This window comes from Echinicola jeungdonensis (assembly GCF_030409905.1).
In the GTDB taxonomy this organism is placed as follows: Bacteria; Bacteroidota; Bacteroidia; order Cytophagales; family Cyclobacteriaceae; genus Echinicola; species Echinicola jeungdonensis.
On the sequence record NZ_JAUFQT010000001.1, the window covers coordinates 422,672 to 480,342 of the forward strand.

The window sequence follows — 57,671 nt, forward strand, 5'->3', positions numbered from 1 at the left end:
TCGGAAACTTCCTCAATCATATAGCTTCCTGTAGCCTCGGAATGAAAATCCTCACCATCGACCGTTTTCTTAAAGGTGCCCTCACTGGTAAAAGAATAGATTTCTGTCCGGGTCGGCCCTTCAGGTTCTGGAGGATTTTCCACCGTAAAGCCCCCCTCAGCTTTTACCAATTTCCACTCCCCTTCCACATAGGATTGACTAGCTTCAATGCCTTCTTTAGTTTCCAAAATTGAGCAGCTCCCTAATGCAAAAAACAATAAAAGGTTAAAAATCAATAACTTTTTCATAACAATAAACTTTTTATAAACCTATACGGAAAAAACTTCAACTTGTCCTGATAAAACAAAAAAAGAGGTGCTATAACACACCTCTTTAAATATCATTTAATTAATAATAACTTATTATTCGCCTTGGGCCAAGGAGAAACCTCGCTCACCATCAAAGGTGTAAAGGTTTTCAGTTTTGATAAAATCAAAACCCAAATCCTCCACTTGTCTCAAAACATCTAATACTTGTCTATGAGAAATTTCGGTTTGGTCCGCATTGAAGAAGCGCACCCTCCAGTGGTCAGAGCAGAAAGTTTCCTTCATTCCACCCGGGTAAACTTTTACTCCTCTATTGGTAATCAATTGCATTTTCAGCCCATCAGCATCAACAGCTCTCAGTTTATCACCAATGACATTGGCATCTCTGCCATTTTCTTTCCAATCGATAAATACATCAAGACCTACCAAATCCTTTTTGCATGGTTTTCTTTCAGTCAATTTGATGGTTCCTGAATTATCATCACCGCCAACATTTTTCTTAAACGCTGCAGGAACCATGGTGCTGGGCTTTTCACCAAGCCTTTCAATAACCGCTTGGGCAAATTCCTGGGTACCAACTCTCTTTTTAGAAATATTATCCTGATAAATATCTCCGGTGTGTAAACCATCTTCAAGGGTTTTCATCCAGGCATTGCTGATTTTCTCAGCCACTTCAGGCTGACCAATATGCACAAGCATCATGATAGCTCCATTCAACAACCCAGATGGATTAGCAAGATCTTTACCTGCAATGTCAGGGGCCGAACCATGAATAGCTTCAAACATGGCTACATTTTCACCGACATTGGAAGAGCCTCCAAGTCCAACAGATCCGGTAATTTGAGCTGCCACATCCGAAATGATATCACCATAAAGGTTTAAGGTAACGATCACATCAAACATTTCTGGTTTGTCAGCAATCAAAGCCGTTCCAATATCGATGATCTTATGATCAGCTTCAATTTCAGGGTATTCTTGGGCCACCTCATTAAATACTTTATGAAAAAGACCATCAGCCAACTTCATGATGTTGTCCTTGGTCATGCAGGTTACCTTTTTCCTGTTGTATTTACGGGCATATTCAAAGGCATACCTGATAATTTTTTCAGAACCAGGTCTGGAGATCAATTTAAGACATTGATAAACCTCGTCAGTTTGTCTATGCTCAATTCCAGCATACAAGTCCTCCTCATTTTCCCGAATAATGACCATATCGGTTTTCGGGAAATGGGTACGGATAAAAGGCGAATATGCTTTACAAGGTCTTACATTGGCATACAAGCCCAATGTTTTCCGGGTAGTCACGTTTAAACTCTTGAAACCTCCCCCCTGTGGAGTTGTAATAGGAGCTTTCAAAAAAACTTTTGTCTCTCTAAGAGAATCCCAAGCCTTGGGTTCAATTCCTGAACTGATGCCTTTAAGGTAAACTTGCTCCCCTATTTCTATTACATCAGTTTCTATTTGAGCGCCCGCTGCTTCCAATATGGACAACGTGGCTTTCATAATTTCAGGTCCAATACCATCACCGTAGGCTACGGTTATTTTTCTTTTGGATGACATAGTGTTAAAATGATTAAAGTTTGAAGTTTCAAGATGTGGTACAAAAATATAAAAAAATGCCAGACATGGCCCCTTAACCCTTTACAAATTCGGATAAAATAATAGCCATAACTGCGTTTCCTCCAAGAATTAACCATTTTTCGCCCCTAAATTTAACCCTTCATTTTTACATGGATTGCTTTGTGTTTGATATGTCTCCTCGTATATTTGGATTCAAACATAGGTTTAATAGGATGGCTGAATCTAACAATATTCTTTCTGAAAATAAGGACGGAATTCTTTACCTCACCATAAATCGAGAGTCCAAACTCAATGCAATCAATCACGAAACCCTTGAAGGGATCAAAAATATTTTTGACGAAGTCAATGATAATAAGTCGATTAAGGCTGTCATTCTAACTGGTGCGGGGGATAAGGCCTTTGTGGCAGGGGCGGACATTAGCGAAATAGCTCAATTGAACGAACTGAATGCCCGGAAATTTTCGGAAAACGGGCAAGAAGTTTATGATATAATTGAGTCTTGCCATAAACCGGTCATTGCAGTGGTCAATGGCTTTGCACTTGGTGGGGGATGTGAACTGGCCATGGCCTGTCATATGAGAATTGCCTCAGCCAATGCCAAATTCGGACAACCAGAAGTCAACTTGGGCATCATTCCAGGGTATGGTGGAACCCAGCGGCTTACATTTTTAGTAGGAAGAAGTAAAGCCAATGAACTTCTGATGACGGGAGAAATGATCGGGGCAGAGGAAGCCAAATCTCTTGGCTTGGTCAATCATGTTACTAGCAATAAAGAAGAGGCCCTTCATAAAGCAGAAGAAATTTTAAGAAAAATCATGACCAAGGCCCCATTAGCCATAGGCATGATCGTGGACTGTGTCAATTCGGTCTATACCAATGATGAAAATGGCTATCAAATCGAAGCCAATAGTTTTGCCAGATGTGTAAAATCAGAAGATTATTCAGAGGGAACCACCGCCTTTCTCGAAAAAAGAAAACCCAATTTTAAAGGGGAATAAGTCCCCTTTTCTTTTTTAATGCCCATGAGCCAACTCAGAAAACTTGCCGGACAGACGGCCATTTATGGGATTAGCAGCATTTTAGGAAGGGTTATCAATTTTTTACTCCTCCCCTTATATGTCACCTATCTCTCCAAAGAAGACCTTGGCTCCTTTACTGCCATTTACGCTTTTATCGCCTTCTTTAATGTCATCTTCACCTATGGGATGGAAACGACCTTTTTTAGGTTCGCCACCGGCAAAGGACTGCATCCAAAAAGGGTATTTAATAATGTCCAGTCCCTCGTCATGACCACTTCACTTTCCCTGGGAACCCTTCTATTTTTAAGTGCAGAACAAATAAGCATCTGGATGGATTATCCGGGCAAAGCCTATTTGTTCCAATGGACGGCTATGATCTTGACTATTGATGCCATTTTGGCAATTCCATATGCCAAGTTAAGGGTGGAAAACAAATCCCTTTCCTTTGCCCTGACTAAATTTCTCAACATTCTTCTTAATGTGGGTTTCAATATTTTCTTTATTGTTTTTTGTCACCATGTATATCAGGGGGATTACTTCTCTTTTTTACAGCCAACGGTAAATGCATTTTACAATCCAGATTGGGGTGTGGATTATATTCTATTGGCCAACCTTTTGGCCAATGGCTTAATCATTCCATTAATGATTTTCTTGACTGGAAAGTTTTCCTGGCAACTTGATGGAGCCTTGTTAAAATCGATGTGGCTTTATGCCCTTCCCTTGCTGTTTATGGGCCTGGCCGGAGTGACCAATGAGGTTTTTTCCAGGTTTTTGTTTGAATATATCCTTCCGGAAAATTTCTACCCCGGCCTAAGCACCAGAGAGGCTGCAGGGATATTTGGGGCCAATTTTAAACTGGCCATTTTTATGAACCTGATCATCCAGGCCTTTAAATATGCAGCAGAGCCATTTTTCTTTTCCCAAAGTGAGGACAAAAACAGTCCCCAACTTTATGCCACCGTCATGCATTGGTTTATCATTTTTTGCAGCACTTTAATGATTGCTGTTGCGGTCAATTTAAATATTATAGGACCAATGATTTTAAGAAGCCCAGGATATGAAGCGGGCTTGGTAATTGTGCCCATGTTGCTGATGGGCTATTTGATGCTGGGGGTTTACTTTAACCTTAGCATTTGGTTCAAGATTACCGATAAAACCATCTTCAGCTTTTACATCACAGGAACAGGGGCGCTTGTTACGATTTTAGTTATTGTGCTTCTAGTGCCCAAACTTGGCTATATCGGAGCAGCCTGCAGCACTTTGGCAACTTACCTGACCATGTCTGTGATCTGTTATTTATATGGCCAAAAATATTATCCCATCCCTTACCAAACCCTCAAAGGGATATTTTATTTGGTTTTGGCATTTGGCCTCAGTTATTTGGGATATTTCATAGAATTACCCTCAAAAGTGGCCACCTTTATGGTCCATAACAGCTTGGTAATAGCTTTTTTGGCAATCATTATCATTTTGGAAAAAAAGGAATTATCTTTAATCCTCAAAAAATTAAAAAAATAAAATCAACATGCAGGTAAAAGTCATCAACCAATCCAAACACCCCCTTCCAGCCTATCAAACCGAATTATCAGCAGGCCTTGATTTGCGTGCCAACCTGGAAACTTCAGTGACATTAGCACCTTTGGAAAGAAAGCTGATTGGTACCGGGCTCTATATGGAATTGCCTGCAGGATTTGAAGCACAAATCAGACCACGCAGCGGTCTGGCTTATAAGCATGGATTGACCGTCCTCAATTCCCCAGGCACCATTGATGCCGATTATCGAGGTGAAATCAAGGTTTTATTGGTCAATTTGTCCCAGGAATCATTTGAAGTCAAAGATGGGGAAAGGATAGCCCAAATGGTCGTTGCCAGGCACGAGCAAATCCAATGGGAAGAGGCCGTAGACCTTTCCTCCACCGAAAGAGGAGCTGGAGGCTACGGAAGCACCGGTAAATCCTGATTCCATCTCCCTCCCGGTCATAGGAACCAAAAAGGCCCTAAGTTTGTAAGTAAGCTTGAATGAACCTGTGGTAAACACAGATTAAGAAAGCGACTCTATAATCCATCATGAATAAACAAATCCATTTTACCCATACCCTTTTCCTGGGAATTTTGATTTCGGCTTTGATAATATCCGGGGATGTTCTAGCTCAGAAAAAACTTTCAAGAAAAGAGCGGAAACAACAAAGAAAGGAAACCAAAGCGGACCGCTTGTTTATTGAAGGGGAAAAACACATGATGTTGGAAGACTTTCAAAAGGCCTTTGCCTATTTTGAAAAAGCCCATGAACTAAAACCGGAATCCGGTGCCATTAATTTTAAAATGGCAGAAATCCTGGCCCGTGCCAATCAACATGAGGAGGCCTTAGAATATGGCCAAAAAGCCATTGATTCGGACCCTGAAAACAAATATTATCATTTGTTGCTGGCAGAAGTTTATACCAAGCAGGACAATCCTCAAAAAGCTGCAGAAATCCTTCAATCTCTCATAAACAGTTCGGAAAATACTGAACATTATATTCTGGACCTGGCTTCCTTGTACCTAAGTACCAAACAATTTGACAAAGCCTTGAATGCACTTAACCAAGCAGAGGAATATTTTGGGGTAATGGAGCAATTGACCGTTCAAAAGCAACGGATTTATTTGAGAAAAAACAACCTGGAAGCAGCCTTGTCGGAGGGGGAAAAACTAATAAAAGCCAACCCCGGCAACCCAAAATATATACTGGCCCTGGTTGAAATTCTTTATAATAACAACCAATTAAACAAGGCGCTTGCTTGTGTATTGGAATCCCTTCACCAATATCCCAATCAACCGGATCTTCACCTTGCAGCATATTCGCTTTACCAGGAAAAGGAAGAGTTCCAAAAAGCTCAAGAACATTTGTTTACTGCTTTTCAAAACCCCGACCTGGAAGGAAAGGTAAAATCCCAGACTTTTTCTGACATTTTCCAAAAGGAAATTAAAACCCCGGAAAGGGAAGCATTACTGGACAGCTTGGCAGGTCTTATGGTGCAACATAACGGTAAGGAGGCTGTAATTTATGCGGCCATGGGTAACCGTGCATTTGCCGGAAATGAAAAAGAAAAAGCCCTTTCCTATTATCAGCAATCTCTGGATATTGCTGTGGGGGATGCCAAATTGGTCCAAAACACCATTAGCTTGATGTTTGAACTGGGCAGAGAATTTGAAGAAATTTCCAAATATACAACTATTGGGGTGGAGGAATTTCCCCAGAAACCAGAATTCTGGTTCTTTGAAGGAACGGTGAACCTGGCCCTGAAAAATCACCAGGAAGCAGAAACTGCTTTTGAAAAAAGTTTGGAAATCAATAATGGGGGGAATAAACAATTGGACCTGATGGTTTGGGGGCAGTTGGGGGACACATATCATGCCTTAAAAAAGCCCGAGAAAGCTTTTGATGCTTACGAAAAGGTCTTGGAACAAAATCCATATAATGAGCATGTGCTAAACAATTATGCCTACTTCCTTTCCCTTCAGAAAAAGGACCTGGAAAAAGCAAAATCCATGTCCCAATTGTTGGTGAAAAAATTTCCTTCCAATTCAACTTATCTGGACACCCATGCATGGGTGTTGTTTCAGATGGAAGATTTCCAACAAGCCAAAATATATATGAAAAAAGCCCTGGACAATGAAGCCATGCCCAGCGGCGTTATGTTGGAACATTATGGGGATATCCTTTTTCAATTAGGCGCAAAAAAAGAAGCGATCAAATATTGGCAAAAAGCCCAAAAAGAAGAAGACACCTCCGACATGTTGGATAAAAAGATTGAGGATAGGCAATACTATGAATAAGCGTTTTTTTTGGAGTGTAATTCCTGTGGTTTTGCTTTTATTGGCAAGTTGTGCCAAACGACCTAACCTATATAGCTCAGATGGGGTAATGGAGGAATTTTCTCCCAATTATTTTGACTTCAGCTACCTAAGTGCCAAAGCTAGAATTGTACTGGAAGAGGATGGTGGAAAAACCACTCGGGGAACCCTTAATCTAAGGGCCAAAAAGGACAGCATTATTTGGTTTAGCCTTAGCCCGGGCTTGGGCATTGAGGCAGCTAGAGGAGTGATCACCCAGGAATCCATCCGTGTAAAAGACCGTCTCAATGGGAAAGAGATAGACCTTACCTTCGAGCAATTTCAAAACCAATATGGCTTAAGGCTTTCCCTGCCTTTGTTCCAAAATATCCTTTTTGCCAATGTCCCTAACCAACTCAGTTTCAGGGACAGGCTGATCCGGGTAGGAAAAACATTTACCCTGACCCAAAGGCGGGATGATATCCTTTATGAATCCGTTATTGGGGCCCAGCATGGAAAAGTCATGGAGCTTGAAACCTCCTCCCCATACCATAAAGGCAAGCTGACCGCCAATTACCCGACCTTTGAAAAGGTCAATGAGCAACCCTTTGCTCACAGGATATTGCTAACTATGCTCATGGATCAATCTTCAGGGCAAAAATCCACCTTGGTGAATATTGAGGTAAACAAGGTGGATTTGGAAGAAGGCCCCATGTCATTCCCTTATAATTTTTAAAATATGAAGATTAATCAATACCTCTTTTTATTGGTTTTGGTGTTGTACCAATTGGGTACAATTGACAATCCATTGTATGCCCAAACCAAAAGGAGTCGTGCCGAATTGGAAAAGGAAAAAGCCGAGGTACTTAAAAGGCTGGAGGAATTTGACAAAATCCTGGAAAAAACGGCCGCCCGCAAAAAAAACACCATCAGTGAACTGAATGTAGTCAATCGCCAACTGGAAACCAGGGCGAATTATATCAACACTTTGAACAATGAAGTCCTGCTGTTAAACCAGGAAATCAAGGATACCCAAAACCTGATCCAATCCCTGAAAGAGGACCTCGAGGAGTTAAAGGAAGAATATGCACAGATGATCTATACTTCTTCCAAACTTAACAGCGGGGTCACTGTTTTAAGTTTTATATTCAGCTCTTCTACATTTAAGCAGTTTTATATGAGGTTGAAATACCTCAAGCAATATAGTGATGCCCGGAAAAAGCAGGTTGACCAGATCAATAAAGTGAGTGCAGACCTGGAAAAACAAAACAACCAATTAGAAAAACAGAAATCGGACAAGCAACTTGCCCTGGAAAGGGAACAGGAACAAAAGAAAGAGTTGGCCAGCCTAAAGCAAGAACAACAACAAATTGTAAATAATCTGAGCCAAAAAGAAGAAGAAATCCGAAAGGACATAAAAAAAACCAAAAAACAACAGGAAGAATTAAACCGGTTGATTCGGAAAGTTATCGAAGAGGAGATCCGCTTGGCTGAAGCAGAAGCAAAAAAAGCCAACAGCAGGGCAACCAAATCGGCCGGAACCAACGTACCACTAACTCCTGAAAGTGCAGCTCTTTCCAATTCTTTCGCTGAAAACAAGGGGAATATGCCATGGCCAGTTGCCAGTGGGTTTATTTCCAGGAGATTTGGCACCCACCCTCACCCCACCCTCAGAGGCATTACCGAAACCAATGATGGGGTAGATATCCAGACCAACCCGGATGAAACCGTCAGGGCGGTATTTAGTGGAACGGTCACCAAAATCTCTACGGTCCCCGGCATGGGAGGAACCATTATCATCCGACATGGGGAATATTACACCATGTACAGCCGGCTTAGGACCATTTCGGTTAAGTCCGGACAAAAGGTGGCAGCAAGGGAAAAAATAGGTGAAGTATCCACAGGAAATGATGGTACATCAGAAGTTCATTTCCAGACCTGGAAGGGACTAAAAGTGATGAACCCTACTATTTGGTTATCCAGTAATTAGGGGTAAACCCCATAATCTCTGTACATTTATAAAAAAAGAAAAGAAAAAGATAAAGAACTGTATGCTATTCTCTTGTGTTAGTAAAGCGCTGTTGTATCTTTGTAACAATTTAAATTCACAAAAATGTTAGACATGACTACATTGGGTTTCATTCAGAATATAGGAGGTGGTTCCTTGATCATTATCATCCTGGTTATCATCCTATTATTCGGCGCAAAAAGAATCCCTGAATTAGCTCGAGGGCTGGGAAGAGGAATCAAAGAATTCAAAGACGCCACCAAGGAGATTCAGGACGATATTGAGGAAGGTCTGAAGGACAAAAAGAAAAAAGACTAAAAGCATCTGAAAATTGGAAAAATTCCATTCATTCGACGAAATAAAAAAGTCGCTTAAAAATAAGGAGACTGATTGTAAAGCAATCGTAAATTATTACCTCAACAACATCAAGACGAAGGCGCATCTCAACGCCTTCGTTGAAGTTTATGAGCAATCCGCTTTAGAACAGGCCGAAAAAGTAGACCAAAAATTGGCAGAAGGAACTGCTGGTAAATTGGCAGGCATGGTCATTGGCATAAAGGATGTTTTATGCTATACCGACCATGAAGTCAATGCTTCCAGCAAGATTCTGGAAAATTTCCAATCCCAATTCACCTGTACTGCAGTCCAAAAATTGATCGATGAAGATGCCATCATAATTGGACGGCTTAATTGCGATGAATTTGGTATGGGCTCTTCCAATGAAAACACCGTTCATGGGAAAGTATTGAATGCCATTGATGAGGAAAGGGTGCCCGGGGGGTCTTCCGGAGGATCTGCCGTTGCAGTCCAAGCCAATCTTTGTACTACCTCTTTGGGAACAGACACTGGAGGGTCTGTTCGACAACCTGCGGCATTTACCGGTCTTGTGGGAATCAAGCCTACTTACTCAAGGGTTTCTCGCTTTGGCCTGATTGCTTACGCATCTTCCTTTGACACCATAGGAGTGTTTTCCCAAAATGTAGAGGACAATGCATTGGTCCTGGAAGTCATAGCAGGACCAGATGACAATGACAGTACGGTTTCCCAAAAATCCGTACCTTCCTATAGCGAAATGCTGGATTTGGAAAAGCCAGTCAAAGTAGCTTACTTGAAAGAAACTATTGAATCTGATGCCCTTCAACCTGAGATTAAGGCCCATACTCTGGATGTGCTTAACCAACTGAAGGAAGAAGGCCATCAAGTAGAAGAAGTAGATTTTCCGCTATTGGATTATGTGCTTCCTACCTACTATATTTTGACCACTGCAGAGGCAAGTTCCAACCTTTCACGCTTTGATGGCGTAAAATATGGGTATAGAACTCCAAATGCCCACAACTTGGAAAGCATGTATAAGCTTACACGTTCAGAGGGATTTGGAGAGGAGGTCAAAAGAAGGATCATGCTGGGTACTTTTGTACTTAGTGCAAGTTATTATGATGCTTATTTCACCAAAGCCCAAAAAGTAAGAAGGCTGATAAAAGAGTTTACCGAAGACCTGTTGGATAAATATGACTACATCGTTATGCCAACTACGCCTTCTACAGCGTTTAAGTTTGGAGAGCATAGTGATGACCCTGTAGCCATGTACCTGGAGGATTTGTTTACAGTTCAAGCCTCTGTTTCGGGGGTTCCTGCCATTTCCATTCCTAATGGAACAGATGAAAAGGGATTACCGATTGGTTTGCAAATCATAGCCAATTCTTTTAAAGAAGGAGAACTTTATGCATTTGCAAAATATCTGATATCGATTAAAAAATAGATAAACTAATTCCTGACCATGAAAACCTGGATGACATTTTCACTTATGTTTTTCGCAATCAGCAGTGTTATGCTCACTACTGCCCATGGTCAGGAACTGTATAATTTTGTCAACGATATGGAGGAGGAAGAAACCCTCACTCCTACTTATAATTACGAATATATTCCCGATTTCACCTATGATGAAATCAACCAGCGCATACAGCTCATGGATACCGAAATGCCTTATGCGTTGAATGAAACCATTTTTGCTTTTATTAATTACTTTACGGTAAGGAACCGTGAATACTCTAAAATGGCACTTGGCAGAAAGGAAATATATTTCCCGCTTTTTGAAGACGCCCTGAAACGCCACAATATGCCCGAGGACATCAAGTACTTGGCAATCATTGAATCAGGCTTAAACCCAAAAGCAAAGTCCAGGGTTGGTGCCATGGGTCTATGGCAATTTATGCCTGCCACCGGCCGTATATATGACCTTTACGTTACCCGGGATATTGATGACCGTATGGATCCCGAATTGGCTACCGAGGCTGCCTGCAAATATCTGAAAACGTTACACAGAATGTTTAATGATTGGGAATTGGCCATGGCAGCTTATAATTGCGGACCTGGGAATGTCAGAAAAGCAATTAGGAGATCCGGAGGAAAAAGAAACTTTTGGAGTATCTATCGTTTCCTTCCCCGGGAAACCAGAGGATATATACCTCAATTTCAAGCCATCATGTATGTATTCAAATATGCTGATGAGCATAACCTGGTATTGGAAAACGCCAATTTTCCTGTTGCCCATGAAAAAATCCGCTTTAATCACGAAGTGGACTTGAAACAGCTGGCTGAAATAACAGACATCTGCATGGACGATTTGGAAATGCTTAACCCTGCCATAATCAACCAAAAAATCCCTCATTCCCAAAGGCAATATGCTTTGAGGGTTCCCAAAAAGCAAGCAATATACCTGGCTGAAAATAAAGAGCAAATAGCAGATTCCCTTCAGGTGAAAGCTGAAAGGCTATTGGCCATTCAGGAAGAGGGAAATGAAGCCCCAGTGCGAAAAGCACCTGAAAAAATAACTTACAGGGTTAGAAGAGGCGATGCCTTGGGAAAAATTGCAAGCAGGCACAATATCACTATATCTGAACTAAAAGCCTGGAATGGGCTACATTCCAACCTTATCAAGGTAGGACAAACCCTAACTATTTATCAGGGAAAAGGAGCATTTGATAAAAACCTGGTTACCCAGCAAGCTAAACAGGATGTGACATCTTATAAAAACACCCCTAAAACTTATATTGTTCAACCTGGAGATTCTCTTTGGCTAATTGCCCGTAAACTGGAGGGAGTTAGCATTGAAGAAATCAAAAGACTGAATAAGTTGAGATCAAATAAAATTAAACCTGGCCAAAAACTGATTATTGGATAAGCCCTTATCAACTAAATAATTAATTGGTTTATTTTTTTGACCCGGCCAAAATTTATAAATTGTATCAAAATTTATTTAACTGTCATTGTTATGTCCTTTCAAAAAACCATTGCTTGGGTACTCTGCATCCTATCTGCAGGTTTACTATATAGCTGCGATCAAGCTCAACGGGGATCAAACTCCAATAAACCTCCTGCCCGGGGCGGAAGAGGGGAAATAGTTTTGGTTATTGATTCCTTAAAATTTCAGGGTGAGGTTAAAGAGGCCCTTCTGGAAGTTTTCCAGGAGGATATCCCAGGTTTGGTTCGGGAAGAGAGTCTATATGACTTGAGGAGAGTGGACCCCAGGGCCATGACCAGGATATTAAGGATGGCATACAATATTGTATATGTCACCACATTTGATGACAAAAACCCCGGAAGCCAATCCATTAACGCCCAGTTTAGCAAAAAATCAAAAGAACAAGCGGCTAAAAATGATTCCTTGTTTATGATAAGAAATGAGGATGAATTTGCCAGAGGGCAAGAGGTAATTTATCTCTTTGGCAATAATGAAAAAGAACTGATCGAAAATTTAAGGAAAAATAAATCCAAGATCCAAAATCTTTTTGAGGTGAGAGAGAGGAACAGACTTGGCGAAGTATTGTTTAATAGGACAAATGGAAAATTAGCGGCTAAGGGCGAGGAGCTTTTTAATCTTGAACTAAAAATCCCCCCCTCCTATCAGTTTGTAAAAGAGGGAGAAAATTTCCTTTGGGCCAGGCAACCTACCCCTACCACGCAAAGAGCAGATATCAGTTTAATTTTTTATGAAACTGAATATAAATCTGAAGAACAGTTATTTCCGGAAAACATCATCAAATTAAGGGATGAGATTCTTAAAACCAGGGTTTTTGGAGACCCCAACAATCCTGAATCCTTTGTAAAAACGGAAAAACAGGTCCCCCCGGCTTTCCGCAATTTAAAGATAGACGGCCAATACGCTGTAGAAATGAGAGGCCAATGGAAAACCAATAATGTGTCAATGGGTGGCTCCTTTATTTCTTATGTGACCGTTAACCCGGATAATAGTAAGCTTTATTTTATGGAGGGTTTTGTATTTTACCCCAATGAAAAACATAAATCCGCATTGTGGGAAATTGAAACCATCCTGATGGGGACTAATTTTATTGAAAACCCTGAAAAATAAAACCTAAAATAAAATCCAAATTATAGCTTTTAGATATGCCAATTAAAATAAGAAAAGAAGATGCCCTCAATTACCATAAACAGGGTAGTCCTGGAAAAATAGAGGTCATACCAACCAAGCCATTATCCAGCCAACTTGACCTGGCCTTAGCTTATTCGCCCGGGGTGGCAGAGCCTTGCAAAGAAATTGCTGCCCAAAAAGAAAAAGTTTATCAATACACTTCCAAAGGCAACCTGGTTGCCGTTATTTCCAATGGAACAGCTGTTTTGGGCCTTGGGGATATAGGACCTGAAGCTGGAAAACCTGTTATGGAAGGTAAGGGGGTGCTTTTTAAGAAGTTTGCCGGGATTGATGTTTTTGATATAGAAATTGATGAGAAAGATCCCTATAAACTGATTCAGACCATCAAATCCCTGGAGCCCACTTTCGGTGGGATAAATTTAGAGGACATCAAGGCACCTGAATGTTTTATTATTGAGCAGACCCTTAAAAAGGAAATGAATATTCCGGTCATGCATGATGACCAACACGGGACAGCAATCATTTCTGGTGCAGCCCTCTTAAATGCCCTGGAGCTTGTAGGCAAAAAAATTGAAGATATCCGGTTGGTAGTCAATGGGGCTGGAGCCTCTGCCATTTCATGCACCCGTTTTTACATGTCCCTTGGGGTGCAAAAGAAAAACATCATCATGTGTGATAAATCTGGGGTAATCCGGACTGATAGGGCGGAATTGGATGATATTAAAAAAGAGTTTGCCCTGGAAAGCGGTCCTGAAAAAAACCTGTCTGATGCCCTCGATGGAGCAGATGTCTTTTTGGGACTTTCGGCAGGAAATGTGGTTTCCAAGGACCAAATCATGTTAATGGCCCCCAACCCTATCGTCTTTGCCCTAGCTAACCCCGACCCTGAAATTTCCTATGATGTAGCCACAGCAGCCCGGGAAGACCTGATCATGGCTACTGGACGCTCTGACTATCCAAACCAAGTCAACAATGTATTGGGATTTCCTTATATCTTCCGGGGTGCATTGGATGTACGCTCCCTGAGCATCAATGAAGAAATGAAATTGGCGGCAGCACAGGCCATTGCCAAGTTGGCCAAAGAACCTGTTCCGGACATCGTCAATAAAGCTTACGGTGATGAGCAAATAAGTTTTGGCAAAGATTACTTAATCCCCAAACCTTTGGATCCAAGATTGATCACCACTATTGCCCCGGCAGTTGCCAAAGCAGCAATGGATTCAGGAATTGCCCAAAACCCAATAAACGACTGGGATGCTTATGAACTGGATCTCAAAGAACGAATAGGTATCGACCAAAGATTGATGTCCAGGGTGATTTCCAGGGCCAAGAAAAACCCGAAAAAAATTGTCTTTGCTGAGGCTGATAACCGAAAAATCCTCAAGGCAGCTCAGCTTATTGTGGATGAAAAGATCGGTGAACCTATTCTTCTGGGTAATAGGAAGACCATACTCAAGTTGATAGAAGATAATGCCTTGGATTTGCAAAGTGTCCCTATTATCGACCCTTTTGAGGAGACGGAAAGGATGGAAAGGTATGGTAAAATCCTTTATGAAAAGCGAAAAAGGAAAGGCATGACTCCTTATGAGGGGCAAAAATTGATGCGGGACCGGAATTACTTTGGTGCCATGATGGTGGAATTGGAAGAAGCTGATGCCTTAATTTCTGGCTTGACCAAGGATTACCCCAAAACCATTTTGCCAGCCCTGCATGTTATTGGTGTGAAAGAAGGAGTTGACAGAGTGGCGGGGATGTATATTATGAATTCCGATAAAGGGCCCTTCTTCTTTGCCGATACCACAGTAAATGTTAACCCTACCGATGATCAAATTGTGGAAATCATTGGTTTGACAGCAGATGCAGTAAGGTTTTTCGACATTGAACCTCGAATTGCCCTGCTTTCCTATTCTAACTTTGGTTCTGCTAAAGGAAATACCCCCACCAAAATGGCTCAGGCAACCGCAAAAGCCAAGGCCAGGTTCCCGGAACTTGTCATAGAAGGGGAAATGCAGGGAAATGTGGCCTTAAATGAAAAGCTCCAGCAGGAAACCTATCCCTTTAGTGCCCTAGCCAATAAAAAGGCCAATACCCTAATATTTCCCAACTTGAGTTCAGGAAACATTTCCTATAAACTGGTAGCTGATATTGGGAATGCTGAAGCCATTGGCCCTATCCTTTTAGGGATGAATAAACCGGTTCATATATTACAATTGGGCAGTTCTATCAGGGAAATTGTCAATATGGTAGCCATTGCTGTAGTGGATGCCCAAACACAGGATATAGTATGATTGATTATTTGAAAGGTCGATTGGTCACCAAGGACCCAACCTTTTTGGTCATTGATATCCATGGTATCGGTTACCATGTTAAAATATCTTTGAACACCTATTCGCAAATAAAGGATGAGGAGCAGGTCATGCTCCTCACCCATTTACACATAAAAGAAGATGCCCATACCCTTTATGGATTTAAGGATGCTTCAGAAAAAAAGTTGTTTTTGGATTTGATTTCCATCAGTGGTGTGGGACCTAATACTGGCTTAATGATTCTTTCTTCCCTAAATAGCCAGGAACTGGAACAGGCAATTGTACAGGAAGACCATAAAACCATCCAGAAAGTAAAAGGTGTTGGATTAAAAACTGCCCAGAGGATAGTCTTGGAACTGAAAGATAAAATCAAGAAATCGGCACCAGTAGGAGCTGTGGCAGGTGAGGGATTTTTAAATCAAAACAACCAAATCAAGGAGGAAGCCCTCCAAGCATTGGTTACGCTGGGCTTTCCAAAAGCCACTGCAGAAAAAAATATTGCTGCTGTATTGAAAAAATCAGACTCAGAAATTTCATTGGAAGCATTAATTAAAGCATCTTTAAAATCATCTTAATTTCCATTACACTTGATTAACCCAAAACCATATTTTTTTTCAGGTGATAGTTCAAAATATTTTTATACAACAATAATATTGTTGTTTGCTTTATATTTTTTGTCTTCTACAATATCATTTGGACAAGAGACCAATCAAGACAGTACAAAAACCAGGCTGGACTCTCTGGAGGAAAGGCGGACTTTGCCTTCCTTTTTATTATGGGATGATATGGATACCAATCCCCTTTATCCTCTAAATTCCCCCATGAGGAAAAGAAGATCCCCCTTTATTTTGCCTCCGCCCACCGATAGAGAAATAGAAATAGAACTTGATTCTACACTTCATTACCGGGTTTATGATGAAGTAGATTCTGCAGATGCGGAATCAGGATACAGCTATGATTTCGAGGATTTTTCTAAAATCCAGGAACTGCGAATGCGGCAGGAATATTGGAGAAACAGGTCAAGGGGATTAGAGGGAGAAAGTGCCGTGGGTGGACGGGGATTGATCCCTCCCATTACCATGAGCCCAACCTTTGACCGCTTATTTGGGGGAAGTGAGATCAACATTGTTCCCACAGGTTATGTTAACCTGGATTTTGGTGGAATCTTCAGAAGAATCGATAATCCTTCCATCCCCATCCGCCAACAAAGAAACGGTGGATTTAATTTTGACCAGCAAATCCAAATGAGTGTCAATGGCAATTTGGGTCAAAAAATGCGCATTGGGGCCAATTTTGACAGTAATAATTCCTTTGATTTTGAAAACCAGCTCAAAGTAGAATATACGGGATTTGAAGAGGATATAGTTAAAAGTATAGAAATAGGCAATGTCAGTATGCCGGTCCAAAACAGCCTTATCCAGGGTGCACAAAACTTGTTCGGGGTCAAAACCCAAATGCAATTTGGAAAACTTTTTATGACCGCAGTGGCTTCCACTCAAAGGGGACGCAGGGATGAAATTGTGATTGAAGGGGGAGGTCAGGGGAGGCCCTTTGAATTCAGGGCTTCAAATTATGATGAAAACCGCCATTTCTTCCTGGGCCACTTTTTCAGGGAAAATTATGAAAGGTGGTTAAGAGGACTTCCACAGGTTTTATCAGGAGTAAATGTTACCCGGGTGGAAGTTTATATCATGAACAGGGCCAACAACACCGAAACCTTAAGGAATTTTACCGCTTTTATGGACCTTGGAGAAGGACAAAGGATCTACCGGCCTGAAAATCCCAATATTGGAAGTGGAAGTCCAGATGCTCCCGCTTCCAATGGGGCCAATGAATTATTTGAAAACTTAACCAACAACCCTGCGTTCAGGCCCTATGACAATGCCTCTACTGCCATAGAAAGTGATTTGGGATTGGTCAAAGGGACAGACTTTGAACAGGTAAACGGTGCCAGGAAATTGGGGCAAAATGAATATACATTCCACAAAGAATTGGGTTATCTTTCCCTAAACCGGAAATTGCAAAACGATGAAGTGTTGGCGGTTTCCTATGAATACACCTATAATGGCCAGTCCTACAAAGTGGGCGAGTTATCGGAAGATTATCAAAACAGGCCAGAAAATGAGGTATTGTTTTTAAAATTACTCCGGCCGGCAAGAATAAACACTCAGGTTCCTACTTGGGACTTGATGATGAAAAACATTTATAATTTCAATGCCAACCAAATCAAACAGGAAGGCTTTCAATTGCAAGTCATTTACCGGGACGACCGGACCGGTTTGGATAACCCCAGTTTGTTGGAAGGTGAGGAAGTCAAAGATGTACCACTCATCCGGCTTATGGGCTTGGATAATCTAAACCCCCAAAATGACCCCCAGCCGGATGGAAATTTTGACTTTGTCCCGGGGCTTACCATTTTTCCGGACAAGGGAATGCTCATATTCCCCGTTCTTGAACCATTTGGACAGAACCTGGAAAAGCATTTTCTGCCCAATGAAGAAAGCCTGAAAAACAAATATGTTTATGATACGCTTTATAATACCACCCAGGCTGATGCAGAATTAGTAACCCGCCTCAACAAATATTACTTAAAAGGAAGCATGACAGCGGGTTCTGCATCGGAAATCATGTTGCCGGGTTTAAACATTTCTGAGGGTTCGGTATTGTTAACAGCTGGAAATATCCCCCTCACAGAAGGGGTGGATTATACGGTGGATTATAATATTGGCAGGGTGGTCATTATCAATGAGGGTATATTACAATCCGGAAAAAGGATTAAGGTTAGTTTTGAGAAGGCCGACTTGGTATCCTTCCAGACCCGAAGTTTATTGGGTACCCGGTTTGACTATTTATTCAATGAAAATTTAAACCTTGGAGGTACCTTTTTATACCTTAACGAGCGGCCAAATATCACCCGGATCAGTACTGGAAATGAAACTATAAGGAACAGCCTTTGGGGAGTGGACCTGAACTATAGCGATGAATCCAGATGGCTTACCAAACTTGCCGATGCACTGCCCTTTACCGACACTAAAGAACAATCTTTGATTACTTTTAATGGAGAATTTGCCCATTTAATCCCTGGCACCTCCAATCAGGTCAATGGTGAAGGGACTTCCTATATAGATGATTTTGAAGCAGCTATCACACCATTTAGCTTGGGAGGATCACCCCAAAACTGGAGCCTTGCATCCACTCCAAGGACGGAGGACAATCGTTTTGACCTGAGCATGCAAACAGAGGACCGCCTGGGCAATGCCTATAGGAGGGCCAAACTTGCCTGGTATAATATTGACAATATTTTCTATAGGGAAACAGGACAGGGCGTCCCCTCAAATATCACCAGTGAAGATCGAAGAAACCATTATGTACGAAGGGTTATCCCCCAGGAAATTTTCCAACAAAGGGATAGGGATGTGATCGTCACCCCTGAACCTCTGTTTGAACTTGCCTATTTTCCACATGAACGGGGAATGTATAATTATAATCCCAATTTGACAGACCGGGGATTGCTCCCCAATCCCGAAGATAATTACGGGGGGATAACCCGGGCCATTACCTCAGAAGTGGATTTTGACCGCACCAATATCGAATACATAGAATTTTGGATGATGGATCCCTTTATTGATGGGGAAAATGGCCGGGTAATGGATGGTGTTTTTAATGAAAACAATACCACAGGGGGTAAATTGGTTTTCAACTTGGGAGAAATCTCAGAAGATGTGATAAAGGATAGCCGGCATGCATTTGAAAATGGCCTTCCTGCAGATGGTGACCCAACTGAAACCACCACCAATGAATGGGGGCGGGTTACCAATGAACAATATTTGACGCCAGGGTTTGATAACAGCCCTGAATCAAGACCCAACCAGGATGTAGGTCTTGATGGATTGAGTAGCGAAGATGAAACTACTTTTTTTGCTGACCGTTTCCTTAACCGCCTCAATGTAGATTCCGATGTGATGGAGGAAATTGAAGAGGATCCTTCTGGTGATCAATTCCGCTATTACCTAAATACGGAATATGACCAAAATAACATTAAAATCCTGGAAAGGTATAAAAAATACAACGGCATGGAGAATAACACTCCCATTACCGCCAATTCCAACCTACCCTACACCCCTTCCGGCTCCAATGAGCCCGATAACGAAGACCTTAATAATGACAACACCATCAACGAAACTGAAAATTATTATGAATATCAGGTAGACCTGAGGCCCAATACTATGGATGTGGGACAAAACTACATCGTGGATAAGGTTTCCCATGTTGAAAATGGTGAGGAAGTCAATTGGTACTTATTCCGTATCCCCATTCGCCAACCTGATGGTGTCCAAGGAGATATTTCCGGATTTAAATCCATGCGCTTTATCCGAACCTATTTGACGGATTTCCAACAGCCTGTTGTGCTAAGAATGGCAAAATTCCAGTTGGTAGGGAGCCAATGGAGAACTTTTGAGGAATCTTTGTATGAAAGGGATTTCACTGAAATTCCGGAACCTGATAATTCCAATTTGACGGTGGGCGTAGTCAATATTGAGGAAAACGGTCAGGGAAGTACCGAACAAAGCCCCTATGTACTCCCCCCGGGTTTTACCAGGGACAGGGACAATACTTCAACTGTGGAAAGACAACTCAATGAACAATCCCTGCGGCTATGTATCGACAATTTACAGCATCGGGATGCAAGAGCCGTATTTAAAAATGTCAACCTGGATTTGGTTCAGTATGGACGCCTAAAAATGTTTTTGCATGCTGACAGCCAGGATGCGGAAGATGGAGAGCTGAGCGCTTTTCTTCGCATTGGTACAGATTATACCGAAAATTATTATGAAATAGAAGTCCCCTTAATGGTCACTCCACCTGGCACCAGGGATCCAAGACAGATTTGGCCATTAGAAAATGAAATTGATATTGCCATTGATGAATTGGTGGGAGTAAAAGTGGAAAGGGACAATAACCGGGTTCCACAGAACCTCCCCTATTCTGTCCAAATCCGCCAATACAGGGTTACAGTAGTGGGACGTCCCGAGCTGAATTTTGTCCAAGGGATGATGTTGGGGGTTAGAAACCCTTCCTCTACCGGAACAAGTAGTAAATCCGTTTGCATTTGGGCCAATGAACTCAGGGTAACCGAGTTCAACAAATCCTCCGGATGGGCAGCCAATGCCAGACTTAATGCCCAGATTGCGGATGTGGCTACCATTTCCTCTACCATCCGCCACAACACCTTCGGATTTGGAAGTCTAGAAACCCGCTTATCCGAAAGGGCGAGGGAATCCACCACCCAATATGATGTCTCAGCCAATGTCCAAGTGGATCGCTTGTTACCTGATGTATTGGGGGTCAGCATTCCCTTGTATGTCAGCCTGGAAAATTCCACTACCAAACCGGAGTTTGACCCATTAAACCCTGATGTTCCCTTTGAACTTGCGCTTACCAAATTCAGGACGGATGCTGAAAGGGAAGCCTATAAGGACCTTGTTTTGGATCAGGTCAAAAGACGAAATATTAGCTTTACCAATGTGAGAAAAGTCCGGAAGGATGAGGAAAAGAAGAAAAGGATCTATGACATTGAAAATTTTGCTTTTTCTTATTCCTATGGGTTGGTAAAAGAAAGTAATATCAATACAGAAGACTATACTTTTGAAACCTATAAAGGAAATATTACCTATAATTACCAGCCCACACCCCTGGTTCTTGAGCCTTTCAAAAATTGGAAAATACTGGAAAGTCCGCATCTGCAGCTTATCCGGGATTTTAATCTCAACCTAGCTCCATCCATGATCACTGCTAGATTGGATGTTGACAGGAGCTTTATGCGGACACAATACCGAAATGATCAGTTGACTACTGAAGGAGTAGATCCCCTTTTCCAAAAAAGATTCTTTATTAACCGTTTTTACAGCCTCAACTGGGATTTGACCAAAAATCTGACCGTTGATTATACCGCAAGAGTCAATGCGGTTGTTGATGAACCTGAAGGGGATCTGGATACTGAAGCCAAAATCGATTCAGTAAAAAATAATGTCAAAAATTTGGGAAGGCCCACCAACTACAATCATCAATTGGTAGCCAATTACCATATACCCACTGAAAAGTCGCCAATATTGGATTGGATCAATGCAGATTTTAGATATGAAGCAACCTACAGTTGGTTGACAGGGGCCATAGGTCAAAGGGACACCTTGGGCAACGTCATCCAAAATACCAGGGACCGGTCCCTCAATGGTAAATTGGATTTAATACAGCTGTACAATAAGGTAAATAGGTTAAAAGCACTCAACTCCCCTAAACGCCCCAGTATTCCTGGCCAATCCAATAATGAAAAGGATAAAAAGGAAATTAATACGGGCGGATGGTTCAATGAGCTGTTAAAAGTGGCGATGATGATCAAGGAAATTAGTGGGCGTTATAATATAGTGGAAGGAACTTTCCTTCCTGGTTATATGGAAAACACGGGATTGTTTGGTCTGGACCGGAGCTTTATGAACCCTGGACTTGGGTTTATTATTGGAAGCCAAAATAGTGGAATTCGCTATGATCTGGCCTCAGAGGGAGTTATGGCTCCAAGCAATCAACTGACCCAAACTTTCCGGCAAAATCAGACAAAAAATTTACAAATAAATGCAATTGTAGAACCAGTAAAGGATTTCAGGATCACCTTGGATATGCGAAAAAGAGAGACAGGAAATTATAATGAAATTTTCCGGTACTCAGAAGCTGAAAATGACTATGTTTCCATTAATCCCAACCGCCTAGGGGCTTATAATCTCAGTTACAACCTCATAAAAACGGCATTTGCCAAGGATGATGAGGACAATAATTCTCCATTGTTCTCCAACTTTGAAACTTATCGTCAAACCATACAAAGCCGCTTGGAAAGCCAAAACCCTGGAGGGACCTATGAACTCAATGGCCAAGATGTATTGATCCCATCTTTTTTGGCTGCATATTCAGGAAAGTCCCCGAATGAAATTGGCCTAAGCCCCTTCCCTAAAACCCCTTTACCCAATTGGAGAGTGGAATACAGGGGATTGTCCCGAATCCCATGGCTTGAGGAATATTTCTCCTCCATCAATCTGACGCATAATTACACATCCTCATATGATGTCAGCAATTTCTCCAACTCATTGCTATATAAAAACGGATTGGAGTTATACAATAGCCTTCAAAATTATCCCCAGGCAAGTTTGACGGATGAATTTGGAAGTTATATTCCTGTATTTGTGCTGAATCAGGTTGTATTATCAGAACGTTTTTCTCCGTTGATCGGGGTAGATGTGCTTACCAAGGATCGTATGAGCATTTCCATGGAATACAATATGGAACGGAACATTGGATTGAATTTCTCCAATGCCCAAGTCACCGAGCAAAAAAGCAAGGATTTCAGCTTCAACCTGGGGTACACAAAATCAGGGGTAAAAATCCCTTTCAAAATACAGGGAAGACAACAGGTACTGGACAATGATTTGGAAATCCGGATTAATACCCGAATAGTGGATACCCAAACCTTGCAGCGGAAAATTGGAGAGGAAAGCACCGTGACCAATGGTAACCTTAATCTTCAGATCCGGCCCACCGTTGCCTATTTGATCAATCAAAACCTAAGGGTTTCCGTCTATTTTGACCGCACGGTCAATGAACCCAAAATAAGTACTTCTTACAGAAGAAGTTCCACAGCCTTTGGGGGACAGTTGCGATTTAATTTAGGCCAATAGGTTTTATGATTTCCTGAAAGCTTGTAATTTTGGACACATTATTTAAAATCTTTATTAACTAAATATGAATTTCCCAAAAGAGTTAAAATACACCAAAGACCACGAGTGGGTGAAAATTGAAGACAATATAGCTACAATCGGAATTACGGAGTTTGCCCAAAGAGAATTGGGAGATATTGTTTATGTGGAAGTAGAAACTGTGGGTGAAACTATTGAGGCCGGAGAAGTGTTCGGTACAGTAGAAGCTGTAAAGACGGTTTCCGACTTGTTTATGCCCATAGAAGGGGAAATCATCGAATTCAATGAGGAATTGGAGGAGGCACCAGAATTGGTCAATGAAGCCCCTTACGAGGGAGGCTGGATGATCAAGGTGAAATTTGAAGGGGAGCTACCTTCGGATTTACTTTCCTCTGAAGCATATGCAGAACTCGTGGGAGAATCCTGATAAAGTTCTGGGAAACCTAACAGTTGCACTTCTTTGGCTGGCCTTATTAATTTGGCTGATCTTATCTCCAGGTGAAAACCTTCCCTCCGCTCCAGACATACCTGGCTTGGACAAGATGGTTCATTTTGGACTGTTTGCCGGATTGCTCTTTCTTTGGAACAGAGTTTGGAGATATAGGCAAAGAAAAATAAAAAAAGTGATTTTCATTACTAACTACTTAGTTTTTGGAATCATATTTGCTATATTAATTGAAGAAGTTCAACGGTTTATACCAGACAGGTCTTATGATGTAGGAGATATTATAGCCAATTTGCTGGGAAGTATGATTGGGACCATTTGTTTTATTATTTTGTACAAGCAGCGATGTAGGTTTGTATAAATAAAAATAAATGGTTACAATTGTTACCAATTAACAGAACCTGAGTTATTAACCTTTATATAGAGTATTTAATATGGAAGCTAAAAAGACGCCAAAAGCTGATTTGACCAAGAAGACAGGCATGTTCTTCCATCTTGGTCTGTTGATCAGTGTGGGCCTTGTACTGTTCGCTTTCGAGTACAAAACTTACGAAAGCAGTGAGCTGATGGACTTGGGAACAGTAGAAGACGATTTTGAGGAATTATTGGATATTCCGATTACGGAACAACCACCTCCACCACCACCACCAGTTGAGCAACCCATCATTGAAGAAGTTCCCGATGAGGTAGAAATCGAGGAAAAAATCGAAGTTGACTTCGATGTGGATGTTCAAGAAGAAACCGTGGTCAAAGAAGTGGTGATCCAGGACGCACCCGTACAGGAAAAAGCGGATGAGATTTTCGACGTGGTAGAAACCATGCCTCAACCACCTGGTGGAATGGAAGGTTGGATGAAGTACTTAAATAAAAACCTTAAGTACCCCACCCAAGCCAGAAGAATGGGAATTGAAGGTACCGTTTATGTAGTGTTTGTGGTTAATACAGATGGTTCTATTCAAGACGTTGGTATCCTTAGAGGTATCGGAGGTGGATGCGATGAAGAAGCCGTTAGGGTAGTGAAAAATGCTCCTAAATGGACTCCTGGTAAACAAAGGGGGCGTCCAGTAAGGGTGAAAATGAGATTGCCCATCCGATTTAAATTGAGCTAATCAATTCAAAATATTAAAGGCTGTCAGATTTGACAGCCTTTTTTTATGGCATTTTTTTCTTAGGGACTTTGGATTAAGCTTATAAATTGCCAGATAAAAATGTAAGCTTACAGTTCACTGGAAATCAACAGGAAACCAGTTCGGTACTCCATGAGAATTGAAAAGTTGATGGCTACTTTTAATGTAATAAGCGGGCCCCTTCGGTTATTAGGGATTTTATTTGACCTTAACATTAGACAAGAAGAGTTATGGAAGCTAATAAGTAACCAAAACAGACCTAACCAAAAAGACCGGATTGTTTTTTCATATTGGTTTATTGGTAAGTGCAGGTTTAGTATTTGCTGCATTTGAACACAAGACATACGAAGCGGCCGAGTTGTTGGAATTGGCCCCATTAGAAGAAGAAATTGAAGAAATATTAGACATTCCAGTTACAGAACAGCTACCTCCTCCCCCACCACTTGTAGAACAACCTTTTATAAAAGAGGTCACTGATAATGTAGAAATCGAGGAGAAACTAAAGGTGGATTTTGATGTGGTGGAAAGCATGCCTCATCTTCCTGGAGGAAATAAAGGCGGAGAATAATACCTTAGGGACAATCTAAATTATCCCCCCCGGGCCAAGAGATTAGGGTTAGAAGGTACGCTATATGTAGTTTTTGTTGTCAATACAGATGAATCCATTCAGAATTTTGGTATCCTGAGGGGTATTGGAGGCGACTGCAATATAGAAGCTATTAGAGTAAATAATAATTCACCCAAATGGACACCTGAAAAGCAAAGGGGCCTTGCAGTAAGGGTGAAAATGAGGATGCCAATTAGGTTTAAATTGCATTAATCCTCAAAAGGTTAATAACTCAAAAAAAGTGACCTGCTTGAGCAGCCACTATTTCAGCTCCTTTAGAATACAATAAATTTTTTAAATCAAAGCCCAAAATCTTCATAAAAACCTAATTGGTCAATGCTATTTTAGGAAGGAACATATATAATTGCTCTTTAATCTTGAATCTATTTTAATATCTTTCTTCGGGAACAAAATTTATCTTATTTTTGTCTAATTAAACGAAATGGGGCTGACCGGTTTTGACAGTAGGTGTGAAGACTGGGCCTGCGTGTCGGGTGGAGCATGTACGCCCGTGAATAATTCATGCGAACTATAATTGGCGAATCTAATTACGCCATGGCTGCCTAATCAGTCCGAATAGGATCTGATAAAGCTTAAAGGGTTGAGTCTGCTAGAGCGGATTCCCCAGCCACATCCCGCAGCTCTCTGTTCTGGCGGAGCTGATCTTGGGGTGTCGACTTGCCAGGACTAGTGCTTCCGATGCTGCTAAGGAGGTGCGAAATTTAAGCAGCTAAGCACTTGGGTAGCTGTGTCATCCAGCAGCCCAGTGACGAAAACCCAATAGATGACTACACATGTAGACGGTACAGTGTTTCCCTATCTGGACCAGGGTTCGAATCCCTGCAGCTCCACGCATCTAAAACGAGGTGAATATTCACCTCGTTTTTTTATTATAAAATTACGCTTTTCTATCACTGAACTCACTTATTTAAAATGATAGTACCCTCTTGAATATGGTCCGTTCCTGAACCATCAGCCTTGACAAAGCCGTAGTTAGTGATTTCACCTGAGGCATTTTCAAATCGTCCTGTGCCTCCAGTAACGTGGAAGATCGTTACAAACTCAAAATTATATTTATCATGTTGGATGGGCACAAGCACGCCACCATCCGCAGAAGTATATAATAAATCACCATTATTTGCTTCGATAATACCATCTCCTCCAGTAAATTCACCAAAGCCACCTTCAATGTCAGGAAGTCCTTCTTCATTAATTACCACATGAAAGCAAAACTTTAAGTCAATGGTGAAATTACCAATATGAGTGGCATTACCGCCTCCAACCTGATGCTCTTGTCCCCAAAAATCGGTGGGAGAAATAAAAGAACAAATTTCTGATAAAGCATCGTCTGCTTGACTGGTTTCCATTTTAGCTTTATAGGGAACCATCAATTGTTTAGTTAATGATCTAGCTTGTAAGACCAAATCCGATTCTTGGTTCCCATTTCTGGGTGCTTCCTCTAGGAACATTTCACAAGCGGTCAACATACATGTTATACCGCCAATAAGGAATAGAAATTTTAACGTTTTCATAATTAGTATATTTTAATTAAACAAAACCTATAAACAGCTTATTCAGAAGCATTTACCAAAGTAAACATTAAGATGATGACTGTTAATTATTTCCGTTGCAAGTCCTTTAAACTATGTTGCAAAAGCTTTAAAGCATGTTTCAGGATAGCCGATTGCTTGAAGGAAATCCCCAAAAAATTATCAATGGGCTTTATCATTTATTATATGTAAATTCATATTACTAGTTCCCTCTAAAAATTTTTCGTCATGGATCCACTAATGTCAATGAATGAGGCGTTTATTGTAAGGCTTAATGGCATACTGGAAAAAAATTATAAAAACGAAAAGTTTGGTGTAAAGGAACTAGCCTCTGAAGCAGGGATCAGCAGATCAAATCTCCACCGGAAATTGCATCAAATCAATGGGCTGTCTGCCAGTGAATTTATTATGGCGTTCAGGCTCCAAAAAGCCTACGTTTTATTGAAAAATGAGGTATCAACCGTCTCTGAAATTGCTTATGCTGTTGGATTTAAAAGCCCATCCTATTTTTCCAAGTGTTTTCAAAATCAATATCACTTTTCGCCGGGAAATGTAAAAAATAGAGCTGAAGTTCAGGCACCACTAATTCCCAATATAGACCTTTCAAAAGAAACCTCTAAAAACAAGTCCTTTTTTGGGAATTTTCTTCATCTTAATAATCTGGCCAGACAAAATCTCAAGGTTTATTCCTTCACGGTGGTTATTATAGTGCTTTTGATCGCTTTAGGAGTGATTACCACCCTAAACCTAAGGAGTGGCAATGATTTACAAACAACCAAATCAATTGCTATTTTACCTATTGAAGCCACTTCCAAATTGATCAACGAAGAAATTTTATCGGAAGGAATGCATCAAGGTTTAATTAGTTCACTTGGAAAAATCAAGGGTTTTAATGTGCTCTCCAGAAATACAACCTTAAAATATAAGGATAGCCAAAAATCCAAAGACCATATAATAAGAGAACTAGGTATTGATTTTTTAGTTGCCGGAAAGGTAAATTATTCCGATAAGGATAGTGTATTCCTGGATTTGACCCTTCATAAAATGGGCTCCCCAGAATCCGGTTTACTTAAGTTTACTTTCAACAATTCGGTTGAAAACATCATTTCCATTCAAAATGAGGCAACAAAAAACATTGGCTTATCATCAGGGGTTCTTTTAAAACCACAAAAAGGTTTAGATCAAGAAAACACAAGAAAAATAGATAAACTCGCCTACAAAAATTATATACGAGGTATGTATTACCTTCATAAGTCAACTCAGGAGGAGTTTGACAAGGGAATCCAGTACCTATATAAAGCCCTTGATGCTGATCCAGCGGAACCATTAGTTTACGCTGGATTGGCCTACGGTTATGTTATTTTGGGGCACAGTTCTTCTGAAAACAGAGATGTATTCGGCATGGCTAAATTTGCCGCACGAAAAGCTATTGAATTGGATTCTACTCAATTGGAAGCTTATGCTGCCATGGCAAGTATCAATATTTACCATGATAGAAAATGGAAGGAGGCAGAAGAATTATTTGACTACTTGTTGATGAGAAATCCGAGTATGGCCAATGTCCACTATGATAAGGCTTGGTATTGCATGTTGATTGGGGACAAAGTAAATGCCATAAAGCATCATGAATTAGCTGAAAAATTGGATCCTTTCAATTCCAAATACATTGCATGGTCAGGTTGGCTTTATGCCTATTATGGGCATTATGATAAGGCCATGGAAAAAGTTGAAACAGCCTTGCAGATATCTCCAAATAACCCGGTTGCCTATTTTACAAAAGGATTTATTCATCAGTTGAAAAATGACACAGCACGGGCAATGCAAGCTTATGCTAAGGTTTATGAGCTAAATCCCAGGATGATCGGCATGTATGGTGCATTTAGTGCCAAGAATGGAGAAATTAGAAAAACCTATGAATTAATTGAGGAAGTGAAAACCTGGCCAAAATCCCCTTGGAAAAATTGGACCTTGGCTGTTTTGTACGCCGGTCTAAATGATACTAAAGAAGCGGTTAGGATGTTGAATACAGAACCAAAGCATGCTTTTGTGGCTTGGGCTGCCGTTGTTCCTGCATTTGACGGCATAAAGCACCAGGATGAATTTAAATCTTTTGTTTCAAGTTTAAACTTACCTGTCAGAAAGGAGAAAACCGTAGGTACTCTCCTAAAATAGGTTGATTAATATTCTAACCAAACCGCAACCACCCGACTTTCCAATCTTGCCACAATTGCAAATCCAGAAGGTCAAAAACGCCACAAAAACTTAGAGAGGATATGCATTTTGACTTAAAGGTTAATAAGCTAGACCTCAATTCTCCAGCTCCGCTTTAACTAAAAATCCCCTTGAAGAAAATTTCAAGGGGATTTTTTTATTACACCTTAATCTGAAGTTTTGAATACCCTCAACTATCAGTTAAGAAATTAACTTATGGTATCTATATTGTTCCCAAGGTTACGATAATCTATTTTTTCTTTAGGGTCGGTACCGTTGAGAAATTCTTCCACATTGGTATATCCATCGCCATCGGAGTCAATGGCTCCATCGGCCGGATTTTCAGGGTTGAAATTGTATTTATTCTCCCATTCATCCGGCATACCATCCCCATCCATATCTGAAGGAACTTCATCAGGATCGTAATTTAATGAAGGATAACCGCCAACTTCGGAAATATCTTTTAAAATACCTGTCTCGGTCATTGGTTTTCCTGTTGCAACCATTTCTGTAACCCGTTTATCGACAGCATCTCTCCTTGGAAGTGTGGCTCCCGCTTTTTTCAACACAGAAAGAAAAGCATTCTGTGCTGTTTCATGAGGTGAAACAGGCCAACCTACAAAAGGAGTGTTCACTCTTGCAAGCCTCTCAGAACCACGCATTCCTTCCCAATTATTTTCAGTTATTTCTTTATTTCCATCCATTATGTTACCGGCAACATACCATTTTCCGGGTCTATTTTCTTCCTTAGGATACCATCCTCCCTCAGCCCATGCACTTCCTGGGGAATACATGCTGCGTTCTTCCACCCTCGCAAATACAGCCAACATGTCTTCATTGGTTGCGGGACCCGGTTTATAGTAATTGTTGATCACATTTATTAACGAGGTTTCATCTCCCCCATCCATAGTACGGTGACGCCAGTTGAAAATTACATTATTTCGAAAGTCAAATGCACCGGACATCCCTATGGATGGATTCCTTGCCGTATTACAGGCAAACAAATTATGATGGAATGTAGAAGGATTGCCTCCCCAAGTACCCCCAAAAGCATGCCCTCTGGCATCAAGTGCTTCACTTGAAATGGTCCACTGAATGGTAATGTGTTCGGCTGGATCCTTTATTCGCGTACTTCCATCCAATGAAGGCCTCATGTGACGATAAAGGGATATATTTTCATCCATTCCCCAGCTCGTTGAACAGTGGTCAATGATGATATGATGGTCAGGATTTCCTCCGATATTATCGTCTCCTTGTCCTCCAACAGGAACACCACGGCGAACACGTATATGCCTTATTATAACATTATGTGTATTAATATTAAGTGTTCCCTGTAAGCAAATACCATCTCCTGGTGCAGACTGACCTGCAATGGTTAGATCCGGATGATCAATATTGATATCCTCCGTTAATTTGATATTTCCCGCTACGCGAAATACTACAATACGGGGACCTTCTGCTTCAAGTGCAGCACGCAAACTACCTTCTCCTTTGTCATTTAGGTTTGTCACCGCAATGACCTCTCCTCCTCGTCCACCTGTAGTGAACATACCGGCACCCCATGCTCCAGGGAATGCGGGAATAGCTCCCTCAGGAAGCCTAGGAGGATGGGGAGGAATCTGTCCTGGTTCTGGTTGATTGCTAGAATGGTGGTTATGCTGGGCATTTGCATGTAAAACTGCCCCAAAAAGTGAAAAAGCAAGTAAACTTGCACTGACTATTTGACTGATTTTCATCATTTTCAGGTTTTCTGGATTATTCAATTTAATATTATTGCTTAGTCTTGGGTAGTAAAGTTGTTTACCTTCCAGCCCAAAAGATTATAAACTTCACTATTTCAAAAACATTCAACAGTTATTATTGAACGGTGATCAATCTTATAAAACTTCTCGTTAATCCAGAAATGGGGCCACAAAACAGCCTTCTTTCTTATAATTTTAACCGGAACTGAATGAATTTATTAGGGTTGCATTCTCAAATTAAACCGGTTTTATTTTTATCTAATGGTAAATTTACATTCCAATTAATTCCCTACTTGCTTTTCTGGCTCAAAATCCAAAACGATGGAATTCATACAGAAACGTTTATAGGTAGGAGCTGGCCCATCATCAAAGATATGTCCAAGATGCGAATTGCAACGGGCACATTCCACTTCGGTGCGCTGCATTCCATGGGTATTGTCCGGTTTGTAAATTACACTATGGTCCCTGACTGGTTCAAAAAAACTGGGCCAACCACAAGAACTTGCAAATTTGGCATCTGATTTAAAAAGCTTGTTTCCACATACTTTGCAGTAATAGGTCCCTTTTGCATCCGCATCCCAGTACTTGCCGGTAAAAGCTCTTTCTGTAGCTTCCTCCCTGGCTACCGCATATACATCAGCAGGCAAAACCCTCTTCCATTCGGCATCACTTACTTCCAAATGGGTGGTATCGGTTCTTGAATAATAGGGGTTTTTGGACGGGTAATCTGACATATCTTTTTGATTTTGGCCGTAACAGTTGACTGAAAATAGTAACAACAACCCGAATACTACATTTTTCATCTAATTGTGCTTCTTAAGTAAATCTTTAATACCAATACGAATCCAACTACTATTGCGTTGTACTCCAAAACTGCCAAAATGCTAAAATTATTTTCTGGAGAAGTGATATTATTTCCGACAATAAATATTTTTCACTCTATTGCTTTTCAAAAATAAAAATATTCCTTGCCCAAATCGATTACCAAAACAAAGCATATAACATAGCCAGAATAAGGCAAACCAAAAAGGAACAGATATTAAATACGGGCTCGGTTTTGAACATCCCTTTTTTGATGTTGATGGCCTTAGGGTGATTTTCACCCCCAAATTGCCAATAACTGATCAAAACCATCACAATAATGGTCAAAATACAGGTATAGAGCATTTGATCCAGAAATGGAAGATTGAGGAAGAAAGGGCTTTCTGACCAGCCATTGGGGGCAATTTTAAAATAAAAAGCAATGGGAATGGACATCACCACTCCCCAAATGGCAGCTCTGTTAGTGGTCTTTTTCCAAAATAAGCCCAATAAAAAGACCGCCAAAATCCCAGGACTCACTATACCGGTATATTCCTGTATGTATTGAAAAACCTGTCCCAGATTTTTTAGTTGAGGCGCCAATATTACTGCGATAATAAGTGCCAAAGCTGCAGATCCTCGCCCCACATTAACCAATTTCTGCTCAGAGGCATTTTTACCGAAATAAGGCTTGAAAATATCCATTGTAAAAATAGTAGCAGTTGAATTAAGCATAGAAGCCAGGGAAGAAACAATAGCTGCAGATAATGCTGCCAACACCAATCCTTTTAGTCCCACCGGAACAAATTCATTGATCAACCAAGGGGCGGCATTATCATTAATTATCCTTCCCCCTTCGGCAAAGAAGGAGGCATCCGTGTAGGTTTCTGAAATGGTACCTTCTGGCCCGGAATTTATTACAAAAGCCACTATTCCCGGAAGAACAACGATCAAAGGAATAAGTATTTTCAGAAAAGCGGCTAGAACAATACCCTTCTGGGATTCCCGAAGGCTCTTGGCTGCCAGTGTTCTTTGAATGATATATTGGTTAAAACCCCAATAATATAGGTTGGCTATCCAGAGCCCCCCTATCAATACCCTAAGCCGGGAAGGTCCCACCAGGCATCCTTATTGTTTGGAGTAATAATTTCTCCTTTGTCCAATATCATGGAAAATTTTTCAGGTGCTTTTTCATAAACCTCCGCCAAACCATCCAGTACGCCTCCACTTTCGGTAACATGGGAAAGTGCAATCCAAGTAGTGACAGCACCGCCAGCGACCAATAAAGTTACCTGCAATACATCGGTCCAGGCAACTGCGGAAAGCCCTCCATAAAGGGAATAAGTTGCTGCAAATAAGGCCAGTCCGAAAATGCAATAAGTAAATATTTCCCCACTTCCATCCCCCATGATGGTATCCAAAGCAGTTGCTCCCAAATACAACACAGAGGTTAGGTTGACAAAAACAAAGAGGCAAATCCAAAATACCGCCAATATACTTTTGAGGGTGGTGCTATACCTCACCTCCACAAATTCCGGAATGGTATAGAGCTTCTTTTCAATAAAAATGGGTAGAAAAAATTTCCCCACTATCAATAGGGTCAGGGCTGCCATCCATTCATAGGAAGCAATGGCCAATCCAATGGCAAAACCAGAGCCAGACATGCCGATAAACTGTTCTGCGGAAATATTGGCTGCAATAAGTGAAGCCCCAATGGCCCACCACGGCAAAGACTTCCCCGCCAAAAAATAGGCTTCCGAGGTCTCCCCTTTTCCCCGGGATACCCAAAGGCCAATAGTAACTATAATTAAACCATAACTTACAAAAATGATGGTATCCCAGATGGAAAACTCCATAGCTTCTGATTAGTTAAATCCGACAAAGAATAAAACAATAACCTTTCACTTTACTTATTTACAAAAATAAATTCTGAAGGACAAAGAATTTTAAATATGTGTTCCATAATTTATTGTTGGGAGTAAAAAAATTTATTCTTGTTTATTTCAAGTTTTTTTAATGATCCAATTGGATCCTGTCTTTAATAAACAAAAATAATCTCTCCTAGTAAGTACATTTCAGGCTACTTGTTTTTTATAAGTGTATTAATTACATTTATTAGATTTAATTAATAATTGTGGATTTCCCCAAATTAAACACGCTTCAAAGGGGACCTAATAAAATAAACCTATTAAGAAAATAATCTATGAAAAATTCAACCCTAAGCTTTTTTGTTCTCGCCCTCCTTTTGGGCCAATTTTCCTGTCAAGGAAATAAAAAAAATAAAGTTGATACCGCAAAACCTGACTACCACTACCCCATCAGTCATGTGGATATCAAAAATGTAAAATTAACCGATAATTTTTGGTTACCGCTTATTGAAAAAGTTCAAAAAAAAACCATTGCTTATGCTTTGAAAAAATGCAAGGAAGAAGGTCGTCTTGATAATTTCTTGATTGCCGGGGGAGAACTGGAAGGGGAGGCCAAAGGGGCCATGCCCTTTGATGATTCTGACGTGTACAAAGTTATTGAAGGTGCTTCCAACTCCCTGATCAGCTCCCCGGACCCCAAACTTGAAAGTTTACTGGATTCCCTGATTTCAATAGTAAAGAAAGGTCAAGAAGTGGATGGTTACCTGACAACCTGGAGGACAATTAACCCTAAAAAGCCAACAGCCACTTGGGTGAAAGTCGTTGATGGAAAAAGATGGGAGTCCCTTGACATGAGTCATGAACTTTACAATTCAGGGCATATGTACGAAGCTGCTGCTGTTCATTATAAAGCTACCGGAAAAAGAAACTTTTTGGATATTGCTTTAAAAAATGCGGATTTGGTAGTCAAAACATTTGGTAACGGCCCTGACCAAATCAACAACGTACCAGGTCATCAAATCATTGAAACCGGTCTTATCAAATTGTATGAATTGACCGGGGAGGAAAAATACCTGAATACTGCGAAATACTTTCTCAACAACCGGGGGAACCCTGAAAATCACAAACTATATGGCGAATATGCCCAAGACCATATTCCAGTAACGGAACAGGAAGAAGCAGTTGGCCATGCAGTCCGGGCTGTTTATATGTATGCAGCCATGACGGATATCGCCACCCTGGATAAAGACACTGCTTATTTGCATGCGGTAAACCATTTGTGGGACAATGTTGTCCAAAAGAAAATGTACCTAACAGGTGGAATCGGCGCCAAACATGAAGGTGAAGCCTTTGGGGAAAATTATGAATTACCTAACCTGTCTGCCTATAATGAAACTTGCGCAGCCATTGGCAATGTCTATTGGAACCACAGGTTATTTAATTTGACCGGGGAAGTAAAGTATTTTGATATCATTGAAAGAACACTTTACAATGGTCTGATTTCAGGAATATCGCATGATGGCACCCACTTCTTTTATCCCAACCCCTTGGAATCGGATGGAAAATACCAGTTCAACCAGGGAGCTTGTACCCGAAAAGAGTGGTTTGACTGCTCTTGTTGTCCTACCAACATGATCAGGTTCTTGCCCTCTCTTCCAGGCTTGATTTATGCAAAACAAAAGGACACCATCTTTGTAAATCTATATGCTTCCAATGATGCCGAAATTGAATTGGAAAGCGGAAATGTTCAAATTGCCCAATCCACCAATTATCCTTGGGATGCCAAGGTAAATGTTCAATTCCATTCAACCACCCAAAAACCAGTCACCTTAAAATTAAGGGTTCCAGGATGGGTTAGGGGACAAGTGTTGCCAAGTGATTTATACCATTATTCAGCTGAAAAAGAAACCCTTCCCCAAATTTCCATCAATGGAAAACCGGTAAATTTCAAAATTAATGATGGTTTTGTGGACCTTACTCGAAAATGGACAAAAGGAGACCAAATCAGCATCGATTTTCCTATAAAAGTGAGAAAAGTAAAGGCCAATCCAAATGTAGAAGCTGATCAAAACAAAATGGCTTTAGAATATGGCCCTTTGGTTTATGCTTTTGAGGAAATGGACAATGCTGACCACTTGGATAATTTGGAAATCCAGCAAGATTTTACAGCCAATTGGAATCCTGATTTTATGGGAGGAGTTAATCAGCTTAAAGGAAATCAAACCAGCAATATTGCCATCCCATATTACACTTGGTCCAATAGAGGTATAGGAAAAATGAAAGTTTGGGTTCCAATTAAATAAAGATTTTCCTTTTAAAGAATCTGGGAGAAAAATGGAAGAACAAAAAAGGGCTTGACTTCATAATTAAATGAGGCCAAGCCCTTAATGCTAAAAAGCATTATTTACGGAATTAAATTTCCATTTTAAAAAGCCCTTTAATAATGGATTTTATTGAATAATGGCTTCCAAAGAGAAGTCCAATTCAACACTTTGGCTACTGGACAAGGTAATGCCTGACTCTTGATCTTTCACAACAGGATTACCTTCTTCGTCCATTTCCACTACAATCACTTCATAATCTCCTGGAGCAAGGAAAGCTAGTTTATAATTACCTTCTGCATCCACTGTAGTACTGGTTACAGCGGTTGGGAAACGGTTGCCCTCTCCTTCTGGCTCATCCATTTCAGCTTCGGAATAAGTTCCTTCTTCGTAGGCATAGACCACATAGGTAGAACCTTCAACGCTATTTTCTACCTGGCCACTAATTTCTCCAGCCTGATCATTGACAATGACCCTGATGGTCGGTTTCAGAATATACATTTCTGTGGCTCCAGCTTTAGTTACTGACTTCCTTAGGTCAAAGTCTGCAGTAACCTCTACTACACCATTTACAGGAACTGTAAAATCACCGATTGCCTTATAGCCGGTTTGTTCTCCACTGGGAACATAAAGAGGTTCTTCACTACCATCCTCAAAGGTGATATAACACCCAGGGTTAGAAGACTGGGAACCATTTTTCGCTACAGCATCCAGGTGAAAACGCAGGCCAGTGTAATTCCCGGCACTACCATTAAACTCACCCAAAAAGGCCGTTTCTCCATTTTGTAATTCAAGGAGGTTGATCGTTTGAGGACCATCAAATTCCTCAAAAACTTCCCAGCTTCCTCCATCCATTTGATACTCAACACTAGTGAAGGTTACAAATACGCCGGTAACATCAGCTTCGTCAATAGGAGCATCTGTCACATTCAGGCTCACCTTTCCTTCACCATTTGCATCTTCATCGTTAGTACAGCTAGCAAGGGCCAAAAATGCTAATACAAAAGCTGCCCACATTACTCTTAGATTTTTCATAATAAATAAATTTAGTTTTTAAATTAAGTTGGTTTATTTCGTTTTCACGTTGTTTCATTGCTAAGACGACGATATATTCAAAACCGTTGGAATCAATAAAAATTATTTTTTCCTGATAAACATATTTATCAAAAATTCTGATGTGGTGGTCCTTCTCAAATAGGACGGTATCTGCTCATTCCCCTGGTAAATATTATTGAACCCAACCCGATAACTGAGCTGGAACCCCAATTGGTATTTTTCATTTAAAGGGTAAATCATTTCATATCCCAAAACCCCACCCCATTCAAATGGTTTATACATTTGGGTTTGTTGTTCCCGGGTTCTAGCTCCTTCCAAATAGGTAAGCAATTCCTGTTCCACGGATTCAATCTTAGAGACATAAGGTCCGATAAAGAAAGCCTTTTCAATTCCCCAGTCAGCAATGGATTTTGGATTATATTTTCTTCTTAAGGAGATAAAACATCCCCAATAATTGATATTGGTCCCCCCCTTCACATAATCCCCATTAATATATTCTCCAAATTGTTGTTGGGAGGTTCCCAGAAAATCTACCCCACCATAAATACTCCAAAAATTATTGAACCTATATCCACCATGGACCTGCCCAGAAAAGGCACCTTTTTCACTTACCTGGGTAAGGGTACCTTCTTCTTTTGCCCTTCTAAATCTTGGATCATTGATCCAGGAAGTACTCCAGGAAATTCCCAACCCATAATACCAATTTGAAAATTCAATCTTTTGGCTTTTCGTAGAACCATTGGGGGTTCCCATCTCACCTACTAGATCCATGCTAGAAATTTCCTCTAACTTGAAGTCAAAATGAGGATTTTCCCACTCTTCAGGTTTTTGCTTTAACCCGAAAGATAAATTTGAAATAGGAAGACCATCTTTTTTTTGGTAGCTACTATTCAATCCGGGATGAAATTGGCTACCTTTTTCTCCACCGGAATTTTTCACATTGATATCAAGTCCCTCACTTTTCAGCTTGGATCCTGGCTTGATTTCAGGTACAGAAGGGTCCTCTTCCATTCTTGAAAAATTGTCCTTGCCATAATTTTCCTCTTTTTCACTATCGGAATATTTATTGGCACTATTATCAATGCTGTCTAAAAATTGAGACTGGCTTTGTTGAACAGGAATTTTAGTTATATCGGATTTTTCCTGAAGGGAATCTTGGGAAAATGAAAACAAATATCCCCCAAAAAAACAATTGCCAGAATAAACGCACCATTTGAAATACCATCAAACCATCTTACCCAACTATCATTTATCAAGGTACGGTTTACTCCCTCCCATGCCTGGTCTATATCGAGCTCACTTTCCACTTTTTGCCAGGTCATATCAAGGTCCAAATCCCTGTCAATATCCTTCCAAATTTTTTCTGGAGGGTTGATCCGGCCTTCTTCCAAACGTCTCTTTACTATTTTGCCGAATTCATCTTTCATAACTCCTCCGTTTGCTCCTCCATTATCCAGGATTGTAACAACCCCTTAGCCCTGCTATATTGTGATTTGGAAGTTCCCTCTGAAATATTGATCAATTCGGCAATCTCTCTATGATTATATCCCTCAATGGCATAAAGGTTAAATACCACCCGCGCCCCTTCCGGCAATTTTTGCAAATAGCCCATTAAATCCTCTAAGGCCATATTTTCCAATGCAGAAAGTGATCGACCATCCTCCACCTCCAGGAATTCAGAAGCAGACAGGTCCCTTTCCTCTTTGTATTTCCTAAAATGGTCAATGGCAGTTCGGACAATGATCCTTCTAATCCATCCCTCCAGTGAACCCTGAAATTTAAAAGTTTTAATTTGCCTAAAAACTTTAACGAAGCCTTCCTGAAGAATATCCATCCCCTCTTCCCTCCTGTTGGCATAACTAAGGCAGATGCTGTACATTTTTGATGCGTAGGTACGATAAAGCTGTTCCTGTAACTTTCGGTTTCCCTTTATACAGCCTTTGACAAGTTCCTTATCAGTTATTTTTGCCTCTTTTTCCAAATTATTACTTGAATTTCGCACTAAAAGACTGTTTAATCCTGCCATTGATAACCTGAAACATATCTTGGTTATGCCTATTATTGATCAGTACCACATTTTGATTTTGAAATTGAACCACTTCCCCTGCAATCCACTGTCCAGGCCCAATGGTTTGAAACCAAACTTCAGGGTTTACCTCCAACTTAATACTGTTTTCGCCTCCTCTTTTTACTACAATAGGTTGCCCCATTTGTTGAGGAGTTACATTTAATTCCAACAATTCGTCTACGGTATTTTCAAAAACGAATGGTAAATCCATTAATCCGCCCCTGAGATTTGTCCCCCTCAAAAAAATAGATGGCCGACTTTCTTCTGCTTTAAGGACTAAGCGAATTTGCATTTCATCATATATTGCAGAGGGAATAAAAAAATTTAGAAGGTTATTACTATCCCCCTCAGTAAAAGATACCTTTTTTGCCATTACTTCATTAAAAGTAACCTGGTTCCCTCCTTCAGTTTTAGCTGAAAATAAAAACTCTTCAATATAAATATTCCCTTCCTCAATATTCAAAGAAGGTTCGTCAGCATCCATCATCTTGATGCTGACCAATACTTTTCCGGGGTCATCTTCCACATCTTGACAAGAAAACAAAGCGAATATAAAAATCGCCCCCAAAATATTGAGATATAATTTTTCCCTCACCCAATTAATAACCATAATTCCCATTTAATTTTATTTCCCCTAAAAAAGGCCGTTTTTCTAAAGACGTGGCAATTAAAAAAAGGGTTGGAACCAACTTTGGAAACTCTTTCCAAATTTTATAATGCTTTTCCTTTGAATAAACATTTATTCGATTTTTAATAAAATTATCTTCTGTTTTTCTTTTATTCGGCAGCTTTCCTGGCTCAAACCCTTCCCAATAGCCAACCTGATAATTAGCAGAAGTTATCATTTTTAAAATATTCTTTAACCTCCCTTATCTAATTTTAATAAGAATTAATCTAAATAAATATTGTGATTAGTTTGAGAACCTGTCTAGGTCTTTTATTATTGCACTATCAATATTTAGTCTAAATAAAAAAACAAATGAAACACAGTTTACTTTGTATCTGCTTATTATTTCAAATTACGCTATCCTTTGCCCAGAAAGGAAAACTGGAAGGCATTGTAAAAAATCAAAATGGAAAACCTATTGAATTTATAAATGTCTTAATAAAGGACAGTTCAAAAGGGACCCTAACGGATGAAAAAGGAAAATTTTCCTTTGACCAGGCCCCAGAAGGTCATCAGATCATTCAATTTAACTCATTTGCATATGAAAATTCGAACCGACCTGTTCAAATTGAACCTGGGAAAACAACCAAAATAGAAGTAGTCCTGAAAGAGGGAGAGTTAGAACTTCAAACAGTTGAAATTCTTGGCCGGGTGGAAACCTCTTATAAAAATTCCACCTCATTTATCGGCACCAAATCTTCCACTCCTATCAATAAGGTACCCCAATCCATCGGTTATGTGACCAAGGAGTTGGCATTAGACCAAGGGGCTTTCCGGGTAAATGATATTGTTAAAAACATCAGTGGTGTTAACCAGTTTACATTTTACAATGATATTACCATTAGGGGACACCGGGTAAAGGGTCAGGATATTTCCGGGAACCTGGTCAATGGAATGCGTGCCTTTACCAGTTTCTGGAAACAGCAGCTTATTCCCCACATAGAAAGAGTAGAAGTGATCAAAGGACCTGCATCAGCTCTTTTTGGAAATGCATCGGCAGGTGGAACTATTAACCGGGTAACCAAAAAGCCTCTTACCGAATCCAGGCAGTCCATTAGCTCTACAGTGGGCAGCTTCAATACTTTCCGCTTATTGGGAGATTTTACCGGTCCAATGACTGAAGACCAAAGTTTACTTTACCGGCTTAATTTGGGATATGAAAATTCCGATAATTTCAGGGATTTACAATATGACAAAAACTTTGTGGTAGCTCCCTCCTTTTCATTTTTACCATCCGACAAAACCAGGCTAAATCTGGATATTGTGTATCAAAATTCCGATGGTAGACTGGACCGCGGCCAGGCCGTTTTTGGAAATGGAGACCTTTACTCTGTTCCAATCACCAAAGCCCTTAATGCTGCCAATGACTATCTAAAGGAAGAAAGCATCAATGCAACCATAAGTCTTCGTCACCAGCTTACGGAAGGTTTAAGCTTTAACTCCTCCTTTATGCGCTCCAATTATGATGAAGACCTTTTGGAGCACCGTTCAAACAATACCTTTGCCGCACTAGGTGATGGGAGCCTGGATCCCCAAAAAGTAGGTATCCGAGTCGGCATTCGGAAAAGAAGTTGGAGTAATAACAATTTCAACAACTATTTCAACTATGATTTCACTACAGGAGCTATTGAGCACCAAATGCTTTTGGGATATGATTACTACCAGCAGGTATTACACCCAGGCGGCTCCCAATTAAGGGCAAGAGGATATTTAACTGCAGACGGGGAAGGAAGCATCAATTCATATAACCCAGAAAACAAATCAGAATATTTGTTAGATGAAAATGGCAACCCTGTTCCGGTAGTGGCCCACTTTGACCTAACGGATCCTTTTGCCAACAAAATGAGGGATATGAGCAAGTACATTTATACAACCCGAGTATTTGCCCAATCAAAGTTAAACTCCCATGGAATATATATTCAGGAGCAAGCCTCAATTGGTCCATTGAAAGTACTTTTAGGCCTTAGACAGGAATATTTTCAGGATGTCCTGAATTATAAAAGTGATAATGAAGAGATTATAACCCAAAATTCGCTTATTCCAAGGGTTGGATTGGTGTACGCTTTGTTCCCAAATATCAACTTGTACGGCACCTATGTACAAGGCTTACAACCACAAAGTGCTACTGTAATCAACAACCCTGACGCAGGTGGACCTTTTGATCCAATGGTCAGCGAATTAAAAGAAGTTGGTGCTAAAACGGATTGGTTTGATGGTAGAATGAGCGGAACTTTGGCCTTATATCATCTTACAGAAAAAGGAGCGCTATATAATGCCAATGAACCCGGAAATCCTGACCTTTTGATTCAAAACGGGGAAGAAGTTTCCAAAGGGGTAGAAATAGATCTTGCAGGTAAGATATCCGAAAATTGGAGTTTAACGGCAAGTTATTCCTTTAATGAAGCTGTCATCACCCAAAGTGATGATGAAAATTTAATTGGCCGTCAAAAACCAAATGCACCTAAACATTCCGGTAATATTTGGTCCAAATACATCATACACAATGGATATTTTAAAGGTTTGGGCTTTGGCCTTGGAATCCATTTCGTAACAGAGAGGTTTGGATCCCTGGGCCCATCCGATCAGCCGCCTATTTTTCCAGGTTATGGAATTGTGGATGCTGCCATTTATTACAAAATGAACAAATTCCAAATTCAAATGAATGTCAATAATCTTTTGGACAAAACCCACTGGGTGGGAGGATATGATTATTTACGTGCCTTCCCGGGGGCTCCCAGAAATATTATGACTACTGTTTCCTATACCTTCTAATTATCAATCTAATTTATTGAACTTCCTGGTCCATTTCAGGAAGTTATTTACTTCCCCTAATCCATGAATCAAAAATTAATTTGGAAAATACATCAGTGTATGGGCCTTTTTGCCGGGGTCATCATTGCCTTTTTGGGTATTACCGGTGCTGTTGCCCTGTTCAGGCCTGAAATTGATCAGTTGCTAAATCCCCACCTAACCCAAGTGAATAAGCCCACAGGGCCTAAAACTTCTTTAAATGAAGCAGTTCACAGGGTCCTATCCAATCATCCAGATAAAAAGCTATTTGAAGTTGGATTGCCCAAAGCCCATCAGGACACCTGGAATATCCGTTTACGGCCAAAGGAGAACAATTCTTTGAACCCCATGATATGGGAAGTTTTTGTCCATCCTTATACTGGTGAGATTCTCGGCGAAAGAAATTATTTCAAGACATTTAGTTACTTTTTGAGAAACCTCCATGTTCGTTTTTATGAAGCTGAATTTGGACGTCAAATAGTGGGATTGGCAGGAATAGCACTGTTGATTTCTACCATAACCGGATTTTTGATTTACGGGAAATTTATGAAACGGCAATCATTTGGGGAGGTTCGAAAAAAGAAAATAAGAACCCTACAAGCCGATCTTCACAAAGCTATTGGTATAAGCTCCCTTTTATTTAACCTCATCATTGCCATTACAGGGGCTTGGCTGGGACTTCAACCTTACCTGATGGATATATTTCAAATGGAACGCCCCAATCAATTTACCCGACAGGAGAAGGTATTTTCCCCAAAAAAAGACAAGAATTTCCCCTTAGATTATGAAGCTGTACTAAGGACTACCAAGAGTAATTTCCCACAAATGATACCATGGTTTATCAGACCATCCACCAATGGAGAAGGGGTGGTACAAATACTGGGTGATGTACCAGGGCAGGCTTATGAAAGGAGGTCCAATAAACTGGTTCTGGACAAAAAAAACAGGAATACCTTACACCATTACAGGGTTAATAAACAAGGATTTGGGGATCAATTATTTTATGTTCAGGAAGCCCTTCATTTTGGGGACTTTGGAGGAATACCCGTCAAACTTCTTTATTGCATCCTGGCAATCGCCTCTGGTTTCCTTTCCCTAAGTGGGTTTATCATTTATTTGGAAAGGACAAAAAAAGCCAGACAAAAGTCAGGGAGCATAGATCCATTAAAGAAAATTATTACAAAATGGAGTTTGGGCATTATCGCTTTTTGCGTAGTTATTGGATTTTTAAGCATCCGGTATGGTATTCGAATCCCTTCAATATTGGTCAGCACTACCTTTTATGGAGTTTTGTTATTTCTCCTTCTAAAATCCTTTTTACAAAGAATAAAAAAACATCAAAATCGCACCCCAAAAACCTACACCCAACTATGAAAAAAGAAATTGATTCAACGAATGAACACTATTTGATCCCTGCAGTTTTGGCAATGGGTCTTATGGTTGGATTATCTGGCGGTTATTTTTTGTTTGAATGGCAGCAAATAGATTCTGTCAATTTGAAATTACCCTATTACAATTTTGCAAACCTCAAAGCTGCTGGAAAGTATGCCAGTAATTGTTTATTATCAGGCCTTTCCCTGACCACTTTTATGTTACTTTGCCCATTTGCTATCTTAAAGAAATCAAGGTGGGCCAGTGGAATATATATCTTTCTTTCTATTTGCTTAATATGGTTAATTTTTTCATTCTCCTTTTAAACCCACCTCACCAAAGGGAAGTCTTGTCTATGAGTCAATAATGGATTTTTGGGGTAAATCCGGAAACTGTATTCATAATTACCTGGCTGCAATGCTGGGATTTGTCCTTCAAACACCACTTTTTCCTTCCCTATTTCGTGGGCACACAATTCAAAAGTACGGTGACCGTCTTCCGAATCAATATGTTTTTTTCGAAGAATGATCATTTCCACCCCAATATCATTAATTGTAAAATCCCCCATATTTAATGTCAATTTGATATCCACTTCCTTACTCCAATCAGAAATAATTTCGGGGCTGATCCTTAAAACATCCAGATCATTCCAATTCCTCCAAACCTTTTTTTTCCATAATGCAAGTTCCTTAGCAGCAGCAAAACCATCGGCTCGCATACGCTGTCCTTTTTCCAACAATTTGTTGTAGAAATTATGCTGGTAATCCATTAAGGTGCGATGCATGGTAAAATGAGGGGCAACAGAAATGGCAGCTTTGATCAATTGGATCCAGGTCACCGGAAGGTCTTCGGAATTCCTTTTAAAAAACAGGGGAATAATTTCATTTTCCAGCGTCTTATAGATTTTATCCGAATCAAGCTCATTTTGGAAATCTTGCCGTTCATATTCTGCTTCTAAATCCAAAGCCCATCCCATTTTTTCATCATAAGCTTCGGCCCACCATCCGTCAAGCACACTAAAATTCAAAGTTCCATTTAAAAGCGCTTTCATTCCGCTGGTTCCTGAGGCTTCTTTTTGCCGGTTGGGAGTATTCATCCAAAGATCTACTCCTTGAACCATCAATTTGGCCAGGTTCATATCATAATCCTCCAGAAAGAATATTTTATTCCGAAGCCCACCCCCCAGGGATGTTTCATGCACTCTTTTGATCAACTCAATGCTGACTTTGTCCTGAGGATGCGCTTTTCCTGCAAAAAACAGTAAAACGGGATTGCTCTCTTTATTTAATATCCTTTGGAGCCGATTTAGGTCAGTCAATATTAATTCGGGTCTTTTATAGGTTACAAACCTCCTGGCAAAACCAATTACCAATGCATCCTCCCTAATTTGAGAAATTGCCTCCCTGATTTTCCTGGGGCTTTCATGCCTTTGCCGCATGGTTTCTGTCAGCCTTTCTTTTATGGACGTCAACAATTCCCTTTTCAATTGGACATTGGTATTCCAAATTTCCTGATCCGGCACATCGTAAATCTTTTCCCAATATTTTGCATTTTTATGAAACCCCTCTTCAAAATATTTTTCATACAAAACTTTCCAGGCAGGAGCAGTCCAGGTATCATAATGAACCCCATTGGTCACATAACCTATGTGCAATTCTTCTGGCAAATAATCTTTCCACAAATCCTGGAATAATTGACAACTTACCTTTTGATGTATCCTGCTTACGGCATTGACCTCCTGGCTCAACTTCATCGCTAAATTGGTCATTGAAAAACTTTCCTCTAACAGGTTTTCTTTAGCCCTTCCCAGATTCATTAATGTTTCCCATGGGATGTTAAATTGCTGAGAAAAGTGGGAAATATAGGGCCTTAAAAGCTCCTCACTGAATTTATCTATAGCTGCAGGAACTGAGGTATGAGTGGTAAATAAACTCGAAGTCCGAACCACTTCCACCGCCTCTTCAAATGAAAGGTTATCATTTAGGATCAAACTTTGAAGTCGTGCTATTCCCACAAAAGCTGCATGCCCTTCATTACAATGGTACACCTCTGGGTGAATATCCAAAGCTTCCAGGACCTGAATCCCGCCCAATCCAAGTAATAATTCCTGACGAAGTCGATTTTCTTGAATTCCCCCATAAAGCTGGGTGGTAATCCATTTGTCTTCCTGCTGGTTTTCTTCCAAAAAACTGTCCAACAAGAAAAGTTGGACCCTTCCAATTTCCAGTTTCCATACCTGGGCATTAACGGTCCTTCCGGGAAATGGCAGGGCTATTTTTAGCACTTGATTTTCTTTATTGGTAACCTGTTGAATGGGAAGGGTCGAAAAGTCCATCCCTGCAGGTTCCATTAATTGTTCTCCGTATATGGAAAGCCGCTGTTTGAAATATCCGTTTTTGTACATTAATCCCAATCCCACCATGGGGAGTCCACTATCGCTTGCTTCTTTCAAAAAATCCCCTGCCAATATCCCCAAACCTCCAGAATAAAGTTTTAAGGTGTTATGAATACCATATTCCATACTGAAATAGGCCACTAGGCCTTTGTCAATTAGTGGGGCATTCATATATTTTTCAAATTCCCTCATCACCTCCTCCAATTTTTGGGTGTAGGCAGCATTATTGGCCAATTTTTCGATCACCGAATAATGCAGCGACTGAAGAAATGCCAAAGGGTTTTGGTGGCATTTTATCCAAGTCTCCTGACTGGCCTCCTCAAAAAGTGCTTTAGCAGGTTCATTCCAGGACCACCACAGGTTGGTGCTCAATCTTTGAAGACCTCTTAAGGCAAAGGGCAAGGCTGATTTCACTGTAACCTCCCGCCATACCGGTTTGGACTCCATGATCTCTACTGGCTCCAAAGGAACAGCTTGTGGTTTGTCCCTATATAAGCTATCTCTTTCACTGCTTATTTCCAATGCAAGATTAAAAGCCTGTTCATAATATTTTATCTGCTTTTCCCATAAAAAAAACTGGCTTATCCGGCGTGCATCCTCCCGGATTTCCATGATTTCAGCAACAGATTTTTTTGAAAAATCCTCGATGATATCTGCTATTTTTTTGACAACCTCCTGATCGTTTCCTTCATTTCTTTCAATCACATAAACTCCCCTTTGTGCTTTTTCCTTCAATTGCAGCAAGGCAGTCCCAAAACCGGAAACGTCCGTTGTCAACGCTGGAATATAAAATGCCAAACTTTCCAAAGGGGTATACCCCCAAGGTTCATAAAAAGAGGGAAAAACTGCCAAATCAAAGCCCATTAGTAAATCGTAGTAAGGCATATTAAATATCCCATCATTACCATCCAGATAGGTGGGAACAAAAATTACCTTTAGATTTTCATCAAGGGATTGGTTAAGCTCCATCTTTTTGATCCGTTGCATAATGGGATCTGTCTCCACTCCCTGGAGGTGGTGGGTGAGTAATTCAGTTGGTTTAGGATGTTCAAAATTTGGTTGGCTGATCCGGTCCACCAATTCTTTTCTGGGGCCGGTATGGTGACCGGGCACAAAAATCAAAGCAATCACTTTTTTTGCTGGCGCACGATGGTTCCTGATTTCAGCCAATGTGTCAATAAATACATCAATTCCTTTATTTTTAAATTCATTTCGCCCACTCTTGATGATCAAAAGACTGTCCAATGGAAATTTTTGATTAAATAATCCTTCTGCCACATGAATTATTCTTTTTCTGGCCAGCTCCCTTTGGTTATCCAAATGGGGAGGTACCGGAACCATGGAATTATCGAAACCATTGGGAGTGATCAAATCCGGGTATTTCCCCAGCATTTTTTCACATTCCCTGGCGGTCATTTCACTTACTGTAGTAAAGCAATCTGCATTTTGAGCTGTTATTTTTTCTAAGGAATGTTTGGAAAGCACATTGGATTCCCTGGCTATTTGTTCAGGATTATATTGCCCCAAATGCTGATAAAATGGCAACCCTTTTCCTGCAATAACCCTTCCGGTCACTGTTGCATGGGTAGTAAAAACAGTGGCCACCTGAGGTACCTTTTCCTCCAAATAAAGTAAGCCCGTTCCGGTCATCCATTCATGAAACTGGGCCACTACCCTGTCTGTGGAATTGATATGGCAACGATAAAATGATTCAATGACCTTCCCCGCTGCATAACCAAACATTGCCGGTTCGATATAGTCCCACTGTCCATTAAGGGAATCGAGTTGATATTTTATCCAGAAATGTTTAAAAATTTCATTTTTTTCAAAAAAGAAAGGAGTGAAATCCACCAATATGGCAATGGGGTTCCCCTGGATATTCCAACGCCCAATTTTTATCTTCAGGCCTTCCTGGTCTACATATTGCCTCCATACCTTAAACAAGGTTTTGTCTTCAATAAATTCAGGATGATCCCCTGTTCCTTTCCAAACATCTGGCCCGATCATCATTAGCCTCTCATGAAAATTTCGTTCGATTATAGGAGCTTTGGTGGCTAATACCGCATAGATGCCCCCTACTTTGTTACATACCTCCCAGCTTACTTCAAAAAGATAATCAGGTTGGATGATAGATGGATTGGTCATGTTGTTCAAACTTAAATACCAATAAATGCTGCTTCTAAAAAATTTCCTGGGAGGTATTCCTCCTGGAAAATTCTTCACGTTTACCCTCCCTATAAATTTATGTTCCCTCCTTTACCCCTTCAATGACCCTTTTCCATTAAAAAACTGACACCTATCATTGAATGCCTTCTTATTTTTTGATTTTAATCGAAAAAACTGTCCTGACAAAAAAGATGATTAAGATCAAGGGAGTCAATAGCAATCATCATTTTCAGTCCCAATCTTCTAGGCTAAGTTTAGGGTATCATTTGGAACCAGAAAGAGTAAATTATGGTACTACCTATTCAACACCAGATCAAAGTTTCCTTCCGCGGTTATCCCCTTAGCGGAACCTTAAAACTCCCCTCTAAAGCAAGGGGAGTTGTAATTATTATCCAAGCTGCCCAAAAAGGAAGGCAGTTTGGGGATAATAAATTGTTGATTGAGCATCTTCAAAAAAACTACTTTGGAACCTTTGAGCTGGACTTTAAACCCCAAAAGACCAATTCCCATTATCCGGAATTCAATGAAAATTACATCATGACCTCCACATTAATTACGGCCACTGCTTATTTACAGGATCTGGCAGTAACGAAAGACCTTCCAATTGGATTCTTTGGAGCAGGCAATGGAGCGGAAGCAGTACTAAGGGCTGCCACTTACCTTCCCCAGGTCAACGCTGTAGTAACACTTGGGGAAATCAATGGATTTAGCCGGGAAGAACTTGCTTTAGTAAAATCCCCCACCCTTTTATTGTTGGAAAACACAGAATATGAGGTATTTAAAAATATGATCAAACTGGTGGACAAATTAAAAAAATGTCCAAGAAAGCTAGAATTGGTAACTGATTCCGGGGATTATCCCAATTCCAATGAAAACAAGGTAATGATCACCTTGGAAACTTATGAGTGGTTCCAAAAAAACATGATGTCTGCGGTATTTCATACCTAAATGGGTTTATTGCTTAATCACCTAAAAAGGGGCATCCTTCGGGAAGCCCCTTTTTTGATTATTAAAATCCAAAACTATAATTGTTTCCATCAACAGAATAAATTTCAATTAGAAACCAGGCCCTTAGTTTTCACCTTCTTCTCTTCATTTTATGGTTTTTGCTTTCCCAGCAAATGCCCCCCTCTCATCAAATCTTTGCTTGCTTCCGTCAATTGAAATATTTCTTTCTTTAAATACCTAAAATCTTTGACCAAATCCTCCTGAAGTACTTCCAACTCCAAATCGTTTTCCCTAATTTCCTGAGGGGGCAACTCTTTCTTAGATTTTAGGTGGAATGAAATTTCTTTCAATTGATTTTTAAGTTCGTTAGCCAAGGATTTTTGTTTTTTCTCAAGGGAGACAAGCCAATCTAAAAAATATTTGGTTTTGCCCTGAAATTTCTCTGAATTCAACCAAATGAAATATTTATCCAATAATAGATGAAAAAACTTTAGTTCGTCTGCAATAAATTCGATTTGGGATAACCATTCTTCTGTATCCCGGTAAACTTTTGCCCATAATTTTTCCTCTTCAGAGGGTTGGATCTTGGATTTTGTAGAGGAAGGGGTTTTCTGCTTTTTCATGATTTTTAAACAAATTTCACAAAAAGCAATCAATAAGCACATGATTACAATCACATAAAAACAATATTTTAATCACCTCGTTTAGAGCAATTTAACCCCATTTTTATTACCTTAAAAGATAAAACACACCCTACAATATCTATTTTAATTTGCCTTAGTCATCATTCAAATAATAGGGTTCTAACTCAAGTCCCAATTCAGCTATCAATAATTTGAAAGATAATTAATTTCTTTTCCCATGCTAAAACGAATTTTAGTTCCATGTGATTTTTCAGCCCCTTCCCGGGAAGGGTTTAGGTTGGCTGTTGATATGGCATCTAAAGTAAATGGACAAGTAATTGCGGTATATATTATTTATAATGCTGCCCTTTATGATGCCCCTTATATCAATGAAACAGGCTTGGCATTTGAACCTCAGTTTTTTGATGACCTGGAAAATTATGCCAAAAAAGAATTTGCCGAATTACAACAATCCGTCAATTGCGATAATGTATCCTGCCATTTAAAAATAGAATACGGCCATGTAGCCAGCACCATTAAGCGGCTCGTTGAACCCTTAAACATTGATTTGATTGTCATGGGTACTACTGGGGTCTCTGGATGGGAGGAACTGCTTATTGGGTCCAATACAGAAAAAGTGGTCAGGCATTCCACTGTTCCGGTACTTTCACTTCGGAAAGCACCGGAAATTTCAAATATTAAATCCATTCTATTGCCCACATTATTCTCCATTAAGCAAGATGATTTCATCAAAAAATTGATGGAGCTTCAAGCTTTTTTTAAGGCCAATCTTCACCTTCTTTATATCAACACTCCCATGCATTTTAAACCTGATAAAATCATAAAGGATAAATTAATCAGCTTTATCCATCATTTTGGGATTGAAAAATACGTTTTCCATTTGGTTAATGAATACAATGAGGAAAAGGGCATAATTGAATTTGCCCAGGACAATAATATAGATATGGTTGCATTGGGAACTCATGGCAGAAAGGGCTTAGCCCATCTTTATTATGGCAGTGTAGCTGAAAATGTAGTCAACCATATTCGATGCCCCATTTGGACCTACCATATCAAGGTATAAAGGGATATGTGAAAATTATGCAAAATTTAAACACCCCTTCAAGAACCTTTATTCTTAAAATTCAATAGGGGGAAGAAGAATCCGGTAAAGGGCAGTACTATGACTGTAGAGGCTTTTCCAATTCATTATAACCGAAAACAAGGGAGAAAATAGGAAATGCGACTTTTTTAAACAAGGCAACTTTTGTTTAATAATGTTAGGTGATAACAAAAAATACCGGTCAACAAATCACCCAAAATTCAGTTCTCACTCTTCCGGAAATTAATAAGGGGAAACCTTCCTTTTGAGATAAAAATCATAAAGTCGGAACGATCAAAGTTTGAAGGTAAAGGGGATAATATCATAATTAATTTTTCTTCTCATTTATAAATTGACCATAATATTCAAATTTTAAAAAAGGAGGAAATCATGAACCTTGAACCAAGTAAAACAAAAAAATCACCCTCAATCTGGACAAATTTGGTAAGCCCACTTCAATCCTTATTGGGTAAGGATTTATTTGACTCAGATATTGATCTTTGGCCGCAAAAATTGGGCATCAATGTTCCTACTGTAAATACGATAGAAAAGCCAAAGGCTTATGAATTAGAAATGGCAGCACCCGGATTGGAAAAAAAAGATTTTAAAATCCAATTGGACAATCAAGTTCTTACCATCAGCTCGGAAAAGTCTGAAGAAAAAGAAGAAAATGAAAAAGGTTCTTCCCGGAAAGAATTTTCCTTTCATTCATTCTGTAGATCTTTTTCCCTTCCTGAAAATGTTTTAGAGGATAAAATCGAAGCCAAATATGAGAATGGGATTTTAAAAATCATTATTCCAAAAGCAAAGGAAACGTCAGTCCAACCTACACATCAAATTTCGATAGACTAATCAATAATTACCTTCAGGTGGACCAAACAAAACCTGAAGGTATTTACTATCAGTTTTAACCTTCATTAATATGGGTTTCCAAACAGGATTCCACCACCTCCAACAGGGCTTTTCCATCAAAGGGTTTTACAATATATTCATTTGCCCCCATTTCCATTCCTTTTACAAGATCAACTTTTTGTGCCTTTGCAGTTAAAAAAATAAATGGGATAGAGGATGTAGAGGATTGACTTTTCATTTTTTTTAGCACCCCAAAGCCGTCCAATTTTGGCATTTTAACGTCACATATTACCAGATCAGGATTTTTTTCATTTACCATTTCCAATCCCTTCAGGCCCTCTTGAGCTGTAATTATTTGATAATTTTTAAGTCTAAGAATATCAGAGATATTTTCGCACATTTCTGCATTATCCTCAATTACTAAAATAGTTATCGTTTCCATGACATGGGTTTATTTTAATTAGGCATTTCACTTCGCAACAATCATTTATCCATAATTTTAGTTTGAAATGCAAAACACCTGGGAAATCAATCCGATCGGATTCACTCTTGTAACTCGAAACCAGGTGTAAACAATTACCATAAGCTACTATTCCCCTATTCCATGAACCAAAAATTTAATGATTACTTATTTTATAGAATTTCAAAGACCTGTACCCTTTATTCGTATAAAGTATTAAGTTTTGGGTTCTACCCTACTCCCAGAAGCTAATTCTATATCGATTTTATTTTTGAATCCTTCTTTTGTTGAATTTCTTTTAACACCTCAATTCCTATTTTAACCTTAAGGGAAGGTTTCAATAAATTTCATTTTACCCCCTCTCATTTTAATTCAATTAAAATCTGCAAAATCACTGATTCTTATATTTAATTAATTCATTTTCAATGATTTTTGTTCTTATAATTTACTTTTTTTCGCATAAAATTAAAATCAATTCCTCCCTAAAAAACGGAATTTTACCTAAAATTGGATTAAAATTCACCTAGCGATCAATAAACTGCAGATTTTCTACAAAGTAATTAAAAGTCTATGTTCATGAAATTCATCTCAACAGATTCCAATATTGGTCTTAACAAAAGGCTGGAAATTTCTCCTTCCCCCTGAGGGACTCAAAGCCGGAAATCAAATCAAACAATTCATTATATGTGACTTCTTGTCGTTTTTGATGATAGAAATTTTGAAGGTTATTAAACAAATTCCTGGATATTTTTTTTCTGCTCTTTGCATAGCATCCAACAAACTTCCCCTTACACGATTAGTTTTTCCAATAGGGGCTTCCTACTTCATATTATCAAAATATGGTCATTATCCTTAAAGCAAGATGACAGGGGATTTTTCAAAAATTTATCCTTATCAAAACCAAATTACTTACATCGCAAAACAACCAGCCCCCTGTTAGTAATTCATTATATTCCAGGAAAATTTAAGAATTTGTTGGTACGAACTGGCTGCTTCCACTTTCAAGCAACTCCCCTTCATAGCTTTTATCATCTTATCCTCCGATTTGAATCATTGCGTAAGGAAAGGGCTCCTTTTAATTTGAACCCAAACTGAAAAAATTAGGCATATGTTGCCCCCCCCCTTCACACCCTTAAGGATTTTTTCGCTTACCAATTTCGGGAATTGTACGATTCACATGTATGGGAACTGAAAATAATTAAATTGGTCAGTGAAAAATGTCAACATCCCCAGCTAAAAAAGTTCATTCTTCAAATGCGAACAGTTGCGCAATTTCATAAAATCCAATTGGATGAAGTCATGGACCAACTTAAAATGGAAACCAATGGGGATGCAGATCAACAAGGACAGTTGATATGGAAAAAATCCAGACGGTTGATGGACTATTGTAACGATCCTTCACTAAGGGATGTAGTCCTCATCAATACGCTCCAAAAGTTCATCCGACACAAAATCAATTTATTAGGCACATTATCCTCCTATGCCATCGAACTTGACTCCTCCAAATGGGCTTCCATACTTCATAAACAATTGGAAGATATTAAATCACTGGACAACCAATTTTCTGAACTGGCAGAAAGAGAAATCAATAAAAAAGCCATCGGAATTTCACTTTAACCTTTTTTGGAGGTTTATAAAACTCAACTCTGGATCATGAATTCTTTTATTAATGATTTCTGTCAACAATTCTTTATATTGTATAAAGCAATAAAAACCAAACCAATAACCACTAACTCCACCTATTTCACCTCAAACCATTCAGACGATTATAACGCCCTATTTTAATCAAAATATTCCCGGCATGATGGAGGAAATGATCATTTTTGATTTGGAACAAGGACAATCTTTGGGCAAACAAATTGCCGACCACATGAATATTTACTTAGGAGAATATGAATTCAGGAGGTTTGAAGGAGGAGAACACAAAATCCGTCCCTTGGTCAATGTGCGCAACAGGGATGTTTTTGTGATCAGTTCCCTATATGGGGATAGAATGGATAGTGTCAATGACAAACTTTGCCGTTTATTTTTTTCCTGGGTGCCCTGAGGGATGCAACAGCTGGTAGAATCACCGTGGTAGCCCCTTACCTTTGTTATTCCAGAAAAGACCGGAAAACAAAAGCCCGGGATCCGGTAACCACCAAGTATCTAGCAAGGCTTTTTGATGCTATGAAGATCGATGCCATAATGACCATGGATGTCCATAACTTACAGGCTTTTCAAAACAGTTACCACTGTCTTACTGAGCATTTAGAAGCTAAAAATCTATTTGTTAAGTATTTTGCCCACAAGTTAAGGGGAGAATCTATTTTGGTCATGTCTCCCGATTTTGGAGGTGCCAAGCGGGCAGAACAATTCCGAGAATCTTTGGAAAAAGAATTGAAAAATGAGATAGGTTTTGGATTGATGGAAAAATCAAGAAGCAAAGGTATTGTCAAAGGGGATAAGGTGACCGGTGAACTGGAAGGTAAATCCATCATTCTGATTGATGATTTGATCGGTTCAGGAGGGACATTGTTACGGGCAGCGGAAGCTTGTCAACAAAGGGGAGCAAAAGCTATTTATGCGGTTGCAACTCACGGCACCTTTTCCCAAGATGCCCAGCACAATTTGGACCAACCTGCATTTGAGGAAATCGTGATTACCGATTCCATTCCCCATTTAAACCTGGACCCTACATTTGTCCAAAAGAAAATCCATGTCATCAGCATATCAACCCTATTGGCAAAAGCCATACTTTGTATGCATACTGGAGATTCCATAGTAGAACTACTAGGTCATGAATAGCAAAGCAAGCCCTACCTCCCATTCCACTACCACTGAAGAGGTGGTGAATTTTTTAAAAATCAAGGAAAATTATCCAGATAGTCCTGATGAATTGGAAGTGATTGAAACTCATATGTCTTGGGTATTCCTAACAGATAATTATGCTTACAAGCTAAAAAAACAAGTGATATGGAATTCGCTGGACCTAAGGCTTCCAGAAATACGATACAGGAATTGCCGGGATGAAATCCGCCTCAATAAAGCCATGGCAGAAAAGGTGTATATTGGCTTGACACCAGTCAATATATTGGAGACAGGAAAATTAAAGATTGGAGGAAAGGGCAAACCGGTGGATTGGTTGATCAAAATGAAAAGATTACCTGAAGACAGCATGTTAGATTGGGCCCTTAAACATCGATGCCTTCACTTTCCTGATATTAGGAGAGCAGCAGTTGCCTTGGCAGAATATTACAGGAGACAGCCTTCTGCAGAATGGGACTACCATAGACACCAGACCTATCTGGCCGATGAGATTCTAAAAGTCAAAAAAGAACTTTTGTCCCAGGAATATGGAATGCCTCCAGACCTCATATTATATATAACCGTCACCCTTCTTCGGTTCATGAAAGAAAATGGGGAAATGTTCGAACAAAGAATCAATTCAGGAAAAATCATTGAAGCCCATGGAGACCTCAAGCCAGAGCATGTTTGTCTTTCCGATCCCCCAGTTTTTATTGATTGCCTGGAGTTTGAGGTAACCTTAAAAATAATGGACATAGCAGAAGAATTGTCCTATCTGGCCCTTGGCTGTGAAATGTTGGACAGTGAACCAACAGGAGCCTATTTTATCAAAATTTATAAACAATTAGCCAATGATAAGATACCTGATACCCTCATCCTGTTTTATAAATGTAAACAAGCCCTCTTCCGTGCAAAATTTTCCCTCTGGCACTTGAAGGAAGAAAAATACAAAAACGATCCAAAATGGGGCAAACTGGGAGAAAAATACCTGGAAATGGCCCGTAAATTTGTGGAAAAGTTGCCCTATTAGCGATATCACATTTAAAAATTTCTAATAAAAGCCCTCTACATATGAAAGCCATGGTTCTTCACAAAATTGTAAATCTCTCTGACCAATCCCATCCATTGGAATTAAGAGATATTCCAAAACCTGTCCCAAAAGCAGATGAGGTGCTGATTAGGGTTAATGTTTGTGGGGTTTGCCATACCGAATTGGATGAAATTGAAGGAAGGACTCCACCACCCAAATTGCCTGTGGTTTTGGGGCATCAAGCAGTAGGATATGTTGAAAAGGTCGGGGGTGAGGTTACTAAGGTAAAGGTTGGAGACCGGGTTGGAGTAGCATGGATTTTTTCCGCCTGTGGGAAATGCCAGTTTTGCCGATCGGGGCAGGAAAATTTGTGTGATCAGTTTCAAGCCACCGGCAGGGATGTCAATGGAGGATATGCTGATTTTATGACGGCAAAGGAGCGTTTTGTCCATCCTATACCTACGTTTTTCTCTGATGCAGCTGCAGCTCCTCTCCTTTGTGCTGGGGCCATCGGGTACCGCTCCATGGTATTGACGGGCCTTAATAATGGGCAAAACCTTGGCTTGACAGGCTTTGGAGCCTCCGCCCATTTGGTATTGAAAATGATTCGTTACCGTTACCCCAATTCCAAGGTTTTTATCTTTGCCCGGAGTAAAAACGAAAGGGATTTTGCCCTGGAATTGGGTGCGGTGTGGGCAGGGGATACAGAAGAGAAAGCTCCCGAAAAATTGGATGCGATCATCGACACCACTCCGGTATGGAAACCTGTAGTTGAAGCTCTTAACAATTTAAATAAAGGTGGAAGATTGGTTATTAACGCCATCAGAAAAGAGAATGTTGACAAGGACTATCTCCAAAAACTTTCCTACCCCAACCACCTGTGGTTGGAAAAGGAAATTAAAAGCGTAGCCAATATTACTGCAAGGGATGTAAGAGAGTTTTTAGATTTGGCTGCCAAAGCCCAGATTCTGCCAGACTACCAGGAATACCCCTTGGAAGATGCCAATAAAGCCCTTCTGGAAATGAAAAACCAAAAGATCCATGGAGCTAAAGTCCTCCGGATTGGTTAATTGGTTAACTGAAGATTCGGGATTGGATAATTGGGTTTCGGGAGGAAATATTAGCGGTCAAGGTTAAAAGTTAAGCGTTGGGCGCAGGATTAACAGTTTTAACGGTAATCATGAATGGAATGCCGAAAGGAAAACGTCACTGCTTGCCTGCCGTAGGTAGGCGAGGACGACCATAGGGAGGACGTGGCAGTCTCACATTTGGAAACGGCGTTTAACCGTTTATGTGGTTAACTGGTAAATTGAAATGATTTTCTTGCTGCTTCAAAGTTGTAAATCCCCTATGTGACCCATGGTCTTATTTAGTTATTAAATCGCCCAAACTTTTTGTTCTACAAAATCAAAGTAGATAAAGCTTCTTTATTGATGGTATTTCTGGCCAAATGGCTCAATTGAGCATCCATTCCTTTTTCTTCTTCCAAGTTATGGTGCAGTGCATTTGCCTCCTCTATTTTT

At 40.0% G+C, this 57,671-nt stretch carries 43 protein-coding genes, 1 other RNA gene and 3 pseudogenes (2 of these 47 running past the window's edge); 31 read left to right on the plus strand and 16 right to left on the minus strand.

Annotated features, from left to right (window positions below; translation table 11 throughout):
• Both QWY93_RS01735 and QWY93_RS01740 read right to left on the minus strand, forming a co-directional pair.
• On the minus strand, positions 1–287 hold the 5' portion of the coding sequence (locus tag QWY93_RS01735; RefSeq protein ID WP_290246468.1) for a hypothetical protein. Its footprint begins 199 nt before the window's first position; the window shows 287 of its 486 coding nt (coding positions 1–287); its start codon is at positions 285–287; the stop codon falls past the left edge of the window.
• A 114-nt stretch (positions 288–401) separates the two neighbouring features.
• Positions 402–1,865 carry an NADP-dependent isocitrate dehydrogenase gene (locus tag QWY93_RS01740; RefSeq protein ID WP_290246469.1) on the minus strand — a complete coding sequence of 488 codons (1,464 nt, stop codon included), beginning with the start codon at positions 1,863–1,865 and terminating at the stop codon, positions 402–404.
• Positions 1,866–2,098: 233 nt separating this feature from the next.
• Between QWY93_RS01740 and QWY93_RS01745 the strand changes: the two genes are divergently transcribed.
• The 19 genes and pseudogenes from QWY93_RS01745 (at position 2,099) to ssrA (ending at position 26,194) form a co-directional block, all read left to right on the plus strand.
• On the plus strand, positions 2,099–2,884 hold the full coding sequence (locus tag QWY93_RS01745) for an enoyl-CoA hydratase/isomerase family protein (RefSeq protein WP_290246470.1): 786 nt from the start codon (positions 2,099–2,101) through the stop codon (positions 2,882–2,884).
• 24 nt (positions 2,885–2,908) lie between these two features.
• Positions 2,909–4,423 (plus strand): lipopolysaccharide biosynthesis protein, encoded by a 1,515-nt coding sequence (locus tag QWY93_RS01750; RefSeq protein WP_290246471.1) that lies wholly within the window; start codon positions 2,909–2,911, stop codon positions 4,421–4,423.
• Between the two features lie 7 nt (positions 4,424–4,430).
• Positions 4,431–4,865: a dUTP diphosphatase gene (gene dut, locus QWY93_RS01755; protein WP_290246472.1), complete on the plus strand. Its 435-nt coding sequence runs from the start codon at positions 4,431–4,433 to the stop codon at positions 4,863–4,865.
• A gap of 107 nt (positions 4,866–4,972) precedes the next feature.
• Positions 4,973–6,721, plus strand: a complete 1,749-nt coding sequence (locus QWY93_RS01760) for a tetratricopeptide repeat protein (RefSeq protein WP_290246473.1) — start codon at positions 4,973–4,975, stop codon at positions 6,719–6,721.
• Positions 6,714–7,454, plus strand: a complete 741-nt coding sequence (gene lolB1, locus QWY93_RS01765; protein ID WP_290246474.1) for a lipoprotein insertase outer membrane protein LolB1 — start codon at positions 6,714–6,716, stop codon at positions 7,452–7,454. Before QWY93_RS01760 ends, lolB1 begins: the two co-directional genes overlap by 8 nt.
• Positions 7,455–7,457: 3 nt before the next feature.
• On the plus strand, positions 7,458–8,708 hold the full coding sequence (locus QWY93_RS01770; protein ID WP_290246475.1) for a murein hydrolase activator EnvC family protein: 1,251 nt from the start codon (positions 7,458–7,460) through the stop codon (positions 8,706–8,708).
• 132 nt (positions 8,709–8,840) lie between these two features.
• Positions 8,841–9,044: a Sec-independent protein translocase subunit TatA/TatB gene (locus QWY93_RS01775; RefSeq protein WP_290246476.1), complete on the plus strand. Its 204-nt coding sequence runs from the start codon at positions 8,841–8,843 to the stop codon at positions 9,042–9,044.
• A 13-nt stretch (positions 9,045–9,057) separates the two neighbouring features.
• Positions 9,058–10,485, plus strand: a complete 1,428-nt coding sequence (gatA, locus tag QWY93_RS01780; protein ID WP_290246477.1) for an Asp-tRNA(Asn)/Glu-tRNA(Gln) amidotransferase subunit GatA — start codon at positions 9,058–9,060, stop codon at positions 10,483–10,485.
• A 30-nt stretch (positions 10,486–10,515) separates the two neighbouring features.
• Positions 10,516–11,907: a lytic transglycosylase domain-containing protein gene (locus QWY93_RS01785; protein ID WP_290246478.1), complete on the plus strand. Its 1,392-nt coding sequence runs from the start codon at positions 10,516–10,518 to the stop codon at positions 11,905–11,907.
• 90 nt (positions 11,908–11,997) lie between these two features.
• Positions 11,998–13,095 carry a DUF4837 family protein gene (locus tag QWY93_RS01790; protein WP_290246479.1) on the plus strand — a complete coding sequence of 366 codons (1,098 nt, stop codon included), beginning with the start codon at positions 11,998–12,000 and terminating at the stop codon, positions 13,093–13,095.
• 35 nt (positions 13,096–13,130) lie between these two features.
• Complete coding sequence (locus tag QWY93_RS01795) at positions 13,131–15,404, plus strand: NADP-dependent malic enzyme (RefSeq protein WP_290246480.1); 2,274 nt, start codon at positions 13,131–13,133, stop codon at positions 15,402–15,404.
• Entirely contained in the window at positions 15,401–15,997 is a 597-nt protein-coding gene (ruvA, locus tag QWY93_RS01800) for a Holliday junction branch migration protein RuvA (RefSeq protein WP_290246481.1), read from the plus strand. The genes QWY93_RS01795 and ruvA overlap by 4 nt, the downstream gene beginning before the upstream one ends.
• Before the next feature lie 246 nt (positions 15,998–16,243).
• Positions 16,244–23,143: a T9SS outer membrane translocon Sov/SprA gene (sov, locus tag QWY93_RS01805; RefSeq protein WP_290246482.1), complete on the plus strand. Its 6,900-nt coding sequence runs from the start codon at positions 16,244–16,246 to the stop codon at positions 23,141–23,143.
• A 64-nt stretch (positions 23,144–23,207) separates the two neighbouring features.
• Positions 23,208–23,588, plus strand: a complete 381-nt coding sequence (gene gcvH, locus QWY93_RS01810) for a glycine cleavage system protein GcvH (RefSeq protein ID WP_290246483.1) — start codon at positions 23,208–23,210, stop codon at positions 23,586–23,588.
• Positions 23,563–23,967, plus strand: a complete 405-nt coding sequence (locus QWY93_RS01815; protein WP_290246484.1) for a VanZ family protein — start codon at positions 23,563–23,565, stop codon at positions 23,965–23,967. Before gcvH ends, QWY93_RS01815 begins: the two co-directional genes overlap by 26 nt.
• 73 nt (positions 23,968–24,040) lie before the next feature.
• On the plus strand, positions 24,041–24,715 hold the full coding sequence (locus QWY93_RS01820; protein WP_290246485.1) for an energy transducer TonB: 675 nt from the start codon (positions 24,041–24,043) through the stop codon (positions 24,713–24,715).
• 295 nt (positions 24,716–25,010) lie between these two features.
• Positions 25,011–25,301 carry a hypothetical protein gene (locus tag QWY93_RS01825; protein WP_290246486.1) on the plus strand — a complete coding sequence of 97 codons (291 nt, stop codon included), beginning with the start codon at positions 25,011–25,013 and terminating at the stop codon, positions 25,299–25,301.
• Between the two features lie 24 nt (positions 25,302–25,325).
• Positions 25,326–25,553: pseudogene (locus QWY93_RS01830) on the plus strand (energy transducer TonB); the annotation flags it as partial.
• A gap of 231 nt (positions 25,554–25,784) precedes the next feature.
• Positions 25,785–26,194: a transfer-messenger RNA gene (gene ssrA, locus QWY93_RS01835) on the plus strand.
• A gap of 66 nt (positions 26,195–26,260) precedes the next feature.
• Here ssrA and QWY93_RS01840 read toward each other — a convergent pair.
• Positions 26,261–26,872 carry a hypothetical protein gene (locus QWY93_RS01840; protein ID WP_290246487.1) on the minus strand — a complete coding sequence of 204 codons (612 nt, stop codon included), beginning with the start codon at positions 26,870–26,872 and terminating at the stop codon, positions 26,261–26,263.
• Between the two features lie 246 nt (positions 26,873–27,118).
• Between QWY93_RS01840 and QWY93_RS01845 the strand changes: the two genes are divergently transcribed.
• Positions 27,119–29,062, plus strand: a complete 1,944-nt coding sequence (locus tag QWY93_RS01845; protein WP_290246488.1) for a helix-turn-helix domain-containing protein — start codon at positions 27,119–27,121, stop codon at positions 29,060–29,062.
• A gap of 248 nt (positions 29,063–29,310) precedes the next feature.
• On the opposite strand, the gene QWY93_RS01850 is transcribed toward QWY93_RS01845, so the two are convergent.
• The 4 genes from QWY93_RS01850 to QWY93_RS19650 form a co-directional block, all read right to left on the minus strand.
• Positions 29,311–30,840, minus strand: coding sequence for a polysaccharide lyase (locus QWY93_RS01850; protein ID WP_290246489.1), 1,530 nt, complete (start codon positions 30,838–30,840; stop codon positions 29,311–29,313).
• Between the two features lie 284 nt (positions 30,841–31,124).
• Positions 31,125–31,577 (minus strand): peptide-methionine (R)-S-oxide reductase MsrB, encoded by a 453-nt coding sequence (gene msrB / locus QWY93_RS01855; protein ID WP_290246490.1) that lies wholly within the window; start codon positions 31,575–31,577, stop codon positions 31,125–31,127.
• A gap of 247 nt (positions 31,578–31,824) precedes the next feature.
• A complete protein-coding gene (locus QWY93_RS19645) occupies positions 31,825–32,763 on the minus strand; it encodes a sodium:solute symporter family transporter (RefSeq protein ID WP_353959610.1) in 939 nt (312 codons plus the stop codon).
• A complete protein-coding gene (locus QWY93_RS19650; RefSeq protein ID WP_353959611.1) occupies positions 32,736–33,500 on the minus strand; it encodes a sodium:solute symporter family transporter in 765 nt (254 codons plus the stop codon). Before QWY93_RS19650 ends, QWY93_RS19645 begins: the two co-directional genes overlap by 28 nt.
• Positions 33,501–33,847: 347 nt before the next feature.
• Here QWY93_RS19650 and QWY93_RS01865 point away from each other — a divergent pair, with 347 nt between their 5' ends.
• Entirely contained in the window at positions 33,848–35,815 is a 1,968-nt protein-coding gene (locus QWY93_RS01865) for a glycoside hydrolase family 127 protein (RefSeq protein ID WP_290246491.1), read from the plus strand.
• 147 nt (positions 35,816–35,962) lie between these two features.
• Here QWY93_RS01865 and QWY93_RS01870 read toward each other — a convergent pair whose 3' ends face one another.
• The 5 genes from QWY93_RS01870 to QWY93_RS01890 form a co-directional block, all read right to left on the minus strand.
• Positions 35,963–36,868, minus strand: a complete 906-nt coding sequence (locus tag QWY93_RS01870) for a DUF4382 domain-containing protein (RefSeq protein WP_290246493.1) — start codon at positions 36,866–36,868, stop codon at positions 35,963–35,965.
• Between the two features lie 102 nt (positions 36,869–36,970).
• Positions 36,971–38,062 carry a porin family protein gene (locus QWY93_RS01875; RefSeq protein ID WP_290246494.1) on the minus strand — a complete coding sequence of 364 codons (1,092 nt, stop codon included), beginning with the start codon at positions 38,060–38,062 and terminating at the stop codon, positions 36,971–36,973.
• Entirely contained in the window at positions 38,017–38,316 is a 300-nt protein-coding gene (locus QWY93_RS01880) for a hypothetical protein (protein WP_290246495.1), read from the minus strand. The genes QWY93_RS01875 and QWY93_RS01880 overlap by 46 nt, the downstream gene beginning before the upstream one ends.
• A complete protein-coding gene (locus tag QWY93_RS01885; RefSeq protein ID WP_290246496.1) occupies positions 38,313–38,891 on the minus strand; it encodes an RNA polymerase sigma factor in 579 nt (192 codons plus the stop codon). The genes QWY93_RS01880 and QWY93_RS01885 overlap by 4 nt, the downstream gene beginning before the upstream one ends.
• On the minus strand, positions 38,875–39,567 hold the full coding sequence (locus QWY93_RS01890; protein ID WP_290246497.1) for a hypothetical protein: 693 nt from the start codon (positions 39,565–39,567) through the stop codon (positions 38,875–38,877). Before QWY93_RS01890 ends, QWY93_RS01885 begins: the two co-directional genes overlap by 17 nt.
• Positions 39,568–39,936: 369 nt before the next feature.
• Between QWY93_RS01890 and QWY93_RS01895 the strand changes: the two genes are divergently transcribed.
• The 3 genes from QWY93_RS01895 (at position 39,937) to QWY93_RS01905 (ending at position 44,111) form a co-directional block, all read left to right on the plus strand.
• Positions 39,937–42,396, plus strand: a complete 2,460-nt coding sequence (locus QWY93_RS01895) for a TonB-dependent receptor (protein WP_290246498.1) — start codon at positions 39,937–39,939, stop codon at positions 42,394–42,396.
• Positions 42,397–42,459: 63 nt separating this feature from the next.
• Positions 42,460–43,788, plus strand: coding sequence for a PepSY-associated TM helix domain-containing protein (locus QWY93_RS01900; RefSeq protein ID WP_290246499.1), 1,329 nt, complete (start codon positions 42,460–42,462; stop codon positions 43,786–43,788).
• Positions 43,785–44,111, plus strand: a complete 327-nt coding sequence (locus QWY93_RS01905) for a hypothetical protein (protein WP_290246500.1) — start codon at positions 43,785–43,787, stop codon at positions 44,109–44,111. The genes QWY93_RS01900 and QWY93_RS01905 overlap by 4 nt, the downstream gene beginning before the upstream one ends.
• On the opposite strand, the gene glgP is transcribed toward QWY93_RS01905, so the two are convergent.
• The gene (gene glgP, locus QWY93_RS01910) at positions 44,108–48,325 is read right to left on the minus strand and encodes an alpha-glucan family phosphorylase (protein WP_290246501.1); all 4,218 of its coding nucleotides are present in this window, start codon (positions 48,323–48,325) and stop codon (positions 44,108–44,110) included. The two genes, QWY93_RS01905 and glgP, sit on opposite strands and share 4 nt — an antisense overlap.
• 309 nt (positions 48,326–48,634) lie before the next feature.
• Between glgP and QWY93_RS01915 the strand changes: the two genes are divergently transcribed.
• On the plus strand, positions 48,635–49,294 hold the full coding sequence (locus QWY93_RS01915) for a hypothetical protein (protein WP_290246502.1): 660 nt from the start codon (positions 48,635–48,637) through the stop codon (positions 49,292–49,294).
• A gap of 149 nt (positions 49,295–49,443) precedes the next feature.
• Here QWY93_RS01915 and QWY93_RS01920 read toward each other — a convergent pair whose 3' ends face one another.
• Positions 49,444–49,917, minus strand: coding sequence for a hypothetical protein (locus tag QWY93_RS01920; protein WP_290246503.1), 474 nt, complete (start codon positions 49,915–49,917; stop codon positions 49,444–49,446).
• A 238-nt stretch (positions 49,918–50,155) separates the two neighbouring features.
• Between QWY93_RS01920 and QWY93_RS01925 the strand changes: the two genes are divergently transcribed.
• Both QWY93_RS01925 and QWY93_RS01930 read left to right on the plus strand, forming a co-directional pair.
• Positions 50,156–51,001, plus strand: coding sequence for a universal stress protein (locus QWY93_RS01925; protein WP_290246504.1), 846 nt, complete (start codon positions 50,156–50,158; stop codon positions 50,999–51,001).
• A 408-nt stretch (positions 51,002–51,409) separates the two neighbouring features.
• On the plus strand, positions 51,410–51,871 hold the full coding sequence (locus tag QWY93_RS01930) for an Hsp20/alpha crystallin family protein (RefSeq protein WP_290246506.1): 462 nt from the start codon (positions 51,410–51,412) through the stop codon (positions 51,869–51,871).
• A 55-nt stretch (positions 51,872–51,926) separates the two neighbouring features.
• Here the strand turns inward: QWY93_RS01930 and QWY93_RS01935 are convergent, their stop codons facing one another.
• Positions 51,927–52,313, minus strand: coding sequence for a response regulator transcription factor (locus tag QWY93_RS01935; RefSeq protein ID WP_290246507.1), 387 nt, complete (start codon positions 52,311–52,313; stop codon positions 51,927–51,929).
• A 1,158-nt stretch (positions 52,314–53,471) separates the two neighbouring features.
• On the opposite strand from QWY93_RS01935, the pseudogene QWY93_RS01940 reads away from it, so the two are divergent.
• From QWY93_RS01940 to QWY93_RS01960, 4 genes and pseudogenes are all read left to right on the plus strand, one after another.
• Positions 53,472–53,948: pseudogene (locus tag QWY93_RS01940) on the plus strand (DUF892 family protein); the annotation flags it as partial.
• A 253-nt stretch (positions 53,949–54,201) separates the two neighbouring features.
• Positions 54,202–55,118 (plus strand): annotated as a pseudogene (locus QWY93_RS01950) (ribose-phosphate diphosphokinase).
• Positions 55,111–56,148, plus strand: coding sequence for a hypothetical protein (locus QWY93_RS01955; RefSeq protein WP_290246511.1), 1,038 nt, complete (start codon positions 55,111–55,113; stop codon positions 56,146–56,148). Before QWY93_RS01950 ends, QWY93_RS01955 begins: the two are co-directional and overlap by 8 nt.
• 41 nt (positions 56,149–56,189) lie before the next feature.
• Entirely contained in the window at positions 56,190–57,218 is a 1,029-nt protein-coding gene (locus tag QWY93_RS01960; RefSeq protein WP_290246512.1) for a zinc-dependent alcohol dehydrogenase family protein, read from the plus strand.
• Between the two features lie 329 nt (positions 57,219–57,547).
• On the opposite strand, the gene QWY93_RS01965 is transcribed toward QWY93_RS01960, so the two are convergent.
• Positions 57,548–57,671: the final stretch of a YciE/YciF ferroxidase family protein gene (locus tag QWY93_RS01965; protein ID WP_290246513.1), read on the minus strand. Its footprint extends 383 nt past the window's final position; 124 of the gene's 507 nt are visible here — the last part of the coding sequence; the start codon falls outside the window, past its right edge — the gene reads right to left on this strand; it ends in the stop codon at positions 57,548–57,550.

Excerpts from the sequence above, each read along its gene's own strand:
- QWY93_RS01740 (WP_290246469.1), bottom strand. The coding sequence starts at position 1,865 with ATGTCATCCAAAAGAAAAATAACCGTAGCCTACGGTGATGGTATTGGA.
- QWY93_RS01745 (WP_290246470.1), top strand. The coding sequence starts at position 2,099 with ATGGCTGAATCTAACAATATTCTTTCTGAAAATAAGGACGGAATTCTT.
- QWY93_RS01750 (WP_290246471.1), top strand. The coding sequence starts at position 2,909 with ATGAGCCAACTCAGAAAACTTGCCGGACAGACGGCCATTTATGGGATT.
- dut (WP_290246472.1), top strand. The coding sequence starts at position 4,431 with ATGCAGGTAAAAGTCATCAACCAATCCAAACACCCCCTTCCAGCCTAT.
- QWY93_RS01760 (WP_290246473.1), top strand. The coding sequence starts at position 4,973 with ATGAATAAACAAATCCATTTTACCCATACCCTTTTCCTGGGAATTTTG.
- lolB1 (WP_290246474.1), top strand. The coding sequence starts at position 6,714 with ATGAATAAGCGTTTTTTTTGGAGTGTAATTCCTGTGGTTTTGCTTTTA.
- QWY93_RS01770 (WP_290246475.1), top strand. The coding sequence starts at position 7,458 with ATGAAGATTAATCAATACCTCTTTTTATTGGTTTTGGTGTTGTACCAA.
- QWY93_RS01775 (WP_290246476.1), top strand. The coding sequence starts at position 8,841 with ATGACTACATTGGGTTTCATTCAGAATATAGGAGGTGGTTCCTTGATC.
- QWY93_RS01785 (WP_290246478.1), top strand. The coding sequence starts at position 10,516 with ATGACATTTTCACTTATGTTTTTCGCAATCAGCAGTGTTATGCTCACT.
- QWY93_RS01790 (WP_290246479.1), top strand. The coding sequence starts at position 11,998 with ATGTCCTTTCAAAAAACCATTGCTTGGGTACTCTGCATCCTATCTGCA.
- QWY93_RS01795 (WP_290246480.1), top strand. The coding sequence starts at position 13,131 with ATGCCAATTAAAATAAGAAAAGAAGATGCCCTCAATTACCATAAACAG.
- ruvA (WP_290246481.1), top strand. The coding sequence starts at position 15,401 with ATGATTGATTATTTGAAAGGTCGATTGGTCACCAAGGACCCAACCTTT.
- sov (WP_290246482.1), top strand. The coding sequence starts at position 16,244 with ATGAGGAAAAGAAGATCCCCCTTTATTTTGCCTCCGCCCACCGATAGA.
- gcvH (WP_290246483.1), top strand. The coding sequence starts at position 23,208 with ATGAATTTCCCAAAAGAGTTAAAATACACCAAAGACCACGAGTGGGTG.
- QWY93_RS01815 (WP_290246484.1), top strand. The coding sequence starts at position 23,563 with ATGCAGAACTCGTGGGAGAATCCTGATAAAGTTCTGGGAAACCTAACA.
- QWY93_RS01820 (WP_290246485.1), top strand. The coding sequence starts at position 24,041 with ATGGAAGCTAAAAAGACGCCAAAAGCTGATTTGACCAAGAAGACAGGC.
- QWY93_RS01840 (WP_290246487.1), bottom strand. The coding sequence starts at position 26,872 with ATGAAAACGTTAAAATTTCTATTCCTTATTGGCGGTATAACATGTATG.
- QWY93_RS01845 (WP_290246488.1), top strand. The coding sequence starts at position 27,119 with ATGGATCCACTAATGTCAATGAATGAGGCGTTTATTGTAAGGCTTAAT.
- QWY93_RS01850 (WP_290246489.1), bottom strand. The coding sequence starts at position 30,840 with ATGATGAAAATCAGTCAAATAGTCAGTGCAAGTTTACTTGCTTTTTCA.
- msrB (WP_290246490.1), bottom strand. The coding sequence starts at position 31,577 with ATGTCAGATTACCCGTCCAAAAACCCCTATTATTCAAGAACCGATACC.
- QWY93_RS19650 (WP_353959611.1), bottom strand. The coding sequence starts at position 33,500 with ATGGAGTTTTCCATCTGGGATACCATCATTTTTGTAAGTTATGGTTTA.
- QWY93_RS01865 (WP_290246491.1), top strand. The coding sequence starts at position 33,848 with ATGAAAAATTCAACCCTAAGCTTTTTTGTTCTCGCCCTCCTTTTGGGC.
- QWY93_RS01870 (WP_290246493.1), bottom strand. The coding sequence starts at position 36,868 with ATGAAAAATCTAAGAGTAATGTGGGCAGCTTTTGTATTAGCATTTTTG.
- QWY93_RS01880 (WP_290246495.1), bottom strand. The coding sequence starts at position 38,316 with ATGAAAGATGAATTCGGCAAAATAGTAAAGAGACGTTTGGAAGAAGGC.
- QWY93_RS01890 (WP_290246497.1), bottom strand. The coding sequence starts at position 39,567 with ATGGTTATTAATTGGGTGAGGGAAAAATTATATCTCAATATTTTGGGG.
- QWY93_RS01895 (WP_290246498.1), top strand. The coding sequence starts at position 39,937 with ATGAAACACAGTTTACTTTGTATCTGCTTATTATTTCAAATTACGCTA.
- QWY93_RS01900 (WP_290246499.1), top strand. The coding sequence starts at position 42,460 with ATGAATCAAAAATTAATTTGGAAAATACATCAGTGTATGGGCCTTTTT.
- QWY93_RS01905 (WP_290246500.1), top strand. The coding sequence starts at position 43,785 with ATGAAAAAAGAAATTGATTCAACGAATGAACACTATTTGATCCCTGCA.
- glgP (WP_290246501.1), bottom strand. The coding sequence starts at position 48,325 with ATGACCAATCCATCTATCATCCAACCTGATTATCTTTTTGAAGTAAGC.
- QWY93_RS01915 (WP_290246502.1), top strand. The coding sequence starts at position 48,635 with ATGGTACTACCTATTCAACACCAGATCAAAGTTTCCTTCCGCGGTTAT.
- QWY93_RS01920 (WP_290246503.1), bottom strand. The coding sequence starts at position 49,917 with ATGAAAAAGCAGAAAACCCCTTCCTCTACAAAATCCAAGATCCAACCC.
- QWY93_RS01925 (WP_290246504.1), top strand. The coding sequence starts at position 50,156 with ATGCTAAAACGAATTTTAGTTCCATGTGATTTTTCAGCCCCTTCCCGG.
- QWY93_RS01930 (WP_290246506.1), top strand. The coding sequence starts at position 51,410 with ATGAACCTTGAACCAAGTAAAACAAAAAAATCACCCTCAATCTGGACA.
- QWY93_RS01935 (WP_290246507.1), bottom strand. The coding sequence starts at position 52,313 with ATGGAAACGATAACTATTTTAGTAATTGAGGATAATGCAGAAATGTGC.
- QWY93_RS01955 (WP_290246511.1), top strand. The coding sequence starts at position 55,111 with ATGAATAGCAAAGCAAGCCCTACCTCCCATTCCACTACCACTGAAGAG.
- QWY93_RS01960 (WP_290246512.1), top strand. The coding sequence starts at position 56,190 with ATGAAAGCCATGGTTCTTCACAAAATTGTAAATCTCTCTGACCAATCC.